Annotated in this window: 53 protein-coding genes and 2 pseudogenes (2 of these 55 running past the window's edge); 36 read left to right on the forward strand and 19 right to left on the reverse strand. The window is 65.0% G+C overall.

The genetic code is table 11. The features are described 5' to 3' along the window. From HDC96_RS02640 to HDC96_RS02660, 5 genes are all read right to left on the reverse strand, one after another. Positions 1-155: the start of a cation diffusion facilitator family transporter gene (locus HDC96_RS02640; RefSeq protein WP_179458621.1), read on the reverse strand. The gene continues 805 nt to the left of window position 1, outside the view; only the first 155 of its 960 coding nucleotides appear in the window; its start codon is at positions 153-155; its stop codon lies off the left edge, out of view. A gap of 100 nt (positions 156-255) precedes the next feature. Beyond that, positions 256-636 (reverse strand): response regulator, encoded by a 381-nt coding sequence (locus HDC96_RS02645; protein WP_179458622.1) that lies wholly within the window; start codon positions 634-636, stop codon positions 256-258. A 147-nt stretch (positions 637-783) separates the two neighbouring features. Next, positions 784-3207, reverse strand: a complete 2424-nt coding sequence (locus tag HDC96_RS02650) for a hybrid sensor histidine kinase/response regulator (protein ID WP_179458623.1) — start codon at positions 3205-3207, stop codon at positions 784-786. After that, entirely contained in the window at positions 3200-3673 is a 474-nt protein-coding gene (locus HDC96_RS02655; RefSeq protein ID WP_179458624.1) for a response regulator, read from the reverse strand. Before HDC96_RS02655 ends, HDC96_RS02650 begins: the two co-directional genes overlap by 8 nt. Beyond that, a complete protein-coding gene (locus HDC96_RS02660) occupies positions 3670-5907 on the reverse strand; it encodes an ATP-binding protein (protein ID WP_179458625.1) in 2238 nt (745 codons plus the stop codon). The genes HDC96_RS02655 and HDC96_RS02660 overlap by 4 nt, the downstream gene beginning before the upstream one ends. Positions 5908-6234: 327 nt before the next feature. Between HDC96_RS02660 and HDC96_RS02665 the strand changes: the two genes are divergently transcribed. From HDC96_RS02665 to HDC96_RS02705, 9 genes are all read left to right on the forward strand, one after another. Next, positions 6235-6843 (forward strand): hypothetical protein, encoded by a 609-nt coding sequence (locus HDC96_RS02665; RefSeq protein ID WP_179458626.1) that lies wholly within the window; start codon positions 6235-6237, stop codon positions 6841-6843. Positions 6844-6979: 136 nt separating this feature from the next. Then, on the forward strand, positions 6980-8008 hold the full coding sequence (locus HDC96_RS02670) for a hypothetical protein (protein WP_179458627.1): 1029 nt from the start codon (positions 6980-6982) through the stop codon (positions 8006-8008). A gap of 355 nt (positions 8009-8363) precedes the next feature. Then, a complete protein-coding gene (locus HDC96_RS02675; protein ID WP_179458628.1) occupies positions 8364-9224 on the forward strand; it encodes an STAS domain-containing protein in 861 nt (286 codons plus the stop codon). 1 nt (position 9225) lies between these two features. After that, positions 9226-9597 carry an STAS domain-containing protein gene (locus tag HDC96_RS02680; protein WP_179458629.1) on the forward strand — a complete coding sequence of 124 codons (372 nt, stop codon included), beginning with the start codon at positions 9226-9228 and terminating at the stop codon, positions 9595-9597. Further along, positions 9594-9995: an anti-sigma regulatory factor gene (locus tag HDC96_RS02685; protein WP_176988606.1), complete on the forward strand. Its 402-nt coding sequence runs from the start codon at positions 9594-9596 to the stop codon at positions 9993-9995. The genes HDC96_RS02680 and HDC96_RS02685 overlap by 4 nt, the downstream gene beginning before the upstream one ends. After that, complete coding sequence (locus HDC96_RS02690; protein WP_179458630.1) at positions 9986-11002, forward strand: ATP-binding protein; 1017 nt, start codon at positions 9986-9988, stop codon at positions 11000-11002. Before HDC96_RS02685 ends, HDC96_RS02690 begins: the two co-directional genes overlap by 10 nt. Beyond that, a complete protein-coding gene (locus HDC96_RS02695) occupies positions 10999-11859 on the forward strand; it encodes an ATP-binding protein (protein ID WP_179458631.1) in 861 nt (286 codons plus the stop codon). The genes HDC96_RS02690 and HDC96_RS02695 overlap by 4 nt, the downstream gene beginning before the upstream one ends. Beyond that, complete coding sequence (locus HDC96_RS02700; RefSeq protein ID WP_179458632.1) at positions 11846-13789, forward strand: response regulator; 1944 nt, start codon at positions 11846-11848, stop codon at positions 13787-13789. Before HDC96_RS02695 ends, HDC96_RS02700 begins: the two co-directional genes overlap by 14 nt. A gap of 55 nt (positions 13790-13844) precedes the next feature. Further along, complete coding sequence (locus HDC96_RS02705; protein WP_179458633.1) at positions 13845-14633, forward strand: CHAD domain-containing protein; 789 nt, start codon at positions 13845-13847, stop codon at positions 14631-14633. Between the two features lie 18 nt (positions 14634-14651). Here HDC96_RS02705 and HDC96_RS02710 read toward each other — a convergent pair whose 3' ends face one another. Together HDC96_RS02710 and HDC96_RS02715 are read right to left on the reverse strand one after the other, a co-directional pair. After that, positions 14652-17399, reverse strand: coding sequence for a UvrD-helicase domain-containing protein (locus HDC96_RS02710; RefSeq protein ID WP_179458634.1), 2748 nt, complete (start codon positions 17397-17399; stop codon positions 14652-14654). A 107-nt stretch (positions 17400-17506) separates the two neighbouring features. After that, the gene (locus tag HDC96_RS02715; protein ID WP_179458635.1) at positions 17507-18721 is read right to left on the reverse strand and encodes an MFS transporter; all 1215 of its coding nucleotides are present in this window, start codon (positions 18719-18721) and stop codon (positions 17507-17509) included. Positions 18722-19107: 386 nt separating this feature from the next. Between HDC96_RS02715 and HDC96_RS02720 the strand changes: the two genes are divergently transcribed. The 16 genes and pseudogenes from HDC96_RS02720 to HDC96_RS02795 all read left to right on the forward strand — a co-directional run. Beyond that, the gene (locus HDC96_RS02720; protein WP_179458636.1) at positions 19108-20784 is read left to right on the forward strand and encodes a type IV secretory system conjugative DNA transfer family protein; all 1677 of its coding nucleotides are present in this window, start codon (positions 19108-19110) and stop codon (positions 20782-20784) included. 437 nt (positions 20785-21221) lie between these two features. Continuing rightward, positions 21222-21665, forward strand: a complete 444-nt coding sequence (locus HDC96_RS02725; protein ID WP_179458637.1) for a hypothetical protein — start codon at positions 21222-21224, stop codon at positions 21663-21665. An 89-nt stretch (positions 21666-21754) separates the two neighbouring features. After that, a complete protein-coding gene (locus HDC96_RS02730; protein WP_179458638.1) occupies positions 21755-22837 on the forward strand; it encodes a type IV secretion system protein in 1083 nt (360 codons plus the stop codon). Further along, on the forward strand, positions 22834-23619 hold the full coding sequence (locus HDC96_RS02735) for a TrbG/VirB9 family P-type conjugative transfer protein (RefSeq protein ID WP_179458639.1): 786 nt from the start codon (positions 22834-22836) through the stop codon (positions 23617-23619). The genes HDC96_RS02730 and HDC96_RS02735 overlap by 4 nt, the downstream gene beginning before the upstream one ends. Then, positions 23616-24872 (forward strand): TrbI/VirB10 family protein, encoded by a 1257-nt coding sequence (locus HDC96_RS02740; protein ID WP_179458640.1) that lies wholly within the window; start codon positions 23616-23618, stop codon positions 24870-24872. Before HDC96_RS02735 ends, HDC96_RS02740 begins: the two co-directional genes overlap by 4 nt. 16 nt (positions 24873-24888) lie before the next feature. Further along, positions 24889-25932: a P-type DNA transfer ATPase VirB11 gene (gene virB11 / locus HDC96_RS02745; protein ID WP_179458641.1), complete on the forward strand. Its 1044-nt coding sequence runs from the start codon at positions 24889-24891 to the stop codon at positions 25930-25932. A gap of 71 nt (positions 25933-26003) precedes the next feature. After that, a complete protein-coding gene (locus HDC96_RS02750; protein ID WP_179458642.1) occupies positions 26004-26966 on the forward strand; it encodes a lytic transglycosylase domain-containing protein in 963 nt (320 codons plus the stop codon). 73 nt (positions 26967-27039) lie between these two features. After that, positions 27040-27444: a TrbC/VirB2 family protein gene (locus HDC96_RS02755; protein ID WP_179458643.1), complete on the forward strand. Its 405-nt coding sequence runs from the start codon at positions 27040-27042 to the stop codon at positions 27442-27444. Continuing rightward, entirely contained in the window at positions 27437-27745 is a 309-nt protein-coding gene (locus tag HDC96_RS02760) for a VirB3 family type IV secretion system protein (protein ID WP_179458644.1), read from the forward strand. Before HDC96_RS02755 ends, HDC96_RS02760 begins: the two co-directional genes overlap by 8 nt. An 81-nt stretch (positions 27746-27826) precedes the next feature. After that, positions 27827-30274 carry a VirB4 family type IV secretion/conjugal transfer ATPase gene (locus HDC96_RS02765; protein WP_179458645.1) on the forward strand — a complete coding sequence of 816 codons (2448 nt, stop codon included), beginning with the start codon at positions 27827-27829 and terminating at the stop codon, positions 30272-30274. Beyond that, positions 30271-31140: a hypothetical protein gene (locus tag HDC96_RS02770; protein WP_179458646.1), complete on the forward strand. Its 870-nt coding sequence runs from the start codon at positions 30271-30273 to the stop codon at positions 31138-31140. Before HDC96_RS02765 ends, HDC96_RS02770 begins: the two co-directional genes overlap by 4 nt. A gap of 70 nt (positions 31141-31210) precedes the next feature. Next, on the forward strand, positions 31211-32344 hold the full coding sequence (locus HDC96_RS02775) for a type IV secretion system protein (RefSeq protein WP_257018633.1): 1134 nt from the start codon (positions 31211-31213) through the stop codon (positions 32342-32344). 49 nt (positions 32345-32393) lie between these two features. Then, entirely contained in the window at positions 32394-32924 is a 531-nt protein-coding gene (locus HDC96_RS02780; RefSeq protein ID WP_179459585.1) for a DUF4189 domain-containing protein, read from the forward strand. 261 nt (positions 32925-33185) lie between these two features. After that, positions 33186-33494 carry a DUF4189 domain-containing protein gene (locus tag HDC96_RS02785; RefSeq protein WP_343203004.1) on the forward strand — a complete coding sequence of 103 codons (309 nt, stop codon included), beginning with the start codon at positions 33186-33188 and terminating at the stop codon, positions 33492-33494. A gap of 612 nt (positions 33495-34106) precedes the next feature. Further along, entirely contained in the window at positions 34107-34613 is a 507-nt protein-coding gene (locus HDC96_RS02790; RefSeq protein ID WP_179459587.1) for a DUF4189 domain-containing protein, read from the forward strand. Positions 34614-34765: 152 nt separating this feature from the next. Next, positions 34766-35176, forward strand: a pseudogene (locus HDC96_RS02795) (type IV secretion system protein); the annotation flags it as partial. 907 nt (positions 35177-36083) lie between these two features. On the opposite strand, the pseudogene HDC96_RS02805 reads toward HDC96_RS02795, so the two are convergent. The 6 genes and pseudogenes from HDC96_RS02805 to HDC96_RS02830 all read right to left on the reverse strand — a co-directional run. Continuing rightward, positions 36084-36260: pseudogene (locus tag HDC96_RS02805) on the reverse strand (lipase); the annotation flags it as partial. Further along, complete coding sequence (locus tag HDC96_RS02810) at positions 36257-37033, reverse strand: hypothetical protein (RefSeq protein WP_306455610.1); 777 nt, start codon at positions 37031-37033, stop codon at positions 36257-36259. The gene HDC96_RS02810 and the pseudogene HDC96_RS02805, both read right to left, overlap by 4 nt. A gap of 73 nt (positions 37034-37106) precedes the next feature. Next, positions 37107-37883: a hypothetical protein gene (locus HDC96_RS02815; RefSeq protein ID WP_306455611.1), complete on the reverse strand. Its 777-nt coding sequence runs from the start codon at positions 37881-37883 to the stop codon at positions 37107-37109. A 429-nt stretch (positions 37884-38312) separates the two neighbouring features. Further along, positions 38313-39632 (reverse strand): XVIPCD domain-containing protein, encoded by a 1320-nt coding sequence (locus HDC96_RS02820; protein ID WP_179458650.1) that lies wholly within the window; start codon positions 39630-39632, stop codon positions 38313-38315. Then, positions 39629-40249 (reverse strand): hypothetical protein, encoded by a 621-nt coding sequence (locus HDC96_RS02825; RefSeq protein WP_257018566.1) that lies wholly within the window; start codon positions 40247-40249, stop codon positions 39629-39631. Before HDC96_RS02825 ends, HDC96_RS02820 begins: the two co-directional genes overlap by 4 nt. A gap of 455 nt (positions 40250-40704) precedes the next feature. Then, a complete protein-coding gene (locus HDC96_RS02830; RefSeq protein ID WP_179458651.1) occupies positions 40705-40905 on the reverse strand; it encodes a hypothetical protein in 201 nt (66 codons plus the stop codon). Positions 40906-41243: 338 nt separating this feature from the next. Between HDC96_RS02830 and HDC96_RS02835 the strand changes: the two genes are divergently transcribed. Further along, positions 41244-42155: a GAF domain-containing protein gene (locus tag HDC96_RS02835; RefSeq protein ID WP_343202989.1), complete on the forward strand. Its 912-nt coding sequence runs from the start codon at positions 41244-41246 to the stop codon at positions 42153-42155. A gap of 44 nt (positions 42156-42199) precedes the next feature. On the opposite strand, the gene HDC96_RS02840 is transcribed toward HDC96_RS02835, so the two are convergent. The 4 genes from HDC96_RS02840 to HDC96_RS02855 form a co-directional block, all read right to left on the reverse strand. Next, a complete protein-coding gene (locus tag HDC96_RS02840; protein WP_179458652.1) occupies positions 42200-42430 on the reverse strand; it encodes a DUF1653 domain-containing protein in 231 nt (76 codons plus the stop codon). A 69-nt stretch (positions 42431-42499) separates the two neighbouring features. Continuing rightward, on the reverse strand, positions 42500-44284 hold the full coding sequence (locus HDC96_RS02845) for an EAL domain-containing protein (RefSeq protein WP_257018567.1): 1785 nt from the start codon (positions 44282-44284) through the stop codon (positions 42500-42502). 110 nt (positions 44285-44394) lie between these two features. Then, on the reverse strand, positions 44395-44763 hold the full coding sequence (locus tag HDC96_RS02850; protein ID WP_121037386.1) for a response regulator: 369 nt from the start codon (positions 44761-44763) through the stop codon (positions 44395-44397). Further along, complete coding sequence (locus HDC96_RS02855; RefSeq protein WP_179458653.1) at positions 44756-45913, reverse strand: ATP-binding protein; 1158 nt, start codon at positions 45911-45913, stop codon at positions 44756-44758. Before HDC96_RS02855 ends, HDC96_RS02850 begins: the two co-directional genes overlap by 8 nt. Positions 45914-46071: 158 nt before the next feature. On the opposite strand from HDC96_RS02855, the gene HDC96_RS02860 reads away from it, so the two are divergent. The 4 genes from HDC96_RS02860 to HDC96_RS02875 are packed head-to-tail and all read left to right on the forward strand — an operon-like array spanning position 46072 to position 51681. Beyond that, positions 46072-49161 (forward strand): response regulator, encoded by a 3090-nt coding sequence (locus tag HDC96_RS02860; RefSeq protein ID WP_179458654.1) that lies wholly within the window; start codon positions 46072-46074, stop codon positions 49159-49161. After that, on the forward strand, positions 49134-49982 hold the full coding sequence (locus HDC96_RS02865; protein ID WP_179458655.1) for a CheR family methyltransferase: 849 nt from the start codon (positions 49134-49136) through the stop codon (positions 49980-49982). Before HDC96_RS02860 ends, HDC96_RS02865 begins: the two co-directional genes overlap by 28 nt. Beyond that, the gene (locus tag HDC96_RS02870) at positions 49982-50566 is read left to right on the forward strand and encodes a chemotaxis protein CheB (protein WP_179458656.1); all 585 of its coding nucleotides are present in this window, start codon (positions 49982-49984) and stop codon (positions 50564-50566) included. Before HDC96_RS02865 ends, HDC96_RS02870 begins: the two co-directional genes overlap by 1 nt. Then, positions 50563-51681, forward strand: a complete 1119-nt coding sequence (locus HDC96_RS02875) for a hybrid sensor histidine kinase/response regulator (protein ID WP_179458657.1) — start codon at positions 50563-50565, stop codon at positions 51679-51681. Before HDC96_RS02870 ends, HDC96_RS02875 begins: the two co-directional genes overlap by 4 nt. 42 nt (positions 51682-51723) lie before the next feature. Here HDC96_RS02875 and HDC96_RS02880 read toward each other — a convergent pair whose 3' ends face one another. Together HDC96_RS02880 and HDC96_RS02885 are read right to left on the reverse strand one after the other, a co-directional pair. Further along, positions 51724-51903, reverse strand: a complete 180-nt coding sequence (locus HDC96_RS02880; protein ID WP_179458658.1) for a hypothetical protein — start codon at positions 51901-51903, stop codon at positions 51724-51726. A gap of 48 nt (positions 51904-51951) precedes the next feature. Further along, positions 51952-52566, reverse strand: coding sequence for a TlpA disulfide reductase family protein (locus HDC96_RS02885; RefSeq protein ID WP_179458659.1), 615 nt, complete (start codon positions 52564-52566; stop codon positions 51952-51954). Positions 52567-52807: 241 nt separating this feature from the next. Between HDC96_RS02885 and mntR the strand changes: the two genes are divergently transcribed. From mntR to HDC96_RS02915, 6 genes are all read left to right on the forward strand, one after another. Then, positions 52808-53266: a manganese-binding transcriptional regulator MntR gene (gene mntR / locus HDC96_RS02890; RefSeq protein WP_176988641.1), complete on the forward strand. Its 459-nt coding sequence runs from the start codon at positions 52808-52810 to the stop codon at positions 53264-53266. Then, positions 53259-53783, forward strand: coding sequence for a tRNA adenosine(34) deaminase TadA (gene tadA / locus HDC96_RS02895; protein WP_179458660.1), 525 nt, complete (start codon positions 53259-53261; stop codon positions 53781-53783). Before mntR ends, tadA begins: the two co-directional genes overlap by 8 nt. A gap of 100 nt (positions 53784-53883) precedes the next feature. Then, on the forward strand, positions 53884-54453 hold the full coding sequence (gene orn, locus HDC96_RS02900; protein ID WP_179458661.1) for an oligoribonuclease: 570 nt from the start codon (positions 53884-53886) through the stop codon (positions 54451-54453). A 73-nt stretch (positions 54454-54526) separates the two neighbouring features. Then, positions 54527-55396 (forward strand): EcsC family protein, encoded by an 870-nt coding sequence (locus HDC96_RS02905; protein WP_179458662.1) that lies wholly within the window; start codon positions 54527-54529, stop codon positions 55394-55396. A 118-nt stretch (positions 55397-55514) separates the two neighbouring features. Further along, complete coding sequence (locus HDC96_RS02910; protein WP_179458663.1) at positions 55515-56636, forward strand: alkene reductase; 1122 nt, start codon at positions 55515-55517, stop codon at positions 56634-56636. 306 nt (positions 56637-56942) lie between these two features. Continuing rightward, positions 56943-57671, forward strand: the 5' portion of a protein-coding gene (locus tag HDC96_RS02915; protein WP_179458664.1) for an IS110 family transposase. Its footprint extends 186 nt past the window's final position; the window shows 729 of its 915 coding nt (coding positions 1-729); its start codon is at positions 56943-56945; its stop codon lies beyond the right edge, outside the window.

Here is a 57671-nt window from a genome sequence, read left to right on the forward strand (position 1 = left end):
AACTCGTTGATGGTGTCCACCAGGGAGTGGACGCCCTCGCTGAGCATGGCCGAACTGCCGGAGATGCCGGCGGCGACGAACTTGGCGATGGCGATGGCGAGGTTGCCGGCGAGGGCGGCATAGATGACGAGACGGGAGCCAGTCGGCTTGGCCATGGCGGTCGGGGGGAGGAGAGGGTGCGCGCATCATCGCCAATGGCGCGTCCCGGGCGCGTGCACGACGCCAACGAGCAGCGGGCGACCGCGCCCGCTGCGCTCAGAGCAGCGACCGCACCGAACTCACCAGCTGCTTGAGCGTGAAGGGCTTGCGGAGCAGTTTGATGTCGTCGCCGCGGAAATCGGGACGGGCACCCGCAGCCCCGGCGTAACCGGTCACCAGCAGGATCGGCATGGCCGGGTGCAGCGTGGTGGCGATGGTGGCCAGGTCGCGGCCATCCATGCCGGGCAGGCCGACGTCCGATACCAGCAGATCGAATGGGCCGTCGCGTTTGAGGCATCCCAGCGCGGTCTCGGCGTCGGCGACGTCCAGGACATCGAAGCCGTCGTCGCTGAGGATGTCCTTGGTCATCTCCCGGATGGGTGCGTCGTCTTCAACCAGCAGGACGCGGCATCGCGGGTGGGTACGGGCAGCACTCATTGCGGGCGGAGATCCTCGTGGCGTGCAGCCACCTGTGCGGATCTCCACCTTAGCGCCCGCGAGTGTTAGCCGGACGTGCATCGGATGGCTGCCCGGCGTCATGACGGCCGGGAGCTGCCTGTCACGGCTCCCGCCGGGCTCGGGGTCTCAGTTCAACGCGGCACCGTCGTGGGCGGGGCTTTCATCCTGCAGCGAGGTGCGGATGGAGCGCGCCAGATCGCTGCGGGTGAACGGCTTGGCCAGCAGGGCGATGTTGCGGCCGACCGCGCCGCTGGCGTCGATATCGCGCGGATAGCCCGAGGTGAACAGCACCCGCAGGCCGGGCTTGCGGGCCAGCGCCTCCTTGGCCAGCGCCCAGCCGGACATGCCCGGCATCACGATGTCGGAGAACAGCAGGTCCACGCGCACGTCGGTCCGGTCGAGCAGTCGCAGCGCGGAGGGGCCGTCGTGGGCCTCCAGCACGCGGTAACCCAGCTGGCGCAGGGTGTCCACCGTATAGGCACGGACATCGTCATTGTCCTCGGCGACCAGGACCGTCGTGTCCTCCTCGACCTCGAAGGCATCCAGCGCCTGGGCGTCGGCCATGCGGGTACTGGGCAGTTCGGCGGCCGAACGCGGGAACAGCAGCGTGATCGTGGTGCCGGTACCCTCGGCGGAATCCAGCAGGACGTGCCCACCGGACTGTTTGGCGAAGCCGTAGACCATGGACAGGCCCAGCCCGGTGCCGCGGCCGACCTCCTTGGTCGTGAAGAACGGCTCGAACACGCGCGCCATCACCTCCGGCGACATGCCCTGGCCGGTGTCGCGCACGCGGACCATGGCGTACTGGCCGGGGGGAACGTCGGGGTGCTGTGCCGCGTAATCCTTGTCCAGGTGGATGTTGTCGACCTCGATCGTCAGGCGCCCGCCCTCGGGCATGGCATCGCGTGCGTTGACCGCGAGGTTGAGGATCGAGGCCTCGAGCTGGCTCGGATCGATCTCCACGCACCAGATATCCGGGCTGTGCAGCATGTCGATCTGCACCAGTTCGCCCAGCGACCGCTTGAGCATGTCCTGCATGCCGCGCATTTCTTCGTTCAGATCGACCGGCATGTTCTTCAGCGGCTGGCGGCGCGAGAATGCGAGCAGCCGCTGGGTGACGTTGGCCGCGCGCATGACGCCCTTCATGGCGTTGTCGAGGGCGCGCGAGGAGTTGCCCGCTGCGTCGCCGAGCCGGTCGGTCAGCATCTTGGCGTATTCGATGTTGCCGGCGATCACGGTCAGGATGTTGTTGAAATCATGCGCGATGCCGCCCGTCAGCTGGCCCACCGCCTCGATCTTCTGGCTGTGCCGGAGCGCCTCTTCGGCCTGCCGGCGCGCGGTGGTTTCGACGGCCTCGGAGACGACGGCGGTGATCCGCGCCTGATGATCGAACAGGGGCCGGAACGAGAAGTCGAACGTGCGCTTGCCGGTCGGCAGGCGCAGCTCCAGCTCATGGCGGGAGGCGGTGCCGGCCGCGGCCTCGAGGATGGCGGTGCAGACCACCCCTGGTACTCCGGGGGTATCGGCGAACCACGCCGATTCGCAGTACAGGTTGCCGCGCACGTCCTGCTTGTCGGCCAGGATGGCGGCCAGCGAGGCGGAGTTGGTGTCGATGATGTAGCCATCGAGCGTCAGCAGGTTCTGGTGCTGGAAGCTGGATTCGAACAGGGCCTGCAGCCGGCTTTCGCTGCGGTGCAGGGCCGAGGTCCGCTCATCCACCTGGCGCTCCAGCGATTCGTTGCTGGCCTTCAACAAGGCCTGCGCCTGCTTGAGCTCGCTGATGTCGCGGGCCATGGCGTAGTAACCCACCACCGACCCGTCGGGGCCCAGCTCGGGCACGCAGTCCACCTGTGCATGGCGGGGGGTACCGTTGCTGCGCAGCGACAGCATGTCGAAGCTCACCTTCTCACCGGCCAGTACGCGATCGAGATGCTGCTGGATGCCGTTGAAGCTGTCCTCGCCGATGATCTCGCGCGTATGCCGGCCGACCACGGTGTCCGGGGTCAGCCCATGCCACTCGAAGTAGGCATTGTTGGCGAAGCGGTAGCGGTGGTCGTGGCCGAAGTAGGCGATCAGCGCTGGCAGTGAATCGGTGATCAGTTTCAGCCGTTGGTGGCTGTCACGCAGCTCGGCCTCCACGCGCAGTAGCCGGCGGCGCTCCTGGGCTTCCTGGATGGCCCGGACGACCGCATCGGGGAGCCGCTGCAGGCGCGACTTGACCACGTAATCGCGCGCGCCGCGCTTGAGCGCTTTCACCGCCAGCTCTTCGGTGAGCGTGCCGGAGACGAAGATGAAGGGCGTCTCCGGTGCGATCTCGCTGGCAAGCGTGAGGGCCGCGTCGCCATCGAAGCCCGGCAGCACGTGATCGGCCAGGATCACATCGAAGGAGGCCGTGCCCAGGGCGTCGAGCATGCCCTGGTGCGACCAGGTGCGCTCGGCCGTGAACGGCAGGCCGGCGCGCCGCAGCTGCGCGCTGATCAGCTCTGCATCGAGCGCGCTGTCTTCGACCATCAGGATGCTGATGGTCCCTGTTGTGGCAGCCTCAGCCATCGCTTCTACTCTTCCCACCGAACAGTGTGCCGTGCGGCGGCGGCTGGTTGGTGATGCCCCAGAACATGCCCAGCCCCTGGATCGCCTCCAGGAATTCCTTGAAATCCACTGGCTTGACCACGAAGGCGTTGACGCCCAGCTCGTAGCTGCGGATCAGGTCCTGCTCCTCCCGCGAGGAGGTCAGCATCACCACCGGGGTGCTGCTCAGGGCCCTGTCGGTGCGGATTTCCTTGAGCACTTCCAGACCGTTGAGCTTGGGCAGCTTGAGGTCCAGCAGCACCACCACGGGCCCGCCGTGCATGGCCCCTTCGTAACGTCCCTGGCAGCGCAGATACTCCAGCGCTTCCACGCCGTCGCGCACATGGGTCACGTCGTTGAGCAGCTGGCAGCGCGCAAGCGCCGCCATCGTCAATTCGGCGTCTTTCGGGTTGTCTTCTACGAGCAGGATCGGTCGCAGATCTCTCATAGGTGGTCTCCAGCAGTAAAGGGGATGGTGAAAAAGAAGGTCGCGCCGGCGCCAACCTGGCCCTGGGCCCAGGTGCGGCCGCCATGGCGGGTGATGATGCGGTGCACGTTGGCCAGGCCGATGCCGGTGCCTTCGTACTCATCGACGTGGTGCAGCCGCTGGAACACGCCGAACAGCTTGTCCACGTAGCGCATGTCGAAACCGCAGCCGTTGTCCTTCACGAAGAAGACGTCCTCGGTGTCCGTGCGTTCGTGCCCGATCTCGATGCGGGGTTCGGGCGTGTCGCGGGTGAACTTGATCGCGTTGGCCAGCAGGTTCTGCCAGACCAGCCGCAGCATGCCGGGGTCGGCGAGCACCTTGGGCAGCGTTGCGATCTGCCAGTCGATGGCGCGACCGGTGTATTCCATGTCCAGCTTGTGGCGCACGTCATCCACCAAGGCGGTCATCTCCATCGCGATCTGGCCCATGGTCGAGCGGCCCATCTGCGAAAAGCTGAGCAGGTCATCCACCAGCGTCCCGGCCGATTTTGCCGACTCCACGATGGTCTCGAGGAATCTCTTTTCTGAATCGTTCAATCGCTCGCCGGCCGAGGACCACAGCAGTTCCGAATAGCCCACGATGTGGCGGAACGGCGCGCGCAGGTCATGGCTGACCGAATACGAGAATGCTTCGAGCTCCTTGTTGCTGCGCAGCAGCTGCTCGTTCAACGCCGCCATTTCCTCAGCCTTGCGCAGCACGATGTCCACGATCGCGGCGCGAAGTTCCAGCGCGGCATCGCGGTCCACCTCGTTCCAGGGCAGCGACTGCTGGCGCACGGTCTGCTTCCAGCCCTCGAACGAGGTTCGCGGCGACAGCGGCTGACCGGTCTCTTCCTTGCGCGGATCGCCGCCCCAGCGCACGGTGCGGACCACCTCCGGCCGGAACCAGATCACGAAGCTGTCGTGGAGCTGCGAGATGGAGATGGCCAGCACGCCACTGGCGACGCCGGCGAACGCCTGCGCCTCTTTCCATCGCTGCGGCAGCGTGTCCGTGCAGAAGATATCGCCTTCGATCTGCTGCGCCGTCAGCCACTGGACCAGCTGCATCACCTGGCGCTGGCTCGGGCAGTCACCGTGCAGGATGCACTCTCCACGATGCACGATCGCCGCGCCCGTGGAGTGGGTCAGCGCGAGCAGGCTGGGCTGGTCGCGGCCGAGCGCGGCCATGAAGTCGGTATCGCCGGCCATTCGCCCAAGCAGCCGGACCTGGAAGGCCCGTCGCGCGATCCGCTCTTCGATCAGTACCGCGCGCTGCTTCAGCGCTATCTGCAGCGACAGGATCTGGCCGATGAACTCGCAGGCCGTGCGCACGTGGTACGGCACCCGGCGCGCGACCTGGTTGTGGCAGGAGATCAGGCCCCACAGTTCGCCCTCGCACAGCACCGAGACCGACATCGACGCACCGGTCCCCATGTTGCGCATGTACTGCAGGTGCACCGGCGAGACGCTGCGCAGCATCGCCGGGCCCAGGTCCGTGGGCGGCGCATCGGCGCTGGCCGGCAGCCGCACCAGCGGGACGGGAGTGTAGTGGCTGTCGGCGATGAGCCGGACGCGGTTCTGCCGGTACAACTCGCGTGCCTGGGCCGGGATGTCCGATTCCGGGAAGCGCAGGTCAAGGTAGGAGGGCAGTACGGTATTGCGGTCTTCGGCCAGCACCGCGCCGTTCCAGTCCGGGTCGAACTGGTAGAGCATCGTGCGATCGAAGCCGGTCAAGGCGCGGATGTGCTCGGCGGCGAGCTCGCACAGTGCCTGGGTGGTGGGCGCACGCTCGATGGCGGCCATGAAGCGGCGGATCGAGGGGTACAGGTCTTCCAGCGAGCCCGGCTCACCCGGTACCGGCGCTTCCAGTTCGATGATGATCTCATCGCCGATCCGGTGCGCCACGGTGTGGTGATGGCCCGCGGTGCCCACCGGGTGCGTTCCCAGGAAATGCGAAGCGCCTTGCTCCAGCGCTTCCAGCAGCGGCCTGCAGTGGGCCAGGGTACCGCCGAGCACCGCCTCCAGAGAGTGCCCCAAGGGGTCGCCGAGCGCCTCGATCAGGTCCGGTTGCGCGACTGCGCGGGCGTTGACCGTCAATGTCAGGTGATCGAGGACCAGGATCAATCCGTAAGGCTGGATCGCGCCGGGGGTACGGATCGGCTCACGCGCGCAGCTGGACAGCTCCAAGGCGCTTGCGCCGGAATTCCTCGAGGACATGCATTGACTCCTGCTCGTTGCCAGTGGTGACCACCGCCCGAATGGCACGGCGTCGCCTGGTCGTCAGGAGCTCACACCGGTCACTGCGACGCGGTGTGCCACAGTTCCCTCATTTTTGCATAGGCGTGAGCCCCCATCTGTGAGGATGCGATGGCATTATTCCGGGCGCGACAATGGCAGGCCGATGCCGTTTTGATATCAGCGCTGGTTTGCCGCTGACGCCGAGATCGAAGACCATGGGGCAGGAAGCGCCCACTGGCCGGGCGCATGGCCGGCCGCACGCCGCTCAATGCCGCCGCCGCGTCCCGATGGAGGAGGGAACCCAACATGAAGCCCCTGCAGGGAATCCAGGTCTCGGTCTATACCCGCTGGCATCAACTGGCTGTGCCGTTGGCCTTCGCACTGGCCGCCGGCAGTTTCATGCTCATCGTGCTCAATCGGGGACCGGTGGGCATCGCGATCCTGGTCGCCCTGCTGTGCCTGGTGATTCCACCCTTGCTCGCATTCCAGGGATTTCCCACCCGCAACGAGGTGATGGTGATGCCCGACGGCCTGATGTTCTCCCGGCGCGATGCCGTGCCGTTTGCCGAGCTGTCCCGTTGGGGAACCGACGACTACCTCACGCTGGTGCGGCCGGGCAGGGCGACACTGTTGGTGAGCGCGGCGGACCTGCAGAGTCGCGACCGGCTGCTGCGTGAGTTCCAGCACGCACTGGACACCTGGCATCGGCAGCAGCCAGCGCTGACCGAACCGATCCGTCGCACCTGGTTCTACGGATCCGTACGTGCCCGCGCCATCGGTGCCGTGATCGTCGCGCTGGGCGCGATGTGCATTGTCATGGCGCTGCGGTTGCATACGCCGTCCATCGAGCTGGCCATTGTCGGGGCGCTGGGCGGATTGTTCGGGGTTTTCATGCTGTTGGGCCGTCGCGTCTGAGCTGCGGTTAGGCTCAGCGATGACGCCATCGCGTCCACGCCGTCTTGTTTTCAGCGTCTCGCGTATTTCACGACTGCGAGCGCAGCCTGCCGATGCGAGCTGCGTCCGCAGCGCATGAAAAGGAGTGCCACACGCTATGAATACCCGAGGCGATTACGCCCACCCAGAGCCCGTCGCTGCGGCGACCGTGGCCGTGGTTACCCCACCGCCGGTGGTGGATCTTCCGCGTGACAGCGCTGTGTCATGGGGTGCCATCCTGGCCGGTGCGATCGCCGCGGCGGCGCTCTCGCTGATTCTGGTGATACTCGGTGTAGGCCTCGGCCTTTCATCGGTGTCGCCGTGGTCGTTTGAAGGTGTGACGGCTGAGACGTTCGGCTGGTCCAGCATCGCCTGGCTGACCTTTACCGCCATCGCCGCGTCCGGTCTGGGTGGCTATCTGGCGGGCCGCCTGCGCACGAAGTGGAGCAACATCCACGGTGATGAGACTTACTTCCGCGACACCGCGCATGGTTTCGTCTCGTGGGCGGTGGCCACCCTGCTCACTGCCGCGCTGCTGACCTCCGCCATTGGCGGCATCCTCGGCGCGGGTGCCAAGGTGGCCGGTGCTACTTCAGGTGCCGCCGCCTCGACTGCAGGCGGTATCGCCGCAGCCGGTGCAGGTTCGGCGGCGATGGGCAATGACCAGGGTGACCTGCAGTACTGGGTGGATTCGCTGTTCCGCGCCAGCCCGACCGCAGCGCCGGCCGGTCCCGCCGATCCGGCGGCACCGCCCGCACCGCCCGCGAACGGCGCACTGCCGCCACCGCGCCCGATGCCGGGTACCGACCGTCGCCCGGACAGCCGTGAGGTCCGCACCGAGGTCAACCGCATCATCGTCAACAGCCTGAAGTCCGACACCATGGATCCGGCCGATACGCAGTATCTGGCGCAGCTGGTGGCGGCGCAGACCGGCATGACCCAGGCCGAAGCCCAGGCCCGCGTCACCGATGTCCAGACCCGCCTGCGTGCGGCGCTCGACAACGCCAAGGAGCAGGCCAAGCAGGCTGCCGACGATGCCCGCAAGGCCACCGCCTACGCCGCGCTCTGGCTGTTCATCACGCTGCTGATCGGTGCTTTCATCGCCAGCCTGAGTGCCACCTGGGGCGGCCGCCGCCGCGACCTGTGATCCTGACCACCTCAAGGGAGGAAACACCATGAAGTACATTCTGCTGTGGATGCTCGGCATCCCGATTCCGCTGCTGCTCCTGTTCGCGCTGCTGCGCTGAACGATTCACCATCAGGCCGCCTTCGGGCGGCCTGATCCGTTGCGGTGGCTTGCGCCTGCAAAGATGCTGCGCCGGCCTGCGCTGTCGATATCTGAACCAGTCAGGGAAGTGCAGGGATTCTTCACGCCGCCGGCAGCCGTCGTCGTGCCCAATATTCCTGAATTCATTTAAGCTTTGAGAATTGCGGCCCCATTCATATCAGTGGTTGGGGCCCCAGCCCATCCGCGGTGTTCCCCTTTTTCCAGGACCTTTTCCATGGCGGCTTTGCAGCAGCGCACGATCGATCTCATCCGCAGCCACCAGGAGCCCTTGTTGGCCGCGTGGGCCGGCACCCTGAGCCACTCTGGCCGCGCCCAGGACGGTCGGCTTTCCGCCCGCGAGCTGGACACCCAGGTCCGCGAGTTCTGGCGCCTGTTCCTGGACGCTCTGTCGGCCACGGACGTCAGCTCCGTCGCGCGGGCAGAGTGGCAGGACATCCGCCGTTTCCTGGAGGAACTGTCGCGCGAGCGCGTCCTGAAGGGATTCAATTCTTCGGAAACCGCCAGCTTCATCTTCTCGCTGAAGCGCCCGCTGTTCGAGGTGATCCAGCAGGGCTACGCGAATGATCCGGCAGGGCTGGGCGACCAGCTGTGGGCGATCTCCGAACTGATCGATCAGCTGGGTCTTCACACGGTTACCGCGTTCCAGAAAACGCGCGAAGACGTGATCCAGCGCCAGCAGGAAGAAATGCTCGAACTGTCCACCCCCGTGGTGAAGCTGTGGGAGGGCGTGCTGGCGCTGCCGATGATCGGCACGCTGGATTCGCAGCGCACCCAGGTTGTGATGGAGTCGCTGCTGCAGCGCATCGTGGATACCGGGTCTGAAATCGCCATCATCGATATCACCGGCGTCCCCACCGTGGACACGCTGGTGGCCCAGCATCTGCTGAAGACCGTCACCGCCATCCGCCTGATGGGCGCCGATGCGATCATCAGCGGCGTGCGCCCGCAGATCGCCCAGACCATCGTGCACCTGGGCCTGGACCTCAATGGCATCGTGACCAAGGCCAACCTGGCCGACGCACTGGCGCTGGCGCTCAAGCGCACCGGCCAGACCGTCACCCGGACCGCCCGCTGAGATGGAGCGTATCCCGATCCTGCAGATGGGCGATCTGCTGCTGGTGACCATCCAGGTGGACATGCATGACCAGCTGGCGCTGACCCTCCAGGACGACCTCACCGAGAAGATCCGCAGCACCTCCGCGCGCGGTGTGCTGATCGATATTTCCGCACTGGACATCGTCGATTCGTTCATCGGGCGGATGATCGCCACCATTTCCTCGCTGGCCCGGATCATGGATGCCACCACGGTGGTGGTCGGCATGCAGCCGGCCGTGGCGATCACGCTGGTGGAGCTGGGCCTGACGCTCAGTGGCGTACGCACCGCGCTCAATGTGGAGCGGGGCATGAAGCTGCTGCAGCGCACCGACGACGACGAAGCCAACTCATGACGGCGTCCAGTGGTTCGCTGCCGATCCGCATCGAGCAGGACGTGGTGCTGGCCCGCCAGGCCGCACGTCAGATCTGCGTGGCCTGCAAGCTGCGCTTGATCGACCAGACCAAGCTGGTGACCGCCGCCAGCGAACTGGCCCGCAATGCCGTCATCTACGGTGGCGGCGGGACGATGGACTGGGACGTGGTCGAGAAGGGATTGCGCAAGGGCGTACGGCTGGTCTTCGCCGACAACGGCCCGGGCATTCCGGATGTCGCACAGGCCTTGACCGACGGCTGGTCGTCCGGCTCGGGCATGGGCCTGGGCCTGTCCGGTTCGCGCCGGCTGGTGGATGAGTTCGAACTGGAGAGTGCACCGGGGCAGGGCACCCGTATCACGATCACCAAATGGAGCTGAACTTCGGCGGCCGGGTGACGCGGATCGTGGTGGTCGAGGAAACCTCACAGGTCGGGCAGGCCCGGCGCGAAGCGCTGGCGTTGGCCGATCTGATCGGCCTGGATGAAATGGACGCCGGCCGCGCGGCATTGGTGGCCACGGAGATGGCCACCAATGTGCTCAAGCATGGGCGAGGTGGACGCATGTACCTGTCCGAGGTCTGTGGCCGCGGCGCCAACGGTGTGGAGCTGTGCACCGTGGACACCGGTCCGGGCTTTTCCCTGGCCGAGTGCCTGCCGGACGGCTACTCGACCGGCGGCACGCAAGGGCTGGGGCTCGGTGCGATCCAGCGCCAGGCCACCGTGCTGGACGCATGGTCGGACGCCAAAGGCGCGGTCGTGGTGGCGCGGATCTACGCCAGTCGTGCGCCTGGCGATATCGACGTGCCCTACGGTGCACTGCGCATTCCCATGCGCCACGAGCTGGCCTGTGGCGATGCCTGGCATCTGCGCGCCGATGGACAGACCGTGGCGGTCACCGTGATCGATGGGCTGGGACATGGATTGCCCGCCGCCGATGCAGCGCAGGCCGGTGTGAATGCCGTCGCCGAGTCGTCCGCGGTTGGCGCGCCAGCATTGATCGGCGTCCTGCATGCCGGCATGTCGGGCACCCGCGGCGGTGCGGCGGCGGTGGCCTGCGTGGACGTGGCGAGTGCCCAGGTGGAGTTCGCCGGCATCGGCAACATTGCCGCCAGTCTGTGCGAGCCCACCGGCTCACGCGGGCTGGCATCGCACCCGGGCATCGTCGGGGTGCAGTACCGCAAGGCACAACCATTCCATTTTCACGCGGCGGCAGGCACGCTTCTGGTCATGCACAGTGATGGACTGCAGGCGCGCTGGAGCCTGCGCGACTACCCCGGCCTGTTGCACCGCCACCCGGCCTTGATCGTGGCGGTGCTGCACCGTGATTTCGATCGTGGCCGGGATGACGCCGGCATCGTTGCCCTGCGTCTTGGAGACCTGCATTGAGCGCCACGCCCCACGATCAGGAGCTCCAACGGCTGCGTCTGGAAGCCGATGCGCTGCGCGCTGAACTGGATGAAACCAACCAGGGTGTGCTGGCGCTCTATGCCGAGCTGGACGAGCAGGCCGAGCAGCTGCGCGAGGTCTCCGAGCTGAAGAGCCGGTTCCTGTCCTACATGAGCCATGAGTTCCGCACGCCGTTGGGCTCGATCCTGAGCATGACGCGGCTGCTGGAGGACGGTATGGATGGGCCGCTGACCGAGGAACAGCGCCGGCAGGTCCGTTTCATCAGTACCTCGACCAGCGAACTGCGCGAGATGGTGGATGACCTGCTCGACCTGGCCAAGATCGAGGCGGGGCGGATCACCATCTCGCCCGCCTGGTTCGACCTGATGGACCTGTTCTCCGCGCTGCGCGGCATGTTCCGCCCCTTGGTGGAAGGCAACCAGGTGGACCTGCTGTTCGAGGATCCGCCGGTCATGCCGATGCTGTACACCGATGACAAGAAGCTGGCGCAGATCCTGCGCAACTTCATTTCCAATGCGCTGAAGTTCACCCCCAGCGGCCAGGTCGTGGTATCGACCCAACTGGAGGGGGAGAGCGCGGTGCGCTTCAGTGTCCGCGATACCGGCATCGGCATTCCGGCGGAGCTGCAGTCGACCCTGTTCGAGGATTTCGTGCAGGTCGATACGCCGCTGCAGAAGCGCCTGCGCGGTACCGGCCTCGGGCTGTCGCTGTGCAAGCGCTTCGCCGAGCTGCTCGGTGGCCATGTCGGCGTGGAGAGCGAGATCGGCACCGGCTCGAATTTCTACGTAGTGCTGCCGCTGACCCTGGCCACGGAGGCCGTGAATGCCGATTCCTGATCGCATCCTGGTGGTGGATGACAACGTGGCGACCCGTTACGCGGTGCGCCGCGTGCTGGAGCACCACGGGTTCCATGTCGAGGAAGCCGGTACCGGCGGTGAGGGCCTGGCGCGGCTGGCCGAGCATGATTTCGGCGCGCTGGTGCTGGATGTGAACCTGCCGGACATGAGCGGCTTCGATGTCGTCCGCCAACTACGCGAAGACCCCCGCCTGCAGTTGCTGCCCGTGGTGCATGTCTCCGCGGCGTCGATCGCCACCGGCGACATGATCACCGGCCTCAACGCCGGTGCGGATGGCTATCTGATCCATCCTGTCGATCCGGATGTGCTGCTGGCGACGCTGCGCAGCCTGCTGCGCGCCCGCCGCGCTGAAGAGGCGTTGCGCGAGACGGAAGCGCGCTTCCGGGAGATCTACCGTCACATCAATGCGCCGATCGCGGTATTGGATGCGTCGCTCAACGCCCACGATGCCAACGATGCCTTCACCCGCCTGCTGGGCCAGCAGGCAGGGCCGGGTCAGCTCGACCAGCTGCTGCAGGACCAGGTCGCTCCCCTCAGTGCGTTGAAAGTGGCATTGGCCGAAGGCGAGCGCTGGCAGGGCACCTTCAGCCTTCGCGTCGGCGGGTCGATCCGCATGACCGAATGGCGGGTGACGCCGTACCAGGCCGCCGGGCAGGGACTCGTCCACATCGAGGACACCACCGAACAGCATGCGCGTGCGAACGAGCAGCGGCAGGAACTGGAGAGTGCGACCTCCGAGCTCGCCTTCCAGATCGCCGAGCGCGAGCGCACCGAAATCGAGTTGATGCAGGCGCAGAAGATGGATGCGCTGGGCCAGCTCACCGGCGGCATCGCGCACGATTTCAACAATCTGCTGACCACGATCATCTCCGGGCTGGACATGATCGAGATCGCCGCGTCCAGCGGCAAATGGGACAAGGCCTCCCGCTACGTCGAGATCGCCACGGGCTCGGCGCACCGCGCGGCCGCGCTGACCCAGCGCATGCTCGCGTTTGCCCGCAAGCAACCGCTCGATCCACAGACCTTCGATGTCGTGGCGCGGGTGCGCTCGCTGGAAGACATGCTGCAGCGATCGATCGGTGAGAACATCGAACTCGAGCTGGAGCTGGGTCTTGAACCGCTGATCGCGGTCGCCGATCCCAACCAGTTCGAGAACGTGATCCTCAACCTGGTCATCAATGCCCGCGATGCGCTGGCCGGCCAAGGCCTGATCCGCATCCGCGCCGGGCGTGTCGAGATCGAGCGGGACCATGAGCTGGCGCCGGGTCACTACGTTACGGTGACCGTGCTCGACAACGGCGTGGGCATACCCGCAGAGCTGCTGACCAAGGTGTTCGAGCCCTTCTTCACCACCAAGCCGCAGGGCGAGGGCACCGGGCTGGGACTGTCGATGACCTACGGGTTCGCACGCCAGTCCGGTGGCAGTGCGCGCATCGCCAGCGAGCGTGGCGAAGGCACCGAGATCGAACTCCTGCTGCCGGAGGGGCATCTGCAGCCTGCGGACCAGACACCTGTCGCACCGGTACAGCTGCCCCGTGGCAGCGCCGAGCGCATCCTGCTGGTCGACGATACCGACTCGGTGCGCATGATGGTGCGCGAGATGCTGGTCGAGGCCGGGTATCAGGTCGTTGAAGCCATCAACGCACAGCAGGCCCTGCTGGAGCTGCATTCGGACCGCGAGCTGGACCTGCTGCTGTCCGATGTCGGCCTGCCGGGCATGAACGGACGTGAGCTCGCCGATGCGGCACGCGTGCTGCGGCCCCATCTGCCGGTGCTGTTCGTGACCGGCTATACGGAGAGTGCGGCCGTGCGCAATGAATTCCTGGGGCAGGGCATGTCATTGCTGCCCAAGCCGTTCAGCGTGAACGAGCTGCTCCGGGGCGTGCGGCAGATGTTCAACCCGGCCTGAGCCGGCGGCCCGCCGGCATGGGTACAATCGCCCGACGCCTCCGGGGGAAACCGCCATGTCGCCACCCGCCATCGGCCCTGCCGCCCGCGCACTGGCAGACCGTGAGTGCATTGCCATCGCCGATGCGCTGGCGCTCCAGCCGGATGTCCACGATGCCGTGCATCGTGCACGCAAGACGATACGCCGCCTTCGAGCGCTGCTCGCCGTGCTGGAGAGCAGCGAACTTGAGACCGCCCGGACTGACGCGGCCCTGCGTCGGCTCGGGCAGGGCTTGTCGGCATTGCGCGATGCACATGTGGTGGTGGAGACCTGCCAGCACTTCGCCGGGCAGCATCCCGCCCGGCCGTGGGAGGCGGTGTGCAGGCGGCTGACAGCGCGGCGCGACGTACTCCTCGCCCGGGCGCTGGGGCGGGACCCGGCGTTCGCACGCCGTCAGGCGGCACTGGTGCGTATCGCAGGTGACCTCCAGGCGCAGCCCTGGGAGGCGCTGAGAGCGCGTGATCTCCGCAAGGGTCTGGCGCGCAGCGAACGTCGTACCGCCAAGGCGGAGAAGCGCGCCGCCCATACCGGGGATCCGGAGGACCTGCATCGCTGGCGGCGCAGAGTGCGTCGCCTGCGTATGCAGCTGGAGGCGCTGCCCGCGCTGGACGGTGCGCTTGCGGCCTCGATCAAACGGAAAGGACCGGGCCACCGGGCGCGCGCCCTGCATACGCTGGGCGATCAGCTTGGCAGGCAGCAGGACCAACGGATGGTCCGCAACCTGGTGCGGGTGATGCCGGGCGTGCCGGAACGGCGTGCCCTGCTTGCCCAGATCGGTGCCGCACTGGCCGCTGCGCCCGGCTGAGCGGCGCAGGCGCAGCGCTCAGGCCCCCGCGACTGAACGCAGGCCGGCATGGCCGGCTGTCCTGGGCGGTTTGTACTCGCAGCGCGGATACCCCGAGCACGACTGGAACGCGCCATACGGCCCGCTGCGTGGCACGATCACGCCCACCCTGCAGGCGGGGCACGCCTGCTCGTGGATCGTCTCGCCGGCCATCGAGGTCAACCGCACCGCGCCGTCGTTGACCAGCTCGGTCAGGAAGGCGGAGCGGCGGCCCTGCACGGTGAACATCGCCACCGAGCGGCGCGCACGCGTCAGCGCGACATAGAACAGGCGGCGCTCCTCGCCGAGCGGATAGGGATCGCTGTCCGGCATCGCCAGCGTCAGCACCGGGTCATCGGCGCGGGTATTGGGGAAGCGGCGATCCAGCATGCCGGGCAGGATCACGTAGTCCGCCTCGGCCCCCTTGGCGCGGTGCGCAGTGAGGAAGCTGACCTCCATGAGCTGCCCATGGCGTGCGCGCCAGGTGGCCGGCAGCAGGGCGCGGTCGGCGTTGTAGCGGCCGAGCACGAAGACGCTGACCTTGCCGTCGCGGCCCGGCGGTACCTGGCCGCTCAGCAACTGCTGGTGCAGCTGCTGCAGATACTGTTCGACCGCGCCAGCCAGCCGGTCGCGCGAGGCGACCTGGAAGGCCTGCAGCACGGGGCCATGCGCGGGGGTGACCGAGTGGACGTCCTTGGGAATCTGCGCCGGATTGCGTGACACGAAAGCACTGGACACATCACACAGCGCCTGCGGGCAGCGGAAGGTCTGCTCGAGCTTGAGCACCTGGCCCTGCCCGAACCACGCCACGAAACCCGTCATCACCGACACGTCGGCACCGGCGAACCGGTTGATCGACTGCCAGTCATCGCCGACCGCGAACAGATGCCTGCCCGGTGCCTGCACCAGCGCACGGCACAGCCGCGCGCGGGCCCGCGAGGCATCCTGGAATTCGTCGGCCATCACCAGGTCAAAGGGAGCCACGTAGCGCCCCTGTTCCAGGTGTTCGGCGGCCTGGTTGAGCATGTCCTCGAAGTCGATGCCGCCTTCGGCGACCAGCGCATCGTCCCAGCCCTCCAGGATCGGAAGGATCAGTTCGAGGAAGAGACGGTAACGGTGCTTGAAGTGATCGTCGGGCAGGCGGCGCAGGCGCTCGACCATGTCCTGCATGCCCAGCCCGTTGCTCTTGGCGTGGCTGATGAAGGTGCGCACCAGGCCGATCAGCTCGGTATCCGGCATCGGCGTCGCGCCGCCTTCGGGCAACGCGCGGTCCGGATTTGGATCGAGCACGACACCGTGCCGTGACAGCGCCTCGCCCAGCCGCACGAACAGTTCGCCGGTACGCAGCTGGTGGGAGGTGGTCTCGATCCGCTCGGTGCCGTGACGGGTGCCTTGGCGGCCCTCGTGATGCGCCGGCGCACGGCCATGAACGTCCGGGGCGAGGTGATCGTGATGCAGCGCAATGCCTGGATAGTGGAAATCCGGGCGGTACTGGCGGTACTCGTCCGTCCCGGCATCGAATGTGTCGCGTCGCGCATAAACGTAGTCCACGCCGCTGTAGAACAGCCAGTCGGCGATCACGCACTCCTCGATGCTGCGCGCGCGCTCGCCGCGCAGCGTACGCACGTACCCCTGGCCGTCCTTGTCCCATTCCTCGGCGTCCAGCGCACCGCCGATGACGGGCAGATCGCGGCCGAACACCAACCGGAACATGTCCCACTGCGTTCGGAAATGGAGGGAGCGGTCTTTCAGCGCATCGATGATCTCGGCCAGCCGATGGAACCCCTGCGTCGCATCCACGGCCCAGTCCGGCACCTGCGGCATCCGCCCGGTCGCCTGGGCGATGATGTGCCGGCCCAACGCATGGAACGTGCGTGCTTCCACCCTCACCCCATCCAGGCCGATGCGCGCGAAGGCCCGGTCGGCACGCGCCTGCAGTTCGGCCGCGGCGTCCTTGTTGAAGGCGAGCATGACGATACGTTCGGGTGCGACCAGGCCGCGTTCGATCGCGTAGGCCGCCTTGGCGACCATGGTCGAGGTCTTGCCCGAGCCGGCCGCGGCCACCACCTGGACGCGGTTGTCGAAGCAGATCACCGCGCGGGCCTGCTCATCGGTGAGGGGACGGCTTTCGACACGGTCCAGCAGCGGGCGGCTGGCGATCCGCTCGCGCGCCTGATGGGCTTCATTGCGGCGCGCCCACATCGCCGGCCAATCGGCCAGCCACAGCATCAGCGCTTCCTCGATCACCGAGGGGTCGCCCTCCAGTTCGCTGCGCAAGCCGGCGTCATCGAACACCGCCCACAGCGCTTCTTCATCGAGCGGCAGGGTGGGGCGCGCCAGCAGCAGGGCCTGCTGCTGCTCGTGGGTCAACCACAGTGACTCCTCGTCGGCCAGATCGGTGGCGGTCTGCACCTGCGTGAGCCAGCGCTGGATCGCGGCGTGGGCCTGCCCGAACAGGGCGACATGGTCACGCTGGCGCTGCGCTCCACGCTGCGCGTCCAGTGCCGCCACCAAGCCGCGCGCGGACGCCGCTGAAAGGCCGCCGAGCGTCAACGGGGTGTGGCCCTCGCGATGCAGGGTGAGGCGCGCCCAGGGCAGGCGCGGGTGCACCTGCAGCGCGTCCAGCGGCGCGTGATAGACCTGACCGTCGACGGTCAGGACCAGCTGTTCGTCTGCCAGGCGCAGCTGCCAGTGCGGCGATCGCGTCAGGCGTTGACCCCAGCGGCTCGGGGCCCATTCGTACGTCATCGGTGTGTCCAGGTGCGGCCCTCGTGGCGGCCGTGGCCGGGGCAGCACGAGTGGCGCGGTGTGAGCGGACACCCATGATAGGGGAAATAAAAAAAATCCCCGCGCGCTTACTGCTGCAGCACCGGCGCGCTGCGCGAGCGGCGGTCCACCAGCATCGCCACGCCCCACAGCAGCAGGCCACCCAGCGCGGTCGCCGCACCGACGTAGCCGGTCACGGCGGGGCTGAAGCCGGCGCCGATGGCCATGCCACCGAACCACGGGCCGAGCGCATTGGCGGTATTGAAGGCCGCATGGTTGGAGGCCGCGGCCAGCGTCTGCGCTTCACCGGCGACATCCATCAGGCGGGTCTGCAATACGGCCGCCAGTGCGCCCATGGTGCCGACCGCGATGATCATCGGGAACACGCTCCACACCGACTGCGCGGCAATGGGGAAAGACAGCAGCACGATGATCGACCAGACCAGCACCACCGCCGCGGCGCGGAACTGGAAGCGGTCCACCAGCCAACCACCGGCCACGTTGCCGATGATCGCGCCGATGCCGAAGATGCCCACGGCCAGCGGCATCCACGATTCGGCCAGGCCGGTGACCTGCACCAGGGTCGGGGCGAGGTAGGTGAACACGCAGAACATGCCGGCAAAGCCGACCGAGCCGATCGCCAGTGCCAGCCACACCTGGGTGCGGTTGAAGGCGCGCAGCTCGCGCATCGGCGAGGTCCGGACTTCATCCGGATCGGGCAGCAGGAAGCGCGCGATCATCGCCACGGTGGCGATCGCCAGCACGCTGACCAGGGCGAACGCGGTGCGCCAGCTGACCTGCTGGCCGAGCCAGGTGGTCAGCGGATTGCCGACCAGGATCGCGACCGAGAGGCCGAGCAGCACCTTCGATACCGCCGCGCCGCGCTGGGCGGGCGGACTGATTGCGGCGGCCACCAGCATCGCCACGCCGAAGTAGGCGCCGTGCGGCAGGCCGGCGACGAAGCGCGCGAGCAGCATCGTGCCGTAGTTCGGTGCCAGTGCGCTGGCCAGGTTGCCGATCGCGTAGAAGCCCATCAGGGCGAGCAGCAGGCTGCGCCGGGCGAAACCGGCACCGGCGAAGGCCAGCACCGGCGCACCAACCACCACGCCGATGGCGTAGGCGCTGATCAGGTGGCCGACCTGGGTCTCGCTGATCGACAGCCCGCGGCTGATCTCCAGCATCAGTCCCATGCTGGCGAACTCGCTGGTGCCGATGGCAAAGCCGCCCAGCGACAAGGCCAGCAGGATCAGGGTGCGCTCGCGCGGCGAGAGCCGGGCGGCCAGGGAAACGGGGGAGGAGCTCATGCGGGCAGGACGTGACCAGAAGGCGGCCGCCTATTGTACTGCTGCGGCGCAACATACTGCCGACCCCTGCGCTGGGATGCTGTGGTGCGTGAAGGTCGTGATCTCCCGCTGGCGCTGTCGGCGCAGCGCCATGATGCAGGGTAGCCCTGACATATCCGCCCGTGTACAGTCCGGGCGATGGGTCCGGCTACGCCGTGTTCACGTCCGAACGGCAAGGATCACCCCCCCGCTGCTGTCGCTGGAAACAGGCGCGCAGCGAGGGGTCGTTGTTGTGGCGACGCGACGACGGGGCGTATGCACGACGAAGTGAAAGAAACGCGTACGGTGCGACCCAGGCGCCGGCGCAGGCCGTAGCGCCCTGTGGGGCGCGTCATGGAGGATAGGGTTTGTCCACGCAGAAGATTGTTGTTCCCGCCGTCGTCATCGTGTTGACCGTGATTGCCGGCTACTGCCTTGCCGGGTATCTCACCTTGTTGTTGCTGGGCCTGGATACCGGGCTGTTCAAGTGGAACACCTATCTGCAGTACCTGCAGGCACTGGATCAGCCGGTCGTGGCGCCGTACGTCACCAAGATCAAGCTGGCCGGCGTGGTCGGTTTCGGGCTTCCGCTGCTGCTGTCCCTGGTGGCGATGTTCCTGATGTTCCGGTCGAAGAAGACCTCGCTGCACGGTGACGCGCGCTTTGCCCAGGCTGCGGACCTGGCCAGGCACGGGCTGTTCAAGAAGACCGGCAACGGCATCGTGGTGGGCCGCTTCGGCGGCAAGCTGGTGCGCCTGAGTGGCCAGCAGTTCGTGATCCTGGCCGCCCCGACCCGCTCGGGCAAGGGCGTGGGCGTGGTCATCCCCAACCTGCTCGAGTACGACGAGTCGGTGGTCGTGCTGGACATCAAGCAGGAAAACTTCGACCTGACCAGCGGCTGGCGTGCCAGCCAGGGCCAAGAGGTGTTCCTGTTCAATCCTTTCGCCGAAGACCGCCGTACCCATCGCTGGAACCCGCTCAGCTATGTTTCCGACGACCCGGCCTTCCGCGTCTCCGAGCTGATGAGCATCGCCGCGATGCTGTATCCGGACGGATCGGACGATCAGAAATTCTGGGTCAGCCAGGCGCGCAACGCGTTCATGGCGTTCAGCCTGTACCTGTTCGAGAACCGCGACGATGCGCGCAGCAACGGCTTCCCGGGCGAAGCGCAGGACATGCCCACCCTGGGCGCGCTGTTCCGCCTGTCCACCGGCGATGGCAGCGACCTCCGGAAGTACCTGCAACGCCTGGCCAGCCAGACCTACCTGAGTGGCAACGCCAAGTCGGCCTTCGCCAACCTGCTGTCCCAGGCCGACGAGACGTTCGCTTCGATCATGGGCACCTTCAAGGAGCCACTCAACGCCTGGATCAACCCGGTGCTGGACAAGGCCACCAGCGGCAACGACTTCCTGCTGACCGACCTGCGCAAGAAGAAGATGACCATCTATATCGGTATCCAGCCCAACAAGCTGGCCGAAAGCCGCCTGATCATCAACCTGTTCTTCAGCCAGATCATCAACCTCAACACCAAGGAACTGCCCAAGTCCAACCCGGACCTGAAGTACCAGTGTCTGCTGTTGATGGATGAATTCACTGCGATCGGCAAGGTCGACATCATCGCCTCGGCGGTGTCCTACATGGCCGGCTACAACGTGCGCCTGCTGCCGATCATCCAGAGCATGGCCCAGCTCGATGCCACCTATGGCCGGGATGTGTCGCGCACCATCATCACCAACCACGCCCTCCAGATCCTGTACGCGCCGCGGGAGCAGCAGGACGCCAACGACTACTCGGAGATGCTCGGCTACACGACCATCCGCAGGAAGAACGTCACCCACGCCCGCGAGAAGACCCATAGTTTCACCGAGGAGCGACGCGCGCTGATGCTGCCGCAGGAGCTCAAGGCAATGGGCAACGATCACGAGGTGTTCCTGTACGAGGGCATCCCGCACCCGGTGAAATGCGACAAGATCAAGTACTACAAGGATCGCTACTTCACCTCGCGCCTGCTGCCGAAGACGTCCGTTCCGAACCTCAATATCTGATCTGCTTGGCACCAATTGTGTGATGCGCATCAAAGAATCGATGTTTGAAAACGTTTTTTTGCTCGTGATTTGACGCGGAATTGACGCTCGCCTGTGGCATCGTGTTCATGATGGTGAGCTGCTTTCGTCGTCAATTCTTGTCTGGCATGCGACGCGGAAGCAGAGCATCGAATTGTTGCAGGGACGTCATGGACGGCATTGTTGAAGTGATGTGGATGTGGGGCGATGGGGCCGGGCGATACGCCCGGGGCGCCTGCACATCGGTACGTGCAGCCATGGGCTGCACAAGCGGGCGGGGGCCGATCGCAGTAGTCCAGGAAGTTTCACCACTCTATCTGCCATAGCCAACTGGCTCCGGGTCGTCATCCACCCGGTGTAGCGAGTTGCTGCCAGTCAATCGAATCAAGCCGCGTTACGTACGTCATAGGGAAGTCCGTATGAAGCAAGCGTATCTGTCACAGGGATTCATCGTCGTCGCCGCCGCACTGATGCTGGCCGGCTGCGCCACCAAGCCGGCCCCGGATATCGGCGGCCGCTGGAAGCCGGTCAACCGCTTCGCCAGCACCACCATGGAAATTCCGCTGTACACGAGTTACGTGTACCAGGCCACGCCGATGGACGGCACGCTGAAGACCATGCTGGAACGCTGGGCCAAGGATTCGGGCATGACCCTGGATTACCGGATCAGCTCGGACTACACACTCTACGGTGCCGTCTCCGGCATCGGGACCACCAATCCACAGCAGGCGATGGTCGACCTCAGCTCCGCCTATGCGGCGCAGGGCGTGTCGGTGTCCATCGTCGGCAACCAGATTGTCGTGCAGGCCGCTGCGTCGCCCACCGTTTCGGCGGCTGCGGCCGACGCGTCCAGCGGTAGCTGACGCGGGTCGAGTATCGGTAAACGTGATGCTCCCCGCGTACCGCGCAGGGGTGCCGCGCCCATTGACGTTCCAGTAGTACGGATGAACCCATGTTCCGAAAGAAGGAAACAGGCAGTAGCCAGAAGGTCGACCAGGCGGTCGCCAAAGCGGTGAGCTACGAGCTGACCGTGGCCGACATGGCACGTCGCAGCGAGCGCCGCGCATGGTGGGTGGCCTCGGCCTCGCTGGTGATGTCGCTGGCCCTGGCCGGCGGCTACTACTACATGCTGCCGCTGAAGGAGAAGGTGCCGTTCCTGGTGATGGCCGATGCCTATACCGGTACGGCGACCGTGGCGCGGCTTACCGGCAACTTCGAAAACCAGTCCATCACCGCCAGCGATGCGATCAACCGCAGCAATGTGGCGCAGTACGTGATGGCGCGGGAGTCCTACGACTTCGCGGTGATGGGGCTGCGCGACTGGCAGTTGGTCTTCGTCATGTCTGATGACCTGGTGGGCGGCTCGCTCAGGGCGCGCTATGCCAACAACAACCCGCAGAGCCCGTTCAACATGTACGGCAAGGAGCGCGCGATCCGGGTCAAGATCCTCAGCATCACGCCGCTGGAGGCGCAGGCCAATGGCGGCTTCCGCGGCGCTTCGGTGCGTATCCAGCGCAGCCTCTACGACAAGACCAAGGCGACCACCACCTATCTGGACAACCAGTTGGTGACGCTGCGCTTCCGCTATGTGCCGAATCTGGCCTTGAACGAACAGGAGCGCATCCTGAATCCGCTCAGTTTCCAGGTGTTCGAGTATCGCGTGGACAACGATTACTCGCGCGGCGTGCCCGGTCCGGACCAGGCCGCATTGCAGCAGCAGGCCGCCCAGGCCCAGCAGATCGCCCAGCAGGGCGTGTACGACCCGAACAACCCGGCGGCAGCGACCATGGTGATCGACCCGACCACCGGGCAGCCGATGGTGGTGCCGGCACCCGGCGCTCCAGGGCAGGCCTATCCGGGCCAACCCGTGCCGGGCCAACCGGTGGAGGGCGTGCCACCGGTTCCGGGGCAGCAGATCCAGGGCCAGGGGATGCCTGGCCAGGCAATGCCGGGGCAGGCAGTGCCCGGACAGCCGGCAATGACGCCGGCGCAGAACAATTCCACCGGAAGTGCTGATGGAGCAAGCAACCGATGAGTAGTCGAAAAGTCAGAGGGCGCGCATGGGCGTTGGTGTCGATGCTGTCATTGTTGTTCTCCGCGTCCGCGTCCGCGTTCGCGCAGGCAGTGGATTATTACGAGTATGAAAAGGACCGCATCTACCCGGTGCGTACCGGCCTGGGCCTGACCACCCAGATCGAATTGAGCCCGGACGAGAAGATCCTCGACTACAGCACCGGCTTCAGCAGTGGCTGGGAGCTGACCCGTCGCGAGAACGTGTTCTATCTCAAGCCCAAGAACGTCGACGTCGACACCAACATGATGGTGCGCACCGAGACCCATTCCTACATCTTCGAGCTGAAGGTGGTGGCCACCGATTGGCGCCAGCTGGAACAGGCCCGTCGAGCCGGTGTGCAGTACAAGATCGCCTTCAACTATCCGGCCGATACCGAATTCGGCATCGCGCAGGAGGCCGTGAAGGAAGAAGCCAAGCCGCTGCTCAGCACCGAGCTGGCCAAGGATCGGCAGTACAACTTCGATTATTCCTATTCGACCCGGCGGGCCAAGAAGATGGGCTGGCTGGTTCCGGTCAATGCGTATGACGATGGTCGTTTCACCTACCTGCGTCTGCCCAATTCGCCTGAGTTCAAGACCGGCATCTTCCCGGCGGTGTTCGGACGGGATACCGAATACGGTGAAGACTTCGTGGTCAATACGACCGTGGAAGGCAACAACCTGATCGTCCACGGGACCTACCCGTACCTGGTCATCCGCCACGGCGAGTTCGTCGTCGGCCTGCGAAGGAACGTCAAGAAATGAGCCAGAACACTACGCCCGGGAATGATCCGTACGACGGACGTGAGCAGGAGCAGGGGCCGCAGGGCAATGGCCCGGCTGCCGGAGAAACGCATTCGAATCCGTACTTCGGCACGGCGCAGCCGGCGCAGACGCCGGACCTGGATGCCGCTGCGCCGCAGCTGCGCTCGGCCGAAGAGCAGCGCCTGAACCGCAAGGCCCTGGCCTTCCTTGCCGGCATCCTGCTGCTTGTGGTGGCCATGGGGTATCTGCTGCTCCGCGGCTCTGGCGACAAAGACGCCAAGCCGGTCACCGGAACGCCGGTCACCTCCACCCCGGAGCTTCCGAATCTGAACCAGGGGGCGCCGGCGGTGCCGGTGGCGCCGGCCGATCCCATCCCGATGCTGCCGCCCTCGGAGGCCAACACGCAGCCGACCCTGGTCCCTCTGCAGTCGCCTGAGCCGATGGGGCCGCGCGTTCCCACGTTGCTGGAGCGTCGCCTTGCCGGCATCGACGGCGCGGCAGCCAATGGCGTTTCCGGTGGCCCGCCCAATGGCCAGAATCCCGCCATCGAGGCTGCTGCGCGCAGCGCGATGATGGCGCAGATGGGGGGGCAACAGCCCGGCGGTCCCGCCAGGCTCCAGCGTGGTCCCGATGTCGAGGACGTATCCAATGCAAGCTTCATCCGCAGCCCGGATGCCTTGCTGGTGCGCGGCACCTATCTGCGCTGCGTACTGGAAACCCGCATCATCACCGACTACGCCGGCTACACGTCGTGCCTGCTGACCGAGCCGGTGTATTCGATCAATGGTCGCAGCCTGCTGCTGCCGAAGGGCTCCAAGATCTATGGCAGCTACGGCGGCCGCCCGACCGGCAAGCGTGTGGAGGTGATCTGGGATCGCATCACCACGCCCAATGGCCTGGACGTGGCCATGTCCAGCCCGGGTATCGATGGGTTGGGCAGTGCGGGCCATCCGGGCCAGTACGACGCCCATTGGGGCGCGCGCATTGGCTCGGCGCTGATGATCAGTCTGATTGCCGACGCCTTCAAGTACGCCGCCGCCGAGAACGGCCCGGAAACCACCACGGTCACCGGCAGCGGTCTGGCCGTACAGTCGCCCTATGAGAGTGCCACCGCGCGGACCATGGAGCGGCTGGCTGGCGAGGCGCTCAGCGAGCGTAGCCCGCCAACCGTGACCATCAACCAGGGCACCGTGCTTGCCGTCTATGTCGCCAAGGATGTCGACTTCTCCGATGTGCTGTCCCAGCGACGTTGATAGAGTGAACTGAATCATGGATGCCGAAGTGGCCCCCCTAGCTCTGGTTTCAAGCGATTTCCTGCGCTATCAGTACGAAGTGCTGGGCATCGCCGAGTACATGAATTCGCCGGAGGTGACGGAAATCTGCATCAACCGTCCCGGCGAGCTGTACCTGGAAACCCGGGCAGGGTGGCAGCGGGTGGAGGTGCCGGGACTGACCTTCGAACGGGCCCGGCAGTTCTGCACTGCAGTGGTGAACGAAAGCAACACCGGCCAGCGCATCACCGATGCCGACCCGGTCGTGTCGTTGACCTTCCCGACGGGTCAGCGCGCCCAGTTCGTGATTCCGCCGGCGTGTGATGCCGGCAAGGTGTCGATCACCATCCGTTTGCCGTCCAAGCACACCAAGACGCTCAGCCAGTACAACGAGGACGGTTTCTTCAACCAGATCCTCGAGCAGGACGGCAGCATCAGCGAGCAGGACCGCGAGCTGCTGGAGCTGCGCCAGTCGCGCGACTACGCCGAGTTCTTCCGTCGTGCGGTGATATACCGCAAGAACATCGTGGTGTCCGGCGCCACCGGCAGCGGCAAGACCACCTTCATGAAGGCACTGGTCAACCACATCCCCGATGAAGAGCGCCTGGTCACCATCGAGGATGCGCGCGAGCTGTTCATCAGCCAGCCCAATGTCGTGCATCTGCTGTACTCCAAGGGCGGGCAGAGCGCCAGCAACGTCACCGCCAAGAGTTGCATGGAAGCGTGCCTGCGCATGAAGCCTGAACGCATCATCCTGGCCGAGCTGCGTGGCGACGAGGCGTTCTACTTCATCCGCAACTGCGCCTCCGGCCATCCCGGTTCGATCACCAGCTGCCACGCCGGCAGCCCGGAACAGACCTGGGACCAGCTGGCGCTGATGGTGAAGGCATCCAGCGAAGGCTCCGGACTGGAGTTCGCGGTGATCAAGCGGCTGCTGATGATGACCATCGATATCGTCGTGCATATCAAGGCGCACATCGGGTCGCGCTACATCACCGGCATTGATTTCAATCCCGGCCGTGCGCAGGGACAGGAGGGCTGAACGATGAACGACATGACGACCGGACATGGCTGTGTCCACCCCACCTCGAGGGCGCCGTGATGCTGCCTGGCATGGAAGTGCTTGCGTGCCCGGAGATGGCCGTCTCGATGGACGTGATGAAACACGTCATCAATGTTGAATCTTCCCGCAATCCCTACGCCATCGGCGTGGTCGGGGGGGCCCTGGTGCGCCAGCCCAAGCAGCTGGAGGAAGCCCTGTCGACCGTGCGCATGCTGGAGGAGAAAGGCTACAACTTCTCCATCGGGCTGGCCCAGGTCAACCGCTACAACCTGGCAAAGTACGGCCTGGATTCCTACGAGAAGGCATTCCAGCAATGCCCGAACCTGGTGGCCGGCTCGCGGATTCTCGCCGAATGCTACAAGCGGTCCGGTGGCGACTGGGGCAAGTCGTTCAGCTGCTACTACTCCGGCAACTTCACCACCGGCTTCCGCCACGGGTACGTGCAGAAGGTGTTCGACTCGATCCAGCGCGGGCAGCAACTGGCCTCGGCTGGCGGCGTCCCGCCGATCGACGTGGTCAGCCGCGACAGCCGCCGTACCGTCAAGGTCGAGCATCACCCGCAGCAGGTCTCGCCGGCACAGTCGCGCATCGTTGCCCAGGCCGATGGGCCACTGTATGCGCCCCAGCCGCCGGTTGATCCAGCGCGGGCGTATGTGGTGTATCCCTCGACCAGCGCCATGGCACGTGGCGCGCTGGTCAATCTTGCCGACCAGGCCCTGTCGCGGGTGGTCCTGGGCGCGGTGGACCGCGCCGGTACGGCAGCCCCGGTCCAGCAGGCCGCTTCACCGTATGCGCAGTACCCGCAGGATGTGCAGGAGGCGTTGAGCCAAGCCGGTGCACCGCCGATACCGCAGGCGCCTGCGGGGAGCGCCGCGCAACAGGCTGGGCAGCCGGTAATGCTGCGGCCATGGAATGAACGCAGCACGCCGGCTGCCTTGCCCAGCCAGAACGGTGAAGCAACCAGGCAGCCGGAGCAACAGATTCCCGCAGGGGATGCGGCCTTCGTTTTCTGACGAAGTCGTGGCGTGGCCAGGCCCTCGACTGGTCAATTGAGTTATGTACGTTCAACTACAAGGAAACCCACCCATGAAGCGCTCCAATCTCGACCTCATCCACGCCCAGCGTCTGCTCAAGTCCGCGTCATTGGCCGTGCTGTTCGTCGGCGCGGTGTTCGTGCCGGAAGTAATGGCCCAGGGCACGCCCAGCTTCGGCGGCACCGATGACAAGGTGTGCGGCTTCTTCAGCAACATCAATGGTCTGCTGAACATCGCGTCGATCGCGGTGGTGACCATCGCGGTCATCTTCGCCGGGTACCAGATCGCGTTCGCCCACAAGCGCATTGCCGACGTTGCTCCGATCCTGATCGGTGGCCTGCTGATCGGTGCGGCCGGCCAGATCGCCAAGATGCTGCTCGGCGACAGCTCCAGCAGCAGCTGCGGCGGCACCACCACCGTGATGATCGAGCAGGCGCTGCTGTACTACAGTGCATAAGAACGTCGTCTTCCGGGGTTGTACGCGCCCAGCGATGTTTCTGGGCGTGCCCTACATGCCGTTTTTCCTCGTGATCGGCGGTTTGTTCCTGTTGAGCGTCTACACGAACTTCTGGTACCTGCTGTCCATTCCGGTCGCGATCTTCATCATGCGGAACATGGCCAAGCGCGATGAGATGATTTTCCGGCTGCTCGGTCTGCGCCTGCATTTCAAGTTCAAGGCGCGCAACGTGCAGGACCACGATGGCATGTGGGTGTTCAGCCCCAATCACTACCGTACCAAGCCGGCGCCCAAGGATTGAGGCGCCGGATCATCCCGGGCAGGCAGCCGCCTGCCCGGTTTGTCCCGGAAATGTCGCAGTACCCTCTACGGAAGCAGTCCCATGTTCAGCCCCGACACCTCCATCGCAGAGTTCATTCCGCTGTCATCGCACGTCTCGGCGAACGTGGTCAAAACCACGGGCGGTGATTACCTGTTGACCTGGCATCTGGAAGGTCTGCCCTTTGTCGGGCGCGAAGAATGGGAGCTGGAACACAAGCACAACACCTTCAACCGCCTGCTGCAGACACTGCGCGCACCGGATTTCGTCAATGTGGCCTTCTGGGTCCATGACCTGCGCCGCCGCCGCACGTTGAAGAGTCGCAGCTCGTTCAAGCAGACGTTCAACCAGGACGTGTCCGACCAGTACATGGGGATGCTGTCCTCGCAGCGGATCATGCAGAACGAGCTGTACCTGACCATGATCTACCGGCCGGTGGTGGGGGGGAAGCGTTTCGTCGAGAAGTCCGCCAATGTCTCCAAACTGCAGGCCGAGCAGGAGCAGGCCGTCGACAAGCTGATGGAACTGGCCGGCAACGTGGAAGCGGTCATCCGCGACTACGCACCGTATCGCCTCGGCATGTATGAAGCCAAGAATGGCATCGTATTCTCCGAGACCCTGGAATTCTTCGGTTATCTGATCAACCGCATCGACGAGCCGGTCCCCGTGCTCTCTGCGCCGATCAAGGATTACCTCCCGGTCAGCCGCCACATGTTCTCGGCCAAGACCGGCGATTTCGTGGTCGCCACACCCAACGGCGTCAATCACTTCGGTGCCATCCTCAATATCAAGGAATACGCTGAAGGAACCTATCCGGGCATCCTCAACGGCCTGAAGTATCTTGATTTCGAGTATGTGTCCACCCATTCGTTCAGCCCGATGGGCCGCCAGGACGCGCTCAAGGTGCTGGACCGCACCAAGGGCATGATGATCTCTTCCGGTGACAAGGCGGTCAGTCAGATCATCGAGCTGGACCAGGCCATGGACCAATTGTCCTCGGGCAACTTCGTGCTGGGCGAGTACCACTACACCATCGCCGTGTACGGCGACAGCCAGGCCAAGCTCTCGCAGAACGTGGCTGCCACGCGCGCAGAACTCTCCAACGCCGGGTTCATCTCGGTCAAGGAAGACCTGGCCGTCACCTCGTCGTTCTATGCGCAGATTCCCGGCAACTGGCGCTACCGCACGCGCTTGGCCAACCTGAGTTCACTGAACTTCCTGGGCCTGTCGCCGCTGCACAACTTTGCTACCGGCAAACAGCACAACAACCCGTGGGGTGACTGCGTGACCACCCTGCAGACCACCAACGGGCAGCCGTACTACTTCAATTTCCACGCCACCCACCCCTCGGAAAATTCGCTGGGTGAGAAGGCGATCGCCAACACCATGGTGATCGGCAAGTCCGGTACCGGTAAAACCGCGTTGATCAACTTCCTGCTCAGCCAGGTGCAGAAGTACGACCCATCGCCGACCATCTTCTTCTTCGACAAAGACCGCGGCGCGGAAATCTTCGTGCGTGCCTGCGGGGGCAACTATCTGGCGCTGGAGAATGGCGCGGCCACCGGCTTCAACCCGTTCCAGTGCGAACGCAACGAAGCCAACGTACAGTTCCTGTCCGACCTGATCAAGGTGTTGGCCGGCAAGCGCGAGTACAGCTCGCGCGAGGAAGAGGACATCTTCCGCGGCGTGGAGAACATGCTCGACACCCCGATGCACCTGCGCAGCATGACCAACTTCCAGAAGAGCCTGCCCAACATGGGCGACGACGGCCTGTACGCGCGCATGCGTCGCTGGACCTCGGGCAACTCGCTGGGCTGGGTGTTCGACAACCCGGTCGATACCATCGACCTGAGCCGGGCCAATATCATTGGTTTCGACTACACCGACATCATCGACAACCCCGAAGTGCGGGTGCCGGTGATCAACTACCTGCTGCACAAGCTGGAATCGCTGATCGACGGGCGGCGCCTGATCTATGTGATGGACGAGTTCTGGAAGATCCTGGACGGCGAGGGTGGCCTGAAAGAGTTCGCCAAGAACAAGCAGAAGACCATCCGTAAACAGAACGGCATGGGCATTTTCGCCACCCAGAGCCCGGAAGACGCGCTCAAGAGCGACATCTCCGCCGCGCTGATCGAGCAGACCGCCACGCTGATCCTGCTGCCCAATCCCAACGCCAGCAAGAGCGATTACATGGATGGTCTGAAGCTGACCGAGGCCGAGTTCCGCGTGGTGACCGCGCTGGACGAACGCTCGCGCTGCTTCCTGGTCAAGCAGGGGCATGCATCGAGTGTGTGCCAGCTCAACCTGCGTGGCATGGATGACATCCTGTCGGTGATTTCGGCATCCACCGATAACATCGACATCATGCACCGGGTGCTGTCCGATGCGGCAGCCCGGGAAAAAGTGCTTGAGTCAGAGTTGACGCCGGAGCAATGGCTCAGCGAGTTCTACCGCAGGCGGAAAGGCTCGGGAAAACCGGCGCCGGGCAGCCAGGAGGCAGCCGCATGAAAACGATCGTTGAGCTGAAGGAATATCGCCGTTCGAATTCGATGGAGAAGACAATGGATACTGCAAAGCGAGCACAAAAGCCCCGAGCCATGTACGCGCGTGCGCGCGCGACCTTGCTGAGCGTTTCGTGCGCCGCCATGCTGGCCGCCCCGGTGCAGGCCTATACGCTGCCCGTTGTCGAGGTCGGCGCCAACCTGTTCAACCTGACCTACACGCAGGTCAATACGCTGTACTCGCAGATGGAGTCAGCTGCTGAATACGGCACCCAGGCCTGGCGCTTCACCAAGACGCTGGCCAACTGGGCGCAGAAGATGGCACGGTTCCAGCAAATCATCGCATCGCCTCTGATGCCCGTTACTCCTACCCTCAAGCCCGTTCCCATCGACTTCAATGTCGCCGAGAAGTGCGGGACGTCCAGCATGTTCAGTTTCCAAGGGGTGATGCAGGCACTGGACATCGGCTCGTTCTCGCCGCAGGGGGACATCCGCGCGCAGCAGCGCACCATCTGCAGCATGATCCAGGTCATCGAGAATCAGAAGTACAACGAGACCGTCAAGGTCCTGCAGGAGAGCCTGCCCAATATGAATCAGGTGCTGAACAAGATCGCCGAGATTCGTGCCCTGACCAGCTTTGAGGACGAGGGCCCGATGAACGAGGTGCTGAGCAATACGACCCTGTCCATCGCCAAGTCGACTGCCGCCATTGACCAATGGGAGCAGCAGATGGGCCTGTACGACAAACACATCGACATTCTCACCCGGCAGCAGCGGATGCTGGCCGAGCGGGTTCTCAGGGGCAGCAAGGCCCCCAACATACTGGGCACTGCGGTGAAGACGGCCGCGCTGAAAGCGGCGCTGTCCAACTGATCACGGACACCGTTGAACGCGGGCCGACACAATATTGGGTGAGATTATGACTCTAGGGATGGTGCACGCCATGTTCGGCCACGGGCCGCTTCAATGGCTCCAGGACCTGCAGGCGCAGGCGTCGGTCGGCGATTTCTTCTTTTTCAGGCTGATCCTGGATTACCTTCACAAGGAGATTGCAGAGTTCGGCATCAAGTTGCTCGGCCGCATGATGAAGTGGGTCGGTGCGATCGCGCTGATCCTGATGACGCTGTGGGTGCTCATCCAGGGCTTCCGCATCGCCACCGGCCAGAGCCGCGACTCGATGATGGTGCTGGTCACCAACATGGCCCGCGCCGCGTTGATCGTGTCGGTGGCTACGAGCATGGCCATGTTCGGCGAAGACCTTCATGGCTTCCTGATCAATGACGTGAAGAACGAGATCAGCTACGTCATTACGGGCAAGGACGAATCGCCAGAGGACCTGATCGACAAGAATCTGGGCTATATGCAGATTGCATTGTCGGCGGTCGATGCGTTGGATGTGATGGGCGATGTGACCCTGGACAGCGCAAAAACCCGCGCCATGTGGTTTGTCGGCCTGGGTACCGGGGGGCCGGCCGTAACCGCCGGCTCGATGCTGCTGTTGTACGAGGTGGCGTTGGCCTTGTTCATCGGCTTTGGCCCTCTGTTCATCCTCTGCCTGCTATTTGATCAGACCAAGCAGCTCTTCCAGAAATGGTTGTTGTACGGGATAGGAACGATGTTCTCCATGGCGGTACTGGCGGTGATGACCACAATCGCGATGAAGATGGTTGCCAAAGTGGCGGGGGCCTTCTGGGCCAGTGCCGCATTGGGCAAGCTGATCGGTCAGGACTTCTCCGATGGCGTGACCAGTATGGCGTTGCAGCAGGGCGGCATGGGTCTCATCCTGACCACGCTGATCCTGACCGCCCCGCCGATGGCGGCGATGTTCTTCCAGGGCACGCTGGGCAGCTTCATGGCGTATTCGCAGATTGGTGGTTCGGGCGTTGGAGCACAGCCTGGCCCGCAGGGGCAGCCGCCGGGTGCGGCGGGGTCGTATACACCGTCGGCGCCCGCTAAGCAAATTGATACGGCAGATAGTGCTGGTCCTGTCGCTATGCCAAGGTTCTCGCCCGGTTCTGAGCCTGCAAGCTCTCCAACTGGACTCAGGGGTAATGCCCCGTCATCCGGCAACACTTGAGGTTGCAATTCATATGGCAGTCTGTGGAGGAGGCAGTATGTCCCCAAAAATGGCTTTAGTTTTACTATTGGTGGTCGCTTTAGCCAGCGCGAGCCTTGGGGTACGCGCGGAAGGAAACTGCCCGCGCGGCTATTATCCGATAGGGGGGCAAGGGGTTCAGGGGTGCGCACCAATTCCGGGCTCAGGGAATAGGTCATCCTCGGCTGCTGCCGTGCCATCAGCTCCTGTTCCAACCGGAGAGTGGATTAAGACATGGGGTGCAATTGCGGCGTCAAAGGCGACGTCGGATGCAGGAGTCTCGACCGCGAAGTTCTCCAGGCAGGACGCGGAGCGTGAGGCGCTAGGGAAATGCGCAGATCGTGGCGCTCGTGATTGTGCAGTCTCTCTTGCATACTTCAATCAGTGTGTGTCCTGGGTAATACCGAGTGGACGGTCCGGCAAAGGACAGTCCGGTATCGGGCGTGGCCCCACACTCGATGTAGCCAAGGAGGCGGCTGCAAAGTCCTGCAAGAATGATGAAGCAGGAAGCTGCGTAGAGGTATATGCAGACTGCACTGAGCCCTACTTCAAGAAGTACTGATTCTTCATCATCTGGATTTGGATGTTTGCTGCCAATTCCGACATGAGCCACTTTGTCGCTTCTGTGCTGTTTCTTCTTGCGCTTGGCTTTGCCTAAGCTGCGTATGCTGAGGGAAATTGCCCTCCTGGGTTCTACCCAATCGGGGGGCAGGGGGTACAGGGTTGTGCACCAATTCCTGGGGCGACTGCAACCGGAAGTGAGGCAAGCATTCCTGCTCCCGCTCCTCGGCCGACGGGCTACTGGACAGAAACGTGGGGAGCTATTTCGACCGCAAAATCAACTGGCGACATCGGTGTGACCTACGGGAAGCCTTCCAAGGGTGAGGCCGATAGTGACGCCTTGGGCAAGTGCGCGACGTATGGCGCCAAGGACTGTCGTATCGCTCTGAGCTACAAAAATCAATGTGTCGCTATAGCAAAGGGGGCTGGAGGTAGTTACGTGCATTCAGCGCGGTCCAGCTCGATCGAGCGAGCCACAAGCATCGCGATGAAGGGCTGTATTGCGAACACTGAAGGTGCATGTGAGGTTGTGCACACGAACTGCTCCGAGCCGATTTTTCATAGATATTGATGCGCATTGGCTGAGTGAAGCTATCTGCGGTGGTCGGCGGCACAGCGCGTGAAGCTTGGCTGCTTTGAAATATAAAGCAGTCCGGTTGAATGGACCTAGGTTCACCTCCAGCGATTTGAAGGAATTCCCGTCACACTAGAGACGATGGAGCTAACTAGACCTTTGGCCGTGTTTTGATGAGGCCAATGTACTGATTGGTACATCATGACCGGTGCCGGCTTACTAGGCCGCTGAAAGATGGTTCAGCATGTGCTTGCCGGGTCGCGTTGCCAGCCATAGTCTGGTCTCGACCGCCCCGCCGATGGCGGCGATGTTCTTCCAGGGCACGCTGGGCAGCTTCATGGCGTACTCGCAGATTGGTGGCTCCGGCGTTGGAGCACAGCCGGGCCCGCAAGGGCAGCCGCCGGGTTCGTATACACCGCCTGCGCCGAGTGCCAGTGCGGCCCAGACTACGACAACACAGGCAGATGTATCCTCGCGAGTGTCAGGTCAGGGGGCATTTTCAGGTCAGTCTGACGTTGATCCGGGTCGTTATGGCCTAGCAAACAAAGTTAAGTAAGGTGTATTTCTATGATTCAACGTTCCTATAGTGTTGCAATGCTGCAGAAAGTCATGCGGGTGTTCGCAGTTGTTTGCGCTGCATCATTGGGTGCCTTCCCATTTGTCGCGAGCGCAGAAGGGCGTTGTCCTCCTGGCTCGTATCCCATTGGTGGACAAGGTGTTGGGGGTTGCGCGCCTATCGCCAGTGGAGGCGGCGATGCCCAGGAGGCTCGACCAACAGGGCGTTGGATCAAGACGTGGGGGGCAATTGCAACGTCCTCAACAGGCGAAGTGGGTGTGGCAATTGAGAAGCTCTCAAAGTCTGATGCAGCCAAGGAAGCAGTATCTCAATGCGTTAAGATTGGCGGTCGTGATTGCGAAGTAGCTCGAGCCTACAAAAACCAATGCATTGCGTTGATCTCGCCAGCTACATCTGAGCGAGGAGGCTCTGTGATCTCTAGTGCGGAAACCGAGCAGGTCGCTACTCAGTTGGCAATGAAGGACTGCACCACTCGGGGTAGTACGGGATGCAACAAACTGCACAGTGCTTGCACTAAGCCGCTTTTCGAGAGCTTTTGATCCAAGTAAACGCGAAAGACGGGCGGAGTGCGTTTCGCCGTGTATTTCGCTGCCGGTCACTGGACCTACTCAACAGATGCGTGCATGCCCCATGTGATTGCATGAGAGGTGCCGCGGACGTAGTGGGGCGCTGGTGGTGACCCGGGCTGTGGTTCATCGGCATGGGCCCGTTGTTCATCCTGTGTCTGCTGTTCGACCAGACCAAACAGCTGTTCCAGCGATGGCTGTTCTATGGTATCGGCACGATATTCTCCATGGCCGTGCTGGCTGCGATGGTGTCCATCGCACTGGACATGGTGATCCGTGTGTCTGCCGCGTTCTGGACCACCGCGCTGGTGAACAAGTATCTGTTGTGGGGTGCCTCCAGCGACGGCATGACCAGCCAGGCAATGCAGCAGGGTGGCATGGGTTTGATTCTCACGACTTTGATCCTGACTGCGCCCCCCATGGTGGCGATGTTCTTCCAGGGGACGCTGGGCGGTTTCATGGCATATTCGCAGATAGGCGGTTCCGCAGCAGCTCAGCCTGGCCCACAAGGTCAGCCGCCGGGGTCGTATACACCGCCGCAGTCGAGCAATCCAGGCAACAACTCAGCTGCTTCCGCAACCCCGCAGCACGTCGGACGGATAGTTTCGCAAACTTCACAGAATTCTGGTGGTGAGGTTTCTGGAAAGTTCGGAAATGCTGATCGGTAATTGATGGCGGTCCTGAGGTGCCATTCGTATTAAGGCGTGGAGTAGCGATGAGCAAACTAATACTTGCTGTTATGTTGGTGCTGGTGCCCGTGATTGGTTTTGCTGAAGGGCGATGCCCGCCGGGCCAGTACCCGATCGGGGATGACAGGGCTCCAGGCTGCGCGCCAATTCCCGGCGCGGAGGGGGGGGGGGGGGCTGGAATGCCGGCACCTGTCCCTACGGGAAAATGGGAGACTCGTTGGGGTGCCATTGTGGAAGATGCTGAAAACCTAGCAACAGGTGCTTCGGTGTCGATGAAGACAAAGCGCCAGGCAGTTTCCGCTGCAGAGGCCGAATGCAGGAAAGTTGGAGGGAGGAATTGCAAGCTGCGTTTGGCGTACTACAACCAGTGTATTGCTATCGCTGATCCGGACGCTCGCCAGATTGCCGATGGAGGTGGCAAGTCAATGGCTGTTTCTGCGCAGACTGTCGAGAAGGCCAAAACGATGGCGCTTGAGCAATGCCGAGCGACTGACGGTGGTCAGACGTGTACCATTGCTTATTCAGCGTGCAGTATGTCCGAGTTCAAGTCCTTCCGTTGACCGCAGTCGGTTGCTGGCGGAGCCTGCTGTTTCTCCATCAGGTTGCCAAGGCGCTGCTCAGCCGGTTGGAACCTTTGATCATCCGCTGTTCCGCTCCACAAGCTGCTGTTCCAGCGCGGGCCGCACCTGGGGCGCCGGGTGCGACGGGCATTACACCCTAAAGATTTCACATCTTCCCGTTCCTTGGTGTCTACACGTTGATAGACCGTGCCTTGATACCCATTGCTCGGGTTGTTGACGTGCTCCAGTACTTTGTACTGGTGCCCGTTTAGCGTGACCGGCTCCTGCTGGCCGGGCGCGCGACGTCCTACCGCCCGGTCCTGGTACGCGTCATCGGAAAGTGCGGCGTAGTCCTGGCTGGGGATGCTCATTGTCGGGCCTCTTTGGCGGACAACGAGATCGAGAACAGCGCGTTGCGCAGTTCCGGCACGTAGTCGGTGGGATCTTCATTTCCGCTGTCTGGATAGTCCTCGATGGACGTCATGCCATACGGTCCCTTCACTGGTGCAGCGCGCGGATAATCCACGCGCGGGTAGTAGAGCGTGAGCGTATCGCCCGCAGTGAATCGGTCGGCATCGATGAAGGTCAGAAACCGGGTTTCCTCATGCGCGCCGGTGGCCTTGAGCAGGGCGCCGGTGCCACTGAACTTCCACTGGCACACGCCACGCCCGTAATAGTCCTCGTCCAGCATCTGGTCCAGGTAAACGGTGCCGTGGTACTCATCGTCGGCGACGCGCTTGAGCGCGACCGGTTCCTGACTGGTGATGCGCCCAGCGGTGCCGGTGGCCGGGTTGATGCGGCCGCACTCTGCCTCGTTGGCGACGTCGTACTGCGCGACGGCTTCGATGCGTTCGAACGGGCCCGGGGCGTTGTGCAGTTTGAGGACCACATCAAAGGCTTGGCGCGGCTGTGGATTGAGCTTGGCGAGACCGCGTCCGCCGTTTTCGACATCGGCCTCGGCGGCGTCGGTGGAAAGGTCGTGGCTCATGGTGTTCTCCGTACGGCTGCAGGCGGTAATCAGAAGGGTGGCAAGGCAGATCGTGAGGACACGGTGCAAGGCCGGTCTCCGTTTGACGGTGGGGAACCACGCTTGGGGTGGTGCGGTGGTGTTGGATTGGCCGTATTGCTGGGCGGAGCGGGTCATGGTGCTTCTCCGTCTACCGCTCGATCCTTGTACGCGTCATCGGATATCGCCGCGTAATCCTGGCTGGGAATAGTCATTGTTTGGCCTCTTTGGCGGACAACGAGATCGAGAACAACGCGTCACGCAGTTCCGGCACAAATACGGTGGGATCTCCATTGCCCCTGGCCGGATAGTCTTCGATCGAGGTGATGCCCGACGGACCTTCCACGGGCGAGGCGCGCGGATAGTCCCTGGCCGGGTAGTGACGGGTAAGCGTATCGCCCGCAGTGAATCGGTCGGCATCGATGAAGGTCAGAAACCGGGTTTCCTCATGCGCGCCGGTGGCCTTGAGCAGGGCGCCGGTGCCACTGAACTTCCACTGGCACACGCCACGCCCGTAATAGTCCTCGTCCAGCATCTGGTCGAGGTAAACGGTGCCGTGGTACTCATCGTCGGCGACGCGCTTGAGCGCGACCGGTTCCTGACTGGTGATGCGCCCAGCGGTGCCGGTGGCCGGGTTGATGCGGCCGCACTCTGCCTCGTTGGCGACGTCGTACTGCGCGACGGCTTCGATGCGTTCGAACGGGCCCGGGGCGTTGTGCAGTTTGAGGACCACATCAAAGGCTTGGCGCGGCTGTGGATTGAGCTTGGCGAGACCGCGTCCGCCGTTTTCGACATCGGCCTCGGCGGCGTCGGTGGAAAGGTCGTGGCTCATGGTGTTCTCCGTACGGCTGCAGGCGGTAATCAGAAGGGTGGCAAGGCAGATCGTGAGGACACGGTGCAAGGCCGGTCTCCGTTTGATGGTGGGGAAACACGCTTGGGGTAGTGCGGTGGTGTTGGATTGGCCGTACTGCTGGGCGGAGCGGGTCATGGTGCTTCTCCGTTATCGGTCAAGGATGTGGTGAGCGGTACGCCGCGCGGAGCAGGCGGCAGCGCGCCCGGAGCCCGGGCCAGTAAAGCGGCACGCTGCATCGCCAACGCGTCCATGCGGGAGTTCAGGCAGAGCGTGTTGCAGGTAGGAAGGGCGCAGGGGGACATCACTCCGTTCCATGGTGACGATCGCCCGAGTGTAGGAGGGGAGGAGGGACGGACTTGTTCAGAATGCGCAAAATGCGCCGGAAATGTGGTGATCGGAGGCACACCTCGGCACGGCAGCAATCTCTCAGTCGTTTGTGGGTTGTGCGCCGTGCTTGCGACAGATGTCGATTTCGGCAGCCTGCAGGTTGCAATGGTCGTTGCCCAAACAACAACAGCCATCCCGTCCCGGCGATGGCTGTTGCGGTCGTGCCGTGGCGCGGCCTCACCCCATCATGGTGCGGCTGTTGCTCTGGACCTGTTCCTGGCTGCGCTCCTGTTCCTGACGCTGGCTGCTCGCCTGTTCTTCCACCTTGCGGCTGCTCTGTTCCAGCGGCGTGTTCATGGCCAGCATGGTGTCAACGGTGACGCGCAGGTGGGCCGGGTCGTTCTGGTTGCCCTGCACGGCGAAGGTGTTGGCCGCGTCGTTGCTCATCAGCACATGATCGATGCGCTTGCCGCCTGCGGCGTGCATCTGCGCAGCCAGGCTGCCGGCGAGCTGGTCGCTGGACTGATCCGGAGTGCGGCCCACGCGGGTGTCCTGTGCGTAGACGCCACGCTGTGCGTCGTTGAACAGGGGATTGCCCGGATGGCGGGCATCGTCCATGCGCAGGCTGGTGTGGCTGTTCTGGTGTTTCTCAGCCTCGCGCCGGGCCGGTTCACCGGCCGGCAGGGGGCCGCGCAGGGTGTCGATCAGGTCTACCGCGCCACCGACCGTGCCGCGCGAGATGACGGTGGTCGCGGCACGTCGTTCTCCGATGTCGTCGCGATATTCGTCGATCATTCGGGCATTGGTGTTGGCCAGGGTCTTGGCCTGCTCCGAGCCCAGTACCGAGCCGCTGTCGAGGAAGTTGCCTAGCTTGTGCGAACCCAGCGACGCGGCGGCGGCGATCACGGGGCGATCCGGAATCAGCGCGTTGTACCTGCTGTTGCTGAAGCCGGAGGCCTCCAGGGTCTTGATTTCCTGGGGGCTGGCGTAGATGCGGACCTGGCCGTAATGCGGCGATGCGGCGCTGACCGGATCGGCGGCCATGACATGGTTGATCATCCTGTCGCCACCTTCGGGAATCCGGTAGTTCAGGCTGGCCGCGCCGAAGGCATTGAAGGTTTCGCCTTTGAGATCGAAGTGGTGCGCACTGATCTGGGCCAGCGTGCCGCCCAGCGAGTGGCCGGTGACGGTGACCGGGGGCGTGCGACCTTCGTCCGCGCCCTGCAATCGGGAATATTCCAGTGCGCGTTCGGTCAGTGCGATCGCATCCTTGGCCTGCAGGTTGGTGCGCCCGGTGACCATGCTGCCGTCGGTGAGCACGGCATCGAGCAGAATCTGCTCGGTACCGCGATGGGACACCACGATTTCCTTGGTGTCCACGCGCTGGTAGACCGTGCCTTGGTAACCGTTGCGGGTATTGTTGACATGCTCCAGCACTTTGTACTGGTGGCCGTTCAGCGTAACCGCTTCCTGCTGGCCTGGCGCGCGACGTCCTACCGCTCGATCCTTGTAGGCGTCATCGGAGAGCGCCGCGTAATCCTGGCTGGGAATAGTCATTGTTTAGCCTCTTTGGCGGACAATGAAATCGAGAACAGTGCGTCGCGCAGTTCCGGCACGTAGTCAGTGGGATCTTCGTTGCCGCTTGCCGGATAGTCCTCAATGGAGGTCATGCCGTGCGGACCTTCCACTGGCGCAGCACGTGGATAATTTCGACGGGGGTAGTAGAGCGTCAGCGTATCGCCCGCAGTGAACCGGTCGGCATCGATGAAGGTGAGAAAACGGGTTTCCTCATGCGCGCCGGTGGCCTTGAGCAGGGCACCCGTACCGCTGAATTTCCATTGGCATACACCGCGCCCGTAGTAGTCCTCGTCCAGCATCCGGTCGAGGTAAACGGTGCCGTGGTACTCATCGTCGGCGACGCGCTTGAGCGCGAGCGGCTCCTGGCTGGTGATGCGCCCGGCGGTGCCGGTTTCCGGGTTGATGCGACCGCACTCTGCTTCGTTGGTGACGTCGTACTGCGCGACGCCTTCGATGCGTTCGAACGGGCCCGGGGCGTTGTGCAGTTTGAGGACCACGTCATAGGCTTGGCGCGGCTGTGGATTGAGCTTGGCGAGACCGCGTCCGCCGTTTTCGACATCGGCCTCAGCGGCGGCGGTGGAAAGGTCTTGGCTCATGGTGTTCTCCGTACGGCTGCAGGCGGTGATCAGAAGGGTGACAAGGCAGATCGTGAGGACACGGTGCAAGGCCGGTCTCCGTTTGACAGGGGGGGAATGCGGCTGGGACGGTGCGGGGACGCCGCACAGAGCAGGCGGCAACGCGCAGGGAGCCGTTGCGCCAGCGTCGGGGGAATCCGTCTGTTCGGCGATGCCCGCGTACAGGGGGACGGTTCGCATGGCGACATGCGCCGCCGAGGCGGTGCGGACGATCAGGCCGAGCGTGTCGGGGGTCTGCAGGGAGCAGGGGGACATCAAGTCTCCGTTCCATGGTGACGAGGCCCGAGTATAGGGGGCGAGCGAGGGGGGATTTGTTCAAAATGCGCGAAATGCGTCGAAAATTTGACGGCCTTGTTCGCAAGGCCGGCATTACTCCGCACGGCAACCCATCAACGCCAGCAGCAGACTGCGGACCCTTACGGATACGGCCCGACCCGGAACGGCTGGGGTTCGGGGGACGCCGGCGGCAGGCGATCGCCGTGGACGCGGCTGAGAATCTCGTTGGTCCGGCGCTGTTCGGCCACGATCTGCTTGAGCAGGTCCTTGATCCCGAAGATGGCGAAGGGGACGAAGATCCAGAGCAGCCCGAGCAGCGCCCATAGGATCCCGACCAACACTGAAAAACCCTGACCCGTTGAGCCCATGAAGTACGCTCCTTGTTCTTGGCAGAGAGTGCATCCTGCGCCCGTCGGCGAAGCGATCAACACATCGATCACGACGAGCGGCGTCCGAATGATAACCGCTGCCGCTGTGGGCGCGTTCCGGCGGGCGGAGCAGCGTCCGCTCACGGCCAGTCTCGCTCATTCGTGCGACAATTTCGCTTCAAAGCCACCACCTGTCGATGGCTGCGCCAGGCCGCATAGGGGTTGTGATGTCTACCAGCACGGGCTTTCCAGCGCTCATCGGCTTTGATCTGCCCGGTCTCCCGGTCGGATCGGTGCCGTCGCGGGTGATCGTGACCGCACTTCTCGATGAAACGCCGCCCAGCGACTGGATGCGCATCCTGCACCGCCAGGCGTGGCCCTCCCTGCGCGTGGACCATGGCGTCGAGCAGATCCGCCTGGTCGGGCAGGGCATCCATTTCGTGGGCATCATCAAGGACGCGCGCGCGTTGTCGGCGGCCGTGCGCGGCCTGTTCAACGAGGTCAATGCCAAGGCGCTGGACCGCCGCCTGGCGGCCATGGAGAACCCGCTGGAGGACGGCGGTCCCGGCTCGGCGCCAGTGGCGGAACCGACGGTCTCGACGGATCCACGGCTGGACGATATCGCGGCGCTGCTGGCGATGCCGGCCGTTCCGGGCATCCTGGAGCTGGCCAGTGCGATGACCGGCATGCGCTTCGTCGCGGTGGCGCGGGTGACCGCGGATCGCTGGACCGCCTGCGCCGTGCATGATCGCCTGGATTTCGGCCTGCGGCCGGGCGACGACCTCGTGCTGGAAACCACCATCTGCGATGAGATCCGCGAGCATCGCCATCTGGTCCAGTTCGACCAGGCCAGCACCCATCCGGTGTTCTCCCGCCATCCCACGCCTGCGCTGTACGGATTCGAGAGTTACATCTCGGTGCCGATGTTCCGCCGCGACGGTGGTTTCCACGGCACCCTGTGCGCGCTGGACCCGCAACCGTCCAAGCTCGACGCGGCCACGGTGAAAGCGTTCGAAGTCCTGGCGGGCGTCATCGGTGCGCATCTGGAGGTGCCGGAGGCGGCCGTGGACGCTGGGCAGGACGTGGTCAGCGTGAGCGAGGCGCTGTCGCTGCTGTCGGGCCAGGTCGATGCCCTGGAGGCGGCGAGTCTGCCGGAGCCGTTCCGCGCGGTGACCGCGCGCCTGCGTGCACTGGTCGACGCGCGACAGACTGCGGCGAGCTGATCGCGCCGCAGCCGCGATGGGCGTCGCTGTCGCCGCTCAGCCGCTCATTCGACGCGCGCAAAGCGCGCCCGCCACTGGCCCTCCACCTCCATCTGCGCCACGAACATCTCGAACGGGCGCACCCACAGCCCGATGTCCGTGTCCAGCGGCCGGTAGAGCACCATCGGTGCCAGCGTTTCGCTGTGGCGCACGACGCCGATCACCTCGTAATTGCCGCCCTTGAAGTGGCGGTAGTGGCCGGGCGGCAGGATGGGCAACGGGGCGAGATCGGACATGGTCGGCAGTGACTGGGGCGGGCCTGACATTATCGCCCGTGCTGCAGGCGGCGTCGCGGCGTCGCGGCGTCAGCCCGCATCCGGCAGCGGACCGGCGCGGCAGGCACTGACCAGCTGCAGCACCGCGTCGGGATGCATCGGGCGGGCGAGGTGATAGCCCTGCGCTTCATCGCAGCCCCACAGACGCAGCAGGGACAGTTCGGCCTCGTTCTCCACGCCCTCGGCGACCGTGCGGTACCCCAGCTGCCGGGACAGCTTGATGATGGCTTCGACCTTCAGCCGCGCGGTACGCGAACGTGCCAGCCCGGTGACCAGTGTCTGGTCGATCTTGATATGGCTGATCGGCACCTCGCTGAGGTAACCGAAGTTGCTGTAGCCGCTGCCGAAATCATCGATGGCGATGCGCACGCCGGCGGCGGCCATTGCCCGCAGTTGTGGCAGCGCCGCAGGATGGTGGTTGAGCCACTGCCCCTCGGTGATTTCGATCTCGACCAGGCCGGGTGCCAGGGCATGCGCGTCCAAACGTTCGGACAGCACGCTCCATACCGGCTGATCATCGAAATCGCGCGGCGAGAGGTTGAGCGACAGGCTGAACCCCGGCACGCTCTGCTGCCAGTGCGCCGCCTGGGCTAGGGCGTGGTCGATGACCCAGCGGCTGATCGCGGGCATCAGCGCGGTGCGCTCCAGGACCGGAATGAATTCACCCGGGCTGACCGGACCGAGCAGCGGATGGGTCCAGCGCAGCAGGGCTTCGGCCGAGACCGGCAGCCCGTCGATGAGATTGAATCGGGGTTGGTAGACCAGGCTGAACTGGTGCTGGGCCAGGCCGCGTCCGGCGTCCGAGGCCAGCCGGTAGCGACGGCGCAGTGCATCGTCGCGTTCCTGCGAGTACCAGCACAGGCAGGCGTCGGTCTGCAGGGCGTGATGCATGGCGACCAGACACTTGCGGATCAAATCGGCCGCCTGTTCTGGAACGGCGCGGAAGTCGCAGACCCCGGCATGGAACTGTGGCGACATCGGAATGCTGCCAGCCATCAGCGGCCGACGCATCCGCACGCGCAGGCGATCGAGCAGGGCCTCGGTCTGTTCATGCGATTGCTCCGGCAGCAGGAACGCGAACCGGGTCACGCCCACGTGATACACCTGCGCGATATCGCGCAGCACATCCTGCACACGCAGCGCCGCCTGGCGGAGCAGGGTTTCCACCGGCTTCATGCCCAGCGCCTGGCCGGCATCGTTGGCGCTCTGCAGATCGAATACATCCAGCAGCACCGCCGTGAACGCGCGCGCCTCGCCGCCACGGGACAGGGCGTTGAGATCGGCCTGGAACTGCTGCCGGTTGGGCAGGCCGCTGACCTGCTCGCGGCGGCCCAGCGACATCTTCAGTTCCATCTGCGCGATCACCACACGTGACAGCGTCTGCAACTGCAGCTGCTCTTCCGCGGACAGCCGGCGCGGCTCGCGGCCCATGATGCACAGCGTGCCGAGCGCGATGCCGGCCTTGGTGATCAGTGGGGCGCCGGCGTAGAAACGCAGTTGCTCGGGGCCGGTCACCAGTGCGTTGTCGGCAACGCGCGGGTCCAGGCGCAGGTCTGCTACGTGGAGTACGTCGGTGGCACCCAACGCCAGCGCGCAGATCGAGGCATGCCGCTCGTTACGGGTCAGCGCGAGGCCGACGCGCGAGATGATGTGCTGGTGGTCGGCATCGAAGATGGACACCAGCGCGATCGGAACGCCGAAGGTAAAGGCCACCAGTTCGGTGATCGGGTCCAGCGCCGTCCCCAACGCAGGGTCCATCACGTTGAGCGCTTCGATCAACGCGATCCGATCCAGATCATCAGTTCTGTCCTGCATGTACCGCACCCTGTCCCGACTTCACCGTCACTATCCGGGGTGGAATGCAGCACCGATGTGAAGCAGGGGCGACGCGGATGAAGCGTTCACGCTGCCGGCGGTGTGCCGGCTCAGCAGGGGGCGACGGGCGACTGCAGCAACGTCACCAGCTGGCGCAGGCGATACGGCTTGGGCAGGAATTCGACATGCTCGGGCAGCGGCGGCAGCTGCGAGCGCGCATAGCCGGAGGCCAGGATGATCCGCGCATTGGGCAGCACGTCGGCCACATGCTCGCTCAGCTCCACGCCACTCATGCCGTTGGGCATGCTGATATCGCTGAACACTACATCGAACCCGCCCGGATCCTGCATCAGGCGCAGCGCGGCCGGGCCATCGTCGGCGGTGTGGATTTCGATGCCGAAGTCCTGCAGCGCCTGGCCGATCAGTTCACGCAGGTCCTGCTGGTCTTCGACCATCAATACGCGTAGGGGCTCAGACATGCTCGACTTCCTCAATGACAGGTAACAACAGGCGGACGGTGGTGCCCCGGCCGGGGGCGGTTTGTACGTCGACGAAGCCGTCGCACTGGGAAACGAAGCCGAAGACCTGGCTCAGGCCCAGCCCGCTGCCCTTGCCGATTTCCTTGGTGGTGAAGAACGGCTCGCTGGCGCGCGCGGCGATGTCCGGGGGCATGCCATCGCCCTGGTCGGTCACCGCGATGGCGACATAGTGGCGGCGCATGGGCTGGGACAGATCCGGTGCCAGTCGCTGTTCGACCTCGGCCGTGATCGTGACCGTGCCGCCCTGGGGCATCGCTTCGCCACTATTGAGCACCAGATTCAGCACGGCGCTGTGCAACTGTACGCCATCGGTGACGATCGGGGGCAGATCCGGGGTTATATCCAGCTGTACCTCGATGCCGGCTGGGCAGGCGCGGCGCAGCACGGGCAGGGCATCGCGCAGGAAATCCTGCACCACCACCGGCTCGCGCACCAGGGTCTGATCCGCGGAGAACGCGAGCAGCTGGCGGGTCAGCAGCGAGCCGCGGTCGGCAGCGGCCTGGGCGAGGTCCACCAGCTCCTGGGTGCGCCCGTCGGCGCCGGGGCGCAGGGCGATCAGGTCCAGCGCGTTGCCGATGGTGGTCAGCAGGTTGTTGAATTCATGGGCCAGGCCCCGGGTCAGCCGGCCGACATTGTCCAGCTGGCGCTGCTGCACGTGCGCGCGCTGCGCATCCTGCAGCAGGCGCTGGGCCTGGTAGCGCTCGGTGACATCCTGGGTGACCTTGACGAAGCCCAGCAGGCAGCCGTCCTCGCGGACCGGCTCGATCACTTCGCCGGCCCGGAACCGCTCGCCGTTGCGGCGCACGCGCCAGCCTTCGCCGACGAAGCGGCCATGGTCGCGGGCGTATTCCAGCGCCTGCTGGGGCACGCCCAGCTGCTGGTCTTCGGGGGTATAGAACAGGCCGACGTACTTGCCGATCACCGCTTCGGCGTCATAGCCCTTGACCCGTTCACAGCCGCGGTTCCAGCTGCAGATGCTGCCCTGCGTATCCAGCAGATAGATCGCGTGATCGCTCACGTTGTCGATCAACAGCTTCAGCTGCCGGCTTTCGTCGGCGAGCGGTGCAACGCTGGATACGGCCTGGACCACGACGGCTATCGACTCCCCCGATAAGGGACCGAACCGTAGGGGCCATGGTGTGAAGAAAGTGTCAAGAACGTGCGTCAAACGCGCTGACTTCTGGCGCTTAACACCCGTTTACCGCTCAGGTACCATCAGCCCCCTTTTTAGCTGAGCTGGAACACGGCATGAATTCTGCGCCTACCGCCCGTGACCGTTGGATCAGGCTTGCGTCGGCCGCCTTGATGGCGGCCACGCTGGGCACGGAGATGGTGGTGCCGCTGGGCTATGCGGTCTGGCTGACCTACTTCATGGCGGTCGGCATCACGCTGTTCCAGCGCCGCCTGGACGTGCCGTTGTTGGTGGCGATCGGGTCCTGCATCCTGTTGGCGGTCGGCTACAACGTCGCGCCGGACAGCAGCAATTCGGCGTTTTCCTTCGTCAACCGCAGCATCGGCGGCGTCGCCTTCCTGATGATGGCGCTGACCGTGATGAAGGCCATCGGCGCCCGCCGTGAAGCGGCCGACGCGCTGTGGCTGCAGGCCGGCGAGAACGTGGTCGGGACCAGCCTGCAAGGGGATCCCACCCCGCGTGAACTGGCCGAAGCAGCCATGCGCGCGCTGTGCGCGCAGCTCAATGCCGATGTCGGCGCGATGTACCGCCTGCAGGGCGAGCGGCTGGTGCTGGTCGGTGGCGCCGCGCTGCCGTCGCAGCTGCCGGAGACGCTGCCGGCGAATGCCGGGCAATGGGGCGAGATCATCCGTGAGGGCCGTGCCCGCCGGCTGGAGGACAGCGACAGCCCGCTGGATATCGACACCCCGCTGGGCCGCACCACCGTGCACCAGCGCCTGCTGGGACCGATCACCGCCGATGGCTTGGTGATCGGCGTCATCGAGCTGGGCCGTGCCGGCGTATCGCCCGCACGCAGCCTGGAGATGGCGTTGCTGCTGCAGTGCGCCGAGCCGATTGGCATCGCGCTGCGCGCGTCGCTGCTCAATGCCCAGCTGGTGGAACTGCTGGAGGAAACCCAGCGCCAGAGCGAAGAGCTGCAGACCCAGCAGGAAGAACTGCGCGTGGCCAACGAGGAACTGGAGGAGCAGAGCCGCAGCCTGCTGCATTCCCAGGCCAACCTGGAGCAGCAGCAGGCCGAGCTGGAGCAGACCAATGTGCAGCTTGAAGAGCGCACCCACGAGCTGGAGTCGCGCCAGCAGGCCCTGCTGCTGGCCCAGGCGCAGCTGGTGCAGAACAGCAATGAGCTGGAGGCCAGCTCGCGCTACAAGTCCGAGTTCCTGGCCAACATGTCCCACGAGCTGCGTACGCCGCTCAACAGCGCGCTGATCCTGGCCAAGCTGCTGGCCGACAACAAGGACGGCACGCTGACCGCCGAGCAGGTCAAGTACGCCCAGGCGATCCACTCCTCCAACAACGACCTGCTGGCGCTCATCAACGACATCCTGGACCTGTCGCGGATCGAAGCCGGCCACGTCGAGCTGGTAGAAGAGAACCTGGCCGTTTCCAGCGTGCTGCAGCGCTTGAAGGAAACCTTCGAGCCGATGGCGGTGCAGAAGGGCCTGAGCCTGGAGATCAGCGCCGCGCCGGATGCGCCGACCCAGCTGCTGGCCGACAGTCAGCGCCTGCAGCAGATCCTGAAGAACCTGCTGGCCAACGCGGTCAAGTTCACCGAGCACGGCAGCGTGTCGCTGAAGGTGCGCAGTGCCGGGGCAGGGCGGATCCAGTTCGCCGTGTCCGATACCGGCATCGGCATTCCCGACGAGCAGACCGCGGTGATCTTCGAAGCGTTCCGCCAGGCCGATGGCAGTACCCGCCGCCGTTATGGTGGCACCGGGCTGGGCCTGTCGATCTCGCGCGATCTGGCCGCCCGCATGGGCGGCAGCATCTCCGTTTCCAGCGAGCCGGGCCGCGGCAGCTGCTTCACCCTCGAACTGCCGCTGCTGGCTGACGGCAGCACCGGCAGTGCCCAGCACGTCGTGCACGACGTCCGTCCCGCCGCCGCGCCGCTCGGCCGTGCACATGCCGGGTCGACGTCGACGCCGGCGCCGGCGCCGGCGGCCAAGGTGATCGATGACCGCGGCCGTCGCAGCCGCGCGGGCCGGATGATCCTGGTGGTCGAAGACGATGCGACCTTTGCCAGCGCCCTGGTCTCGATGGCGCATGAACTGGACTTCGACTGCGTGGTTGCCGGCACCGCCGAGGAAGCGCTGGCCCTGGCGACCGAACTGCGGCCCAACGGCATCCTGCTCGATATCGGCCTGCCCGACGTCTCCGGGCTCAGCGTGCTGGAGCGCCTCAAGCGCGACCCGGCCACGCGCCACATCCCCGTGCACGTGGTGTCCGGGCTGGAGCGCTCGCAGGTAGCGATGGAGCTGGGCGCGATCGGCTATGTGATCAAGCCGGCCACGCGCGAGCGCCTGGTCGGGGCGATCCAGCAACTGGAGGCCACCAGCCAGCGCGACATGCGCCGCCTGCTGATCGTCGAGGACGACAGTGAGCTGCGCTCCAACCTGCAGTTGCTGCTCGGTCGCGACCAGTTGGAGATCACCGCGGTGGGCACCATCACCGAGGCGATGGCGGAGCTGGCCGGATCGACCTTCGACTGCATGGTCACCGACCTGGCGCTGCCCGACGGCACCGGCTACGACCTGCTCGAGCGCATGGCCGGCAACGAGGCCGTGGCGTTCCCGCCGGTGATCGTCTACACCGGCCGCGCGCTGACCCGCGATGAAGAGCAGCGCCTGCGCCGCTATTCCAAGAGCATCATCATCAAGGGCGCGCGCTCGCCCGAGCGCCTGCTCGATGAAGTGACCCTGTTCCTGCACAGTGTCGAGGCCTCGCTGCCGACCGACCAGCAGCGCCTGCTGCGCGAGGCGCGCCGCCGCGATGCGGTGCTCGATGGCCGCACCGTGCTGCTGGCCGAGGACGACGTGCGCAACATCTTCGCGCTGTCCAGCGTGCTCGAGCCGCTCGGTGTCACCCTGGACATCGCCCGCAACGGTCGCGAGGCGCTGGAGAAGCTGCGCCCGGAGATCGACCTGGTGCTGATGGACATCATGATGCCGGAGATGGACGGGCTGACCGCCATGCGCGAGATCCGCGCGGATAACCGTTGGCGCGACCTGCCGATCATCGCGCTCACCGCCAAGGCGATGCCCGACGACCGCGAGCATTGCCTGCAGGCCGGTGCCAACGACTACATCGCCAAGCCGATCGATGTGGACAAGCTGGTCTCGCTGTGCCGCGTGTGGTGCTCGCGCCGATGAATGAAACGGAGTTGTTCGACCTGGAACTGAAGGTGTTGCTGGAGGCGGTGTACCAGCGCTACCACTACGACTTCCGTGACTACGCGCTGGCGTCGCTGCGGCGGCGGATGCGCCACGCCATGGCGCGCTTCGACTGCCCGACCATGGGCGCGCTGCAGCACCGGCTGCTGCACGAGCCGGACACGTTCGCCCAGGCGATGCAGTACTTCACCGTGCAGGTCTCGGAGATGTTCCGCGACCCGCCGTATTTCCGGGTGCTGCGCGAGCATGCGGTACCGGTGCTGCGCACGTATCCGTCGATCAAGCTGTGGATCGCCGGCTGCAGTACCGGCGAAGAGGTCTGGTCGCTGGCGATTCTGCTGCATGAGGAAGGCCTGCTTGACCGCGCGATCATCTACGCCACCGACATCAATCCCGAAGCGCTGCAGGCGGCCGAGTCCGGCGCTTTCGCGCTGGATCGTCTTGCGCAGTTCAGCCGCAATTATCTGGCCGCCGGCGGCACCGGATCGCTCTCCGACTACTACAGCAGCGGCTACGGCAGCGTGGTGTTCGACCGTCGTCTGAAGCGCAACATCGTGTTCGCCGACCACAGCCTGGCGACCGATACCGTGTTCTCGGAAGTGCACCTGGTGTCCTGCCGCAACGTACTCATCTATTTCCAGCGGCCGTTGCAGGACCGTGCCATCGGCCTGTTCCATGAGGCGCTGGTGCACCGGGGCTTCCTCGGCCTGGGCAGCAAGGAGTCGCTGCAGTTCGGCGCGCACGCGGACCTGTTCGAAGCCTGTGCCCGCGAACAGCGCCTCTACCGGAAGCTGGCCTGATGAGCGCGGCATCGCAACGCAGCCGGTTCGACCTGGTGGTCGTCGGTGCGTCGGCCGGCGGCGTCAGTGCGCTGCAGGCCCTGCTGTCATCGCTGCCGTCGGCGCTGGCGCTGCCGGTGCTGGTAGTGCTGCATCTGCCGCGCGACCGCCCCAGCCGCATCGCCGACCTGCTCGACGCCGGCTGCCCGCTGCCGGTGCGCGAAGCCGAGGACAAACAACCTCTGCAGCCCGGCACGGTGACGTTCGCGCCGCCGGACTACCACCTGCTGGTCGAGGACCGCGCCACGCTGGCGCTGTCGGTGGATCCGCCGGTGCTATTCTCCCGCCCCGCGATCGATCCCCTGTTCGAAAGCGCTGCCGATGTGTTCGGTGATGGCGTGCTGGCGATCCTGCTCACCGGGGCCAGTACCGACGGCAGTGACGGCGTGGCTGCCGTGCGCCACGCAGGCGGCGAAGCCTGGATCCAATGCCCTGAGGAGGCGTATTCCTCGATGATGCCCGCCTCGGCCCTGGCGCACGCCGGTGCCGATGCGGTACTCCCGCTCACCTCCATCTGCACGCGTATGAAAGGTCTTACCCGATGAACCTGATCGAGCCCGCCGGGTCGACTGCCACCACCGATTGCGTGAAGCTGCTGATTGTCGATGACATTCCGCAGAACCTGGTCGCGATGGAAGCGCTGCTGCGTCGCCCGGGCCTGGAGATTCTGTGTGCGCCCTCCGGCGCCGAGGCGCTGGAACTGCTGCTCGAGCATGAGGTGGCGCTGGCGCTGTTGGACGTGCACATGCCGGAGATCGACGGCTTTTCGCTCGCCGAACTGATGCGCGGCTCGCAGCGCAGCCGCGATGTGCCGATCATCTTCCTGACGGCCTCGCCGAACGACCCCGTGCGCGCGTTCAAGGGCTACGAAACCGGGGCGGTCGATTTCCTGCACAAGCCGATCGAGCCGCAGGTGATCATGAGCAAGGTCAATGTGTTCATCGAGCTCTACCAGCAGAAGCAGCTGCTCAAGACGCGCAACGAGGCGCTGGAGCATGCGCTCACGCTCAACGAAACGATGATGGCGGTGCTCACGCACGACCTGCGCACGCCGCTGGCCTCGATCCTGCTGTGCGCCGACAAGCTGGCGCTCGACCTGCCCGACGACAGCCAGGTGCAGCGCACGCTCGGCCACCTGGACAACAGTGCCCAGCGCATGGCCCGGATGGTGGAGCAGTTGCTGGATTTCTCGAAGATCCGTACCGGCGGGTTGCGCCTGTACAGCACCGAGTGCGATCTGGCCGACGTGGCCGCAACGGTCGTGGCCGAGATCGGGCGTGCGCATCCGCAGGCGCGCATCGAGCTGCAGGTCCAGGGCGATGCCCACCTTCAGGGCGATCCGGATCGGCTGGCGCAGTTGTTGTCCAACCTGATCGGCAATGCGGTGCTGCATGGCGGCGATGCGCCCGTGCTGGTTCGCCTGGAGGGTGAGCGCAGCGCGCCGCTGCGCCTGCAGGTGCGCAATGCCGGGCAGATTCCCGAGGCATTGCTGCCGCGCCTGTTCGAGCCGTTCAAGGCCAGTTTCCACGACAGCCGCGGGCTGGGGCTGGGGTTGTTCATCGCCAGCGAGTTCGCGCGCGCGCATGGCGGCACGCTGGTGGCCATCAACGAGGACAGGACCGTGTTGTTCGAGACCGCGTTGCAGCGTCGGCCACGCTAGCGGCCACGCCCATCCCGGCGGTTGCCGGGATGGGCCATCGGGTCAGATCGGATCGCAGCACATGCGGAAGCCGTAGCCACCGTAGGTACAGCCGATATGGAAGTCACAGCCTGCCACCGGCACCGGCTGGCTGGAGGTAGCGAATGCCTGGCCGGATGCAAATGCCAGAGCGAAGGCAACGGCGATACCACCAAAAACCGAGACGAGCTTCTTCGACTTCATGGTGCTTCTCCTTGGGTTGGTGACGCGGGTACAACGGGCAAACAACACTCAGCCAGCGGGCGACGCGGCTGCCTTGCGGCCGGCGCGTACAACGAATGCACCGGTGATTGCGTTGACCGAACTGTCTTTGAGCTGCCCGACGTGGCGGTAGATGATCTTGCCGTCATCGATCACCACCACCATCGGCACAAGGGTAGCGCTGTAGCGCTGGGTGATGCGGGCATCCACATCGTTGATCACCGGGAAGGCAAAACCGTGCTGTGAGGCGTAGTCCGGCGCGGCGTCATGCGGGGGGAGACTGACGGCAACCATCTCGAAGGCGCGGTGTCCGTTGTTCCGACCGGCGGCATCCAGCGCCTGAATCTGCGGCACCGAAGCCAGGCAGAATTTGCATGACGGTGAAAAGAAGTAAAGCACCTGGCGCCCGCTTCGCGAGCCGGCAAGCGTCAGTGACTCACCATTGATGGCGGTGGCGGTAAGTGCCTCCGGCTCGGCGCCTTCAGGCAAGCCATGAACAGCCTTGGAAAGTTGCTCGACCTTCGTCACCAGTAGTGCTTGCTGCTGGCGGAGCTGGCGGTTCTGCACGGCCAGCGCGGTCATCAACGCGGCGAGGACGACGATCAGAGCGAGGGGGCCGTACTTCCGTAATGCGGATGCGTCCATGCTGCTCCTTGGCCTTCGGCCGGGTCCATGGCTGAGTAGGTGGGATATATATCCGGTAACAAAAATCATTTGTCAAACACAAGGTCCTGTGAATGAGACGTCGGTTTCATTCCATTTGCGGTGTACCAAGCAATCGGGGGCGTTCCGCACCCGCCGGACCGCCCCGGCCAGTCGCAAACCCCCGTGAGGTAAACTGTCCGGGCGCCGCAGCCCTTCGCCACCGGCCATTGCTGGAGCCACCATGCCGTCGTCGAGCCGTAAAGCCACCACGCCCCTGATCGATGCCCAGGTGCACGTCGAGGGCTTCGTGCAGGTGCGCGAGGCACGCCGGTCCGAGCTGGTCGAGGATTATGTGGAGCTGATCGCGGACCTGATCGCCGATGGCCGTGAGGCCCGCCAGGTGGACATCGCCAGCCGGCTCGGGGTGGCGCAGCCGACGGTCGCCAAGGCACTCAAGCGCCTGGTCAAGGAGGGCTGGGCGATCCAGCGACCGTACCGTGGCGTGTTCCTGACCCCGGCCGGCGAGCAGCTGGCGGTGGAAATGCGTGCCCGCCACCAGACCGTGGAGCAGTTCCTGCTGGCACTGGGCGTGGACGCCGACTCGGCGCGCCGCGACGCCGAAGGCATCGAGCACCACGTCAGCGAGGCCACCCTGGCCGCGTTCGAGGCGTTCGTGCGCAAGGCCAATGGCCATGGTTGAGCGTCTCGCGCCGCCGCCTCCGCTGGGCGTGCCGGTGCACGACCAGGACGAGCACTGGATGCGCCATGCACTGGGCCTGGCCGAGCGTGCCGAGCGTGAGTTCAACGAGATTCCGGTCGGCGCGGTGCTGGTCGGTGCCGATGGCACCGTGCTCGGTGAAGGCTGGAACCTCAACATTGCCGACCACGACCCCAGCGCGCATGCCGAGATCGTGGCGATGCGGCAGGCGGGCAGGGCGCTGGCCAACCACCGGCTGATCGGCAGCACGCTGTACGTCACCCTGGAGCCGTGTGCGATGTGCGCCATGGCGATCGTGCATGCACGCGTGGCGCGGCTGGTGTATGCGGCGACCGACCCCAAGACCGGTGCCTGCGGCAGCGTGTTCGACCTGATCGGCGACCCGCGGCACAACCACCGTGTCGAGCTCCACGGCGGCGTGCTGGCCAAGGACGCCAGCACCCGCTTGACCAACTACTTTCGCGCCAAGCGTGGCAAGCCGCCGCTGCTGCTGGAATAAGGGCGCCGCAGCGACAGGCTCGTGACGCGTTGGCGGTATCATGTGGGCCTTATCCATTCCCGGTCGCGGCGCAGGCGGCGACCCAGCACAAGGCGAACACATGGCGGACACCGGCGCGGAAGGCGAGCGACTGATCTGGATCGATCTGGAAATGACCGGTCTGGACACCGACAACGATGCCATCATCGAGATCGCCACGGTGGTGACCGATGCGCAGTTGAACGTGCTGGCCGAAGGTCCGGAGTTCGCGATCCATCATCCGGTCGAGCGGCTGGAGGCCATGGACGAATGGAACCGCAACCAGCATCGCCGTTCCGGCCTGTGGCAGCGCGTGGTCGACAGCAGCGTGACGCTGGGCCAGGCGGAGGCGCAGACCATCGCGTTCCTGCAGCAGTGGATCAAGGCGGGTGCCTCGCCGATGTGCGGCAATTCGATCTGCCAGGACCGTCGCTTCCTGCACCGTGAAATGCCGCGCCTGGAAAAGTACTTCCACTACCGGAACCTGGACGTCTCCACGATCAAGGAACTGGCCAAGCGCTGGGCCCCGGGCGTCGCCGCCGGCGTCGGCAAGACCGCCAGCCATACCGCGCTGAGCGACGTGCACGATTCCATCGCGGAGCTGCGCCACTACCGGCAGTTCATGGGCGCGCTGTCGGGCCTGCCGGCCTGAGCCCACCGGGGCATTCAGCCACCGGCAGGCGAGGCAACAAGCGCTAGACATCGGCGGCGCTATGATCGCGGCCATGAACGCCATCACCTCGCCGCAACCGCCGCCGCTGTCGTCCTCGATCCTGCCGACCTCGCAGGATTGGCGCGACCTGCAGCGTGCGGTGGACCTGCTTGAATCGCCCACGCTGACCGCCAAGATGGCGAACCTGATCGGCTCGCCGCTGGAGTTCGCGGTCAAGCGGCTGCCGGATTCGGTATCGCGCCGCATCCATGGCGCGGTCGAGGCGGCATTGTTCAAATCCGCCCAGGCCGCGTTGTGGACGATGGACAACACGCCCGGCAAGGCGGCGTCCACGCGCTGGCACAAACTGGCGGCGGCCACCTCCGGTGCGGTTGGCGGCGCGTTCGGGTTCACCACGCTGTTCATCGAACTGCCGGTGTCGACCACGATCATGATGCGCTCGGTGGCCGACGTCGCCCGCAGCGAGGGCTTCGACCTGCGTGACATGAGCACCCGGCACGCCTGCCTGGAAGTGTTCGCGCTGGGCGGTAATTCGGGCAAGGACGACGCCAGCGAGACCGGCTACTACATCACCCGTGGCTTCACCGCCGAGGTGATGCGCCACCTCTCCGCCGAGCTGGCCGGGCGCGCGGTCGGCGGCAGCCCCGTGATGATCGGGCTGACCCCGAAGGAGGCCGGCAAGTGGCTGGCCAAGCTCGTGGAGAAGGTCGCCGCGCGCTTCGGCGTGGTGGTCACCGAGAAGTTCGCCGCGCAGGCGGTGCCGATCGTGGGGGCGGTGGCCGGTGCAACGCTCAACACCATGTTCACCGACTACTACCAGGACGTGGCGCGCGGGCACTTCATCGTGCGCCGGCTGGAACGTACCTACGGCTACGAGACCGTCCGGGCGGCCTACGCGACGCTGGCGCCCGAGCGTACCTGATCGATCGTTGCACGGGCGGCACAACTGTTTTGCTGCCGGAGGGCTGTTGAGCGGGCGGTGCGGTCCCCATCCTTGTCGGCATCACCGCTTCGGCGGCGCCCCCCGATCAAGGATTCCCATGCTGTTCTCCCCCTACACCCGTGGCGCGTTGACGCTGCCCAACCGTATCGTGATGCCGCCGATGACCCGTTCGCGGGCCGGTGAGGGCAACGTTGCCACGCCGCTGATGGCCGAGTACTACGCCCAGCGCGCCTCGGCCGGCCTGATCGTCAGCGAAGGTACCCAGATCAGCCAGCAGGGCCAGGGCTATGCCTGGACCCCGGGCATCCATGACGAGGCCCAGATCGCCGGCTGGCGCGGCGTCACCGACGCGGTCCACGCGGCGGGTGGCCGGATCGTCGCCCAGCTCTGGCATGTCGGCCGCGTCTCGCATGTGGCCCTGCAGCCGGGCGGCGCCGCACCGGTGTCCTCCTCGGCGCTGCTGGCCGAGGGCGTCAAGGTGTTCGTCGATCCGGAAGGGCGCGGCCCGCAGAGCGGCGTCGGCGAGATGGTGCAGCACTCGATGCCGCGCGCATTGGCCATCAATGAGATCGCCGGGATCGTGCACGACTACGCGGCGGCCGCGCGCAATGCGATCGCGGCAGGCTTCGATGGCATCGAACTGCATGGCGCCAACGGCTACCTGATCAACCAGTTCATCGACTCCCAGGCCAACCAGCGCACGGATGCCTACGGTGGCGCGCTGCAGAACCGCCTGCGCTTCCTGCGCGAGGTGACCGAAGCGGTGGCTGCGGAGATCGGTGCCGAGCGCGTCGGCGTGCGTCTGGCGCCGCTGACCACGCTGCAGGGCGCGGTGGACGACACCCCGCAGGCGACCTACCTGGCCGCCGCGCACCTGCTGGACCAGATCGGCGTGGGCTACCTGCATATCGCCGAAGCCGACTGGGAGGACGCGCCGGTGATGCCGGTGGCCTTCAAGGAGGCGCTGCGCATGATCTACCGGGGTACGCTGATCTATGCCGGCAAGTACACGGTGGCGCGTGCGGAGGAAGCACTGGCCAGGGGCTGGGCCGACCTGATCGCGTTCGGCCGGCCGTTCATCGCCAACCCGGACCTGCCGGAGCGGCTGCGGCAGGGCCTGCCGTTGAACCCGTCGGACAAAGCGACGTTCTTCGGGGGGGGGGCGGAAGGGTTTACCGATTACCCGGCAGCCGAGGTGACGGAGCCCGCCGAAGCCTGACGGTAGTGCCACGCCATGCGTGGCAACGCGGACCTTCCGGGATCTGGATGCACAACGAATGGCAGCCCAACGAAGAGCAGCCACGCATGGCGTGGCTCTTATCTCTTGCCGATCTGGCACTTTAGGTGCCGAGAGCCCGGCGTGGGCGACCGTGTGGCTCTAGGTCTTGCGACCGCTGGGTAGCTTGGGTCCCCACGCCGGTTTCTCCCTGATCCGCCCGAACAGTTGATCGAGTTGGCGCTCGGACTGATAAGACTGGGCAAGCGGGGGGAGCTCTCGACCCTGTCAGCCTAGCGGAGTTCTGCCATGTATGGGATCGGGATCGATGTAAGTCAGGCCACGCTGGATGTGGCCGTCCATGAACAGGCGTTTGGCCAATTCAGCAACGACAAGCGTGGCTTTGTGCGGCTGATTCAATGGCTGAAACAATGGCCCATCACGCAGGTCGTTCTGGAAGCCAGCGGCGGGTACGAGCGTGCCGCACTGGAGGCTTTGCACGAGGCTGGGCTTCCGATGGTCCGCATCAATCCTGCTCGGGCCCGCCGCTTCGCCCAAGCCACGGGACGTGCTGCCAAAACCGATCGACTCGATGCAGCCGTGCTGGCGCAGATGGCCCACCTTTTGCCGCTCACTCGCTACGTGCCACCGGCGCCCTGGCAGCGGCGGTTGGCCGAATTTGCCCAGTGCCGCCGTCATCTGGTGCAGATGCGCGTCAGCGAGATGCAGCGCTTGCGGCAGCTGACCGATCCAGTCCTGATCACGATCAAGCAGCGCCATCTTGCCCAGCTGTCCGAAGACCTTAAACAGCTGGACAAGGCCATTGCCGAGCAGCTCGCCGCGCAGCCGTGCTGGAAGAACATCGGAACGCTCAAAGGCGCTGGGCCGATCCTGGTCAGCACCTTGGCCTGCGAACTGCCGGAGCTGGGAACACTGGGGAGCAAGGCCATTGCTTCGCTGGTCGGCCTGGCGCCCATGAACCGCGAGAGCGGTACCTGGCAGGGCAAGCGCAGTATCACCGGGGGCCGGGCCGTAGTG

The sequence above is a fragment of the Stenotrophomonas sp. JAI102 genome (assembly GCF_013409105.1).
Taxonomy (GTDB): domain Bacteria; phylum Pseudomonadota; class Gammaproteobacteria; order Xanthomonadales; family Xanthomonadaceae; genus Stenotrophomonas; species Stenotrophomonas maltophilia_AA.

Coding starts and splice junctions, on each gene's coding strand:
- HDC96_RS02645 (WP_179458622.1), bottom strand. CDS start 636: ATGAGTGCTGCCCGTACCCACCCGCGATGCCGCGTCCTGCTGGTTGAA.
- HDC96_RS02650 (WP_179458623.1), bottom strand. CDS start 3,207: ATGGCTGAGGCTGCCACAACAGGGACCATCAGCATCCTGATGGTCGAA.
- HDC96_RS02655 (WP_179458624.1), bottom strand. CDS start 3,673: ATGAGAGATCTGCGACCGATCCTGCTCGTAGAAGACAACCCGAAAGAC.
- HDC96_RS02660 (WP_179458625.1), bottom strand. CDS start 5,907: ATGTCCTCGAGGAATTCCGGCGCAAGCGCCTTGGAGCTGTCCAGCTGC.
- HDC96_RS02665 (WP_179458626.1), top strand. CDS start 6,235: ATGAAGCCCCTGCAGGGAATCCAGGTCTCGGTCTATACCCGCTGGCAT.
- HDC96_RS02670 (WP_179458627.1), top strand. CDS start 6,980: ATGAATACCCGAGGCGATTACGCCCACCCAGAGCCCGTCGCTGCGGCG.
- HDC96_RS02675 (WP_179458628.1), top strand. CDS start 8,364: ATGGCGGCTTTGCAGCAGCGCACGATCGATCTCATCCGCAGCCACCAG.
- HDC96_RS02680 (WP_179458629.1), top strand. CDS start 9,226: ATGGAGCGTATCCCGATCCTGCAGATGGGCGATCTGCTGCTGGTGACC.
- HDC96_RS02685 (WP_176988606.1), top strand. CDS start 9,594: ATGACGGCGTCCAGTGGTTCGCTGCCGATCCGCATCGAGCAGGACGTG.
- HDC96_RS02690 (WP_179458630.1), top strand. CDS start 9,986: ATGGAGCTGAACTTCGGCGGCCGGGTGACGCGGATCGTGGTGGTCGAG.
- HDC96_RS02700 (WP_179458632.1), top strand. CDS start 11,846: ATGCCGATTCCTGATCGCATCCTGGTGGTGGATGACAACGTGGCGACC.
- HDC96_RS02705 (WP_179458633.1), top strand. CDS start 13,845: ATGTCGCCACCCGCCATCGGCCCTGCCGCCCGCGCACTGGCAGACCGT.
- HDC96_RS02710 (WP_179458634.1), bottom strand. CDS start 17,399: ATGACGTACGAATGGGCCCCGAGCCGCTGGGGTCAACGCCTGACGCGA.
- HDC96_RS02715 (WP_179458635.1), bottom strand. CDS start 18,721: ATGAGCTCCTCCCCCGTTTCCCTGGCCGCCCGGCTCTCGCCGCGCGAG.
- HDC96_RS02725 (WP_179458637.1), top strand. CDS start 21,222: ATGAAGCAAGCGTATCTGTCACAGGGATTCATCGTCGTCGCCGCCGCA.
- HDC96_RS02730 (WP_179458638.1), top strand. CDS start 21,755: ATGTTCCGAAAGAAGGAAACAGGCAGTAGCCAGAAGGTCGACCAGGCG.
- HDC96_RS02735 (WP_179458639.1), top strand. CDS start 22,834: ATGAGTAGTCGAAAAGTCAGAGGGCGCGCATGGGCGTTGGTGTCGATG.
- HDC96_RS02740 (WP_179458640.1), top strand. CDS start 23,616: ATGAGCCAGAACACTACGCCCGGGAATGATCCGTACGACGGACGTGAG.
- virB11 (WP_179458641.1), top strand. CDS start 24,889: ATGGATGCCGAAGTGGCCCCCCTAGCTCTGGTTTCAAGCGATTTCCTG.
- HDC96_RS02750 (WP_179458642.1), top strand. CDS start 26,004: ATGGAAGTGCTTGCGTGCCCGGAGATGGCCGTCTCGATGGACGTGATG.
- HDC96_RS02755 (WP_179458643.1), top strand. CDS start 27,040: ATGAAGCGCTCCAATCTCGACCTCATCCACGCCCAGCGTCTGCTCAAG.
- HDC96_RS02765 (WP_179458645.1), top strand. CDS start 27,827: ATGTTCAGCCCCGACACCTCCATCGCAGAGTTCATTCCGCTGTCATCG.
- HDC96_RS02770 (WP_179458646.1), top strand. CDS start 30,271: ATGAAAACGATCGTTGAGCTGAAGGAATATCGCCGTTCGAATTCGATG.
- HDC96_RS02775 (WP_257018633.1), top strand. CDS start 31,211: ATGTTCGGCCACGGGCCGCTTCAATGGCTCCAGGACCTGCAGGCGCAG.
- HDC96_RS02780 (WP_179459585.1), top strand. CDS start 32,394: ATGGCTTTAGTTTTACTATTGGTGGTCGCTTTAGCCAGCGCGAGCCTT.
- HDC96_RS02790 (WP_179459587.1), top strand. CDS start 34,107: ATGCGGGTGTTCGCAGTTGTTTGCGCTGCATCATTGGGTGCCTTCCCA.
- HDC96_RS02810 (WP_306455610.1), bottom strand. CDS start 37,033: ATGACCCGCTCCGCCCAGCAATACGGCCAATCCAACACCACCGCACCA.
- HDC96_RS02815 (WP_306455611.1), bottom strand. CDS start 37,883: ATGACCCGCTCCGCCCAGCAGTACGGCCAATCCAACACCACCGCACTA.
- HDC96_RS02820 (WP_179458650.1), bottom strand. CDS start 39,632: ATGACTATTCCCAGCCAGGATTACGCGGCGCTCTCCGATGACGCCTAC.
- HDC96_RS02825 (WP_257018566.1), bottom strand. CDS start 40,249: ATGAGCCAAGACCTTTCCACCGCCGCCGCTGAGGCCGATGTCGAAAAC.
- HDC96_RS02840 (WP_179458652.1), bottom strand. CDS start 42,430: ATGTCCGATCTCGCCCCGTTGCCCATCCTGCCGCCCGGCCACTACCGC.
- HDC96_RS02845 (WP_257018567.1), bottom strand. CDS start 44,284: ATGCAGGACAGAACTGATGATCTGGATCGGATCGCGTTGATCGAAGCG.
- HDC96_RS02850 (WP_121037386.1), bottom strand. CDS start 44,763: ATGTCTGAGCCCCTACGCGTATTGATGGTCGAAGACCAGCAGGACCTG.
- HDC96_RS02860 (WP_179458654.1), top strand. CDS start 46,072: ATGAATTCTGCGCCTACCGCCCGTGACCGTTGGATCAGGCTTGCGTCG.
- HDC96_RS02870 (WP_179458656.1), top strand. CDS start 49,982: ATGAGCGCGGCATCGCAACGCAGCCGGTTCGACCTGGTGGTCGTCGGT.
- HDC96_RS02875 (WP_179458657.1), top strand. CDS start 50,563: ATGAACCTGATCGAGCCCGCCGGGTCGACTGCCACCACCGATTGCGTG.
- HDC96_RS02880 (WP_179458658.1), bottom strand. CDS start 51,903: ATGAAGTCGAAGAAGCTCGTCTCGGTTTTTGGTGGTATCGCCGTTGCC.
- HDC96_RS02885 (WP_179458659.1), bottom strand. CDS start 52,566: ATGGACGCATCCGCATTACGGAAGTACGGCCCCCTCGCTCTGATCGTC.
- mntR (WP_176988641.1), top strand. CDS start 52,808: ATGCCGTCGTCGAGCCGTAAAGCCACCACGCCCCTGATCGATGCCCAG.
- tadA (WP_179458660.1), top strand. CDS start 53,259: ATGGTTGAGCGTCTCGCGCCGCCGCCTCCGCTGGGCGTGCCGGTGCAC.
- orn (WP_179458661.1), top strand. CDS start 53,884: ATGGCGGACACCGGCGCGGAAGGCGAGCGACTGATCTGGATCGATCTG.
- HDC96_RS02905 (WP_179458662.1), top strand. CDS start 54,527: ATGAACGCCATCACCTCGCCGCAACCGCCGCCGCTGTCGTCCTCGATC.
- HDC96_RS02910 (WP_179458663.1), top strand. CDS start 55,515: ATGCTGTTCTCCCCCTACACCCGTGGCGCGTTGACGCTGCCCAACCGT.